Source organism: Streptomyces sp. ME19-01-6 (assembly GCF_033793745.1).
Lineage (GTDB): Bacteria > Actinomycetota > Actinomycetes > Streptomycetales > Streptomycetaceae > Streptomyces.
The window spans coordinates 1-53,051 of sequence record NZ_JARAXF010000041.1 but is presented as its reverse complement, the minus strand read 5'-3'; the positions used below and the strand labels follow the sequence as shown (position 1 = coordinate 53,051).

The 53,051-nt window shown below is 69.1% G+C and carries 70 protein-coding genes (1 of these 70 running past the window's edge); 22 read left to right on the top strand and 48 right to left on the bottom strand.

What is annotated here, in order from left to right:
- The 3 genes from PV419_RS46660 to PV419_RS46650 form a co-directional block, all read right to left on the bottom strand.
- Window positions 1–236, bottom strand: partial view of a hypothetical protein gene (locus PV419_RS46660; protein ID WP_319699604.1) — the beginning only. The gene continues 247 nt to the left of window position 1, outside the view; the window shows 236 of its 483 coding nt (coding positions 1–236); the start codon lies at window positions 234–236; its stop codon lies beyond the left edge, outside the window.
- Window positions 236–1,120 carry a hypothetical protein gene (locus PV419_RS46655; protein ID WP_319699602.1) on the bottom strand — a complete coding sequence of 295 codons (885 nt, stop codon included), beginning with the start codon at window positions 1,118–1,120 and terminating at the stop codon, window positions 236–238. Before PV419_RS46655 ends, PV419_RS46660 begins: the two co-directional genes overlap by 1 nt.
- 86 nt (window positions 1,121–1,206) lie before the next feature.
- Window positions 1,207–1,728, bottom strand: coding sequence for a hypothetical protein (locus PV419_RS46650; RefSeq protein WP_319699601.1), 522 nt, complete (start codon window positions 1,726–1,728; stop codon window positions 1,207–1,209).
- Window positions 1,729–1,952: 224 nt separating this feature from the next.
- Here PV419_RS46650 and PV419_RS46645 point away from each other — a divergent pair, with 224 nt between their 5' ends.
- From PV419_RS46645 to PV419_RS46605, 9 genes are all read left to right on the top strand, one after another.
- On the top strand, window positions 1,953–2,243 hold the full coding sequence (locus PV419_RS46645; protein ID WP_319699600.1) for a WYL domain-containing protein: 291 nt from the start codon (window positions 1,953–1,955) through the stop codon (window positions 2,241–2,243).
- A gap of 58 nt (window positions 2,244–2,301) precedes the next feature.
- Complete coding sequence (locus PV419_RS46640) at window positions 2,302–2,601, top strand: hypothetical protein (protein WP_319699599.1); 300 nt, start codon at window positions 2,302–2,304, stop codon at window positions 2,599–2,601.
- Window positions 2,602–2,633: 32 nt separating this feature from the next.
- Complete coding sequence (locus tag PV419_RS46635; RefSeq protein ID WP_319699597.1) at window positions 2,634–3,023, top strand: hypothetical protein; 390 nt, start codon at window positions 2,634–2,636, stop codon at window positions 3,021–3,023.
- Window positions 3,020–3,445: a hypothetical protein gene (locus PV419_RS46630; protein ID WP_319699596.1), complete on the top strand. Its 426-nt coding sequence runs from the start codon at window positions 3,020–3,022 to the stop codon at window positions 3,443–3,445. Before PV419_RS46635 ends, PV419_RS46630 begins: the two co-directional genes overlap by 4 nt.
- The gene (locus tag PV419_RS46625; protein WP_319699594.1) at window positions 3,355–3,645 is read left to right on the top strand and encodes a DUF6011 domain-containing protein; all 291 of its coding nucleotides are present in this window, start codon (window positions 3,355–3,357) and stop codon (window positions 3,643–3,645) included. The genes PV419_RS46630 and PV419_RS46625 overlap by 91 nt, the downstream gene beginning before the upstream one ends.
- Before the next feature lie 9 nt (window positions 3,646–3,654).
- Complete coding sequence (locus PV419_RS46620) at window positions 3,655–3,948, top strand: hypothetical protein (RefSeq protein WP_319699592.1); 294 nt, start codon at window positions 3,655–3,657, stop codon at window positions 3,946–3,948.
- A gap of 198 nt (window positions 3,949–4,146) precedes the next feature.
- Window positions 4,147–4,521 (top strand): hypothetical protein, encoded by a 375-nt coding sequence (locus PV419_RS46615; RefSeq protein WP_319699591.1) that lies wholly within the window; start codon window positions 4,147–4,149, stop codon window positions 4,519–4,521.
- Window position 4,522: 1 nt separating this feature from the next.
- The gene (locus tag PV419_RS46610) at window positions 4,523–4,858 is read left to right on the top strand and encodes a hypothetical protein (protein WP_319699589.1); all 336 of its coding nucleotides are present in this window, start codon (window positions 4,523–4,525) and stop codon (window positions 4,856–4,858) included.
- Between the two features lies 1 nt (window position 4,859).
- The gene (locus PV419_RS46605; RefSeq protein WP_319699587.1) at window positions 4,860–5,075 is read left to right on the top strand and encodes a hypothetical protein; all 216 of its coding nucleotides are present in this window, start codon (window positions 4,860–4,862) and stop codon (window positions 5,073–5,075) included.
- Window positions 5,076–5,139: 64 nt separating this feature from the next.
- Here PV419_RS46605 and PV419_RS46600 read toward each other — a convergent pair whose 3' ends face one another.
- The 3 genes from PV419_RS46600 to PV419_RS46590 are packed head-to-tail and all read right to left on the bottom strand — an operon-like array spanning window position 5,140 to window position 7,707.
- Complete coding sequence (locus PV419_RS46600; RefSeq protein WP_319699585.1) at window positions 5,140–6,219, bottom strand: LacI family DNA-binding transcriptional regulator; 1,080 nt, start codon at window positions 6,217–6,219, stop codon at window positions 5,140–5,142.
- On the bottom strand, window positions 6,216–7,367 hold the full coding sequence (locus PV419_RS46595; protein ID WP_319699583.1) for an integrase: 1,152 nt from the start codon (window positions 7,365–7,367) through the stop codon (window positions 6,216–6,218). Before PV419_RS46595 ends, PV419_RS46600 begins: the two co-directional genes overlap by 4 nt.
- A gap of 4 nt (window positions 7,368–7,371) precedes the next feature.
- Entirely contained in the window at window positions 7,372–7,707 is a 336-nt protein-coding gene (locus tag PV419_RS46590) for a hypothetical protein (RefSeq protein ID WP_319699582.1), read from the bottom strand.
- Between the two features lie 169 nt (window positions 7,708–7,876).
- Between PV419_RS46590 and PV419_RS46585 the strand changes: the two genes are divergently transcribed.
- Together PV419_RS46585 and PV419_RS46580 are read left to right on the top strand one after the other, a co-directional pair.
- Entirely contained in the window at window positions 7,877–8,101 is a 225-nt protein-coding gene (locus tag PV419_RS46585; protein ID WP_319699580.1) for a hypothetical protein, read from the top strand.
- Window positions 8,102–8,364: 263 nt separating this feature from the next.
- Window positions 8,365–8,547, top strand: coding sequence for a hypothetical protein (locus PV419_RS46580; protein ID WP_319699578.1), 183 nt, complete (start codon window positions 8,365–8,367; stop codon window positions 8,545–8,547).
- A 47-nt stretch (window positions 8,548–8,594) separates the two neighbouring features.
- Here PV419_RS46580 and PV419_RS46575 read toward each other — a convergent pair whose 3' ends face one another.
- The 29 genes from PV419_RS46575 to PV419_RS46435 all read right to left on the bottom strand — a co-directional run bounded on the left by PV419_RS46575 (window position 8,595) and on the right by PV419_RS46435 (window position 34,969).
- Window positions 8,595–8,867 (bottom strand): hypothetical protein, encoded by a 273-nt coding sequence (locus PV419_RS46575; RefSeq protein ID WP_319699577.1) that lies wholly within the window; start codon window positions 8,865–8,867, stop codon window positions 8,595–8,597.
- An 893-nt stretch (window positions 8,868–9,760) separates the two neighbouring features.
- Window positions 9,761–10,075, bottom strand: a complete 315-nt coding sequence (locus tag PV419_RS46570) for a hypothetical protein (protein ID WP_319699575.1) — start codon at window positions 10,073–10,075, stop codon at window positions 9,761–9,763.
- 27 nt (window positions 10,076–10,102) lie between these two features.
- Window positions 10,103–10,465 (bottom strand): hypothetical protein, encoded by a 363-nt coding sequence (locus tag PV419_RS46565; protein WP_319699574.1) that lies wholly within the window; start codon window positions 10,463–10,465, stop codon window positions 10,103–10,105.
- Window positions 10,466–10,495: 30 nt separating this feature from the next.
- Window positions 10,496–11,341 carry a peptidoglycan-binding protein gene (locus tag PV419_RS46560; RefSeq protein WP_319699572.1) on the bottom strand — a complete coding sequence of 282 codons (846 nt, stop codon included), beginning with the start codon at window positions 11,339–11,341 and terminating at the stop codon, window positions 10,496–10,498.
- 221 nt (window positions 11,342–11,562) lie between these two features.
- Window positions 11,563–11,877: a hypothetical protein gene (locus PV419_RS46555; protein WP_319699570.1), complete on the bottom strand. Its 315-nt coding sequence runs from the start codon at window positions 11,875–11,877 to the stop codon at window positions 11,563–11,565.
- A complete protein-coding gene (locus PV419_RS46550) occupies window positions 11,874–13,577 on the bottom strand; it encodes a hypothetical protein (RefSeq protein ID WP_319699568.1) in 1,704 nt (567 codons plus the stop codon). Before PV419_RS46550 ends, PV419_RS46555 begins: the two co-directional genes overlap by 4 nt.
- 1 nt (window position 13,578) lies before the next feature.
- On the bottom strand, window positions 13,579–14,688 hold the full coding sequence (locus PV419_RS46545) for a hypothetical protein (protein ID WP_319699567.1): 1,110 nt from the start codon (window positions 14,686–14,688) through the stop codon (window positions 13,579–13,581).
- The gene (locus PV419_RS46540; RefSeq protein WP_319699565.1) at window positions 14,688–15,641 is read right to left on the bottom strand and encodes a hypothetical protein; all 954 of its coding nucleotides are present in this window, start codon (window positions 15,639–15,641) and stop codon (window positions 14,688–14,690) included. The genes PV419_RS46545 and PV419_RS46540 overlap by 1 nt, the downstream gene beginning before the upstream one ends.
- 7 nt (window positions 15,642–15,648) lie before the next feature.
- On the bottom strand, window positions 15,649–16,545 hold the full coding sequence (locus PV419_RS46535) for a phage distal tail protein (protein ID WP_319699564.1): 897 nt from the start codon (window positions 16,543–16,545) through the stop codon (window positions 15,649–15,651).
- On the bottom strand, window positions 16,542–21,743 hold the full coding sequence (locus PV419_RS46530; RefSeq protein ID WP_319699562.1) for a phage tail tape measure protein: 5,202 nt from the start codon (window positions 21,741–21,743) through the stop codon (window positions 16,542–16,544). The genes PV419_RS46535 and PV419_RS46530 overlap by 4 nt, the downstream gene beginning before the upstream one ends.
- Window positions 21,744–21,776: 33 nt before the next feature.
- Window positions 21,777–22,205, bottom strand: coding sequence for a hypothetical protein (locus tag PV419_RS46525; protein WP_319699560.1), 429 nt, complete (start codon window positions 22,203–22,205; stop codon window positions 21,777–21,779).
- Entirely contained in the window at window positions 22,160–22,702 is a 543-nt protein-coding gene (locus PV419_RS46520) for a hypothetical protein (protein WP_319699558.1), read from the bottom strand. Before PV419_RS46520 ends, PV419_RS46525 begins: the two co-directional genes overlap by 46 nt.
- A 108-nt stretch (window positions 22,703–22,810) precedes the next feature.
- Window positions 22,811–23,608: a hypothetical protein gene (locus PV419_RS46515; RefSeq protein ID WP_319699557.1), complete on the bottom strand. Its 798-nt coding sequence runs from the start codon at window positions 23,606–23,608 to the stop codon at window positions 22,811–22,813.
- 135 nt (window positions 23,609–23,743) lie between these two features.
- Complete coding sequence (locus PV419_RS46510; protein ID WP_319699555.1) at window positions 23,744–24,190, bottom strand: hypothetical protein; 447 nt, start codon at window positions 24,188–24,190, stop codon at window positions 23,744–23,746.
- Window positions 24,187–24,573: a hypothetical protein gene (locus PV419_RS46505; RefSeq protein WP_319699554.1), complete on the bottom strand. Its 387-nt coding sequence runs from the start codon at window positions 24,571–24,573 to the stop codon at window positions 24,187–24,189. Before PV419_RS46505 ends, PV419_RS46510 begins: the two co-directional genes overlap by 4 nt.
- Window positions 24,570–25,019 carry a DUF6093 family protein gene (locus tag PV419_RS46500; protein ID WP_319699553.1) on the bottom strand — a complete coding sequence of 150 codons (450 nt, stop codon included), beginning with the start codon at window positions 25,017–25,019 and terminating at the stop codon, window positions 24,570–24,572. The genes PV419_RS46505 and PV419_RS46500 overlap by 4 nt, the downstream gene beginning before the upstream one ends.
- Window positions 25,019–25,402 carry a hypothetical protein gene (locus PV419_RS46495; protein WP_319699551.1) on the bottom strand — a complete coding sequence of 128 codons (384 nt, stop codon included), beginning with the start codon at window positions 25,400–25,402 and terminating at the stop codon, window positions 25,019–25,021. The genes PV419_RS46500 and PV419_RS46495 overlap by 1 nt, the downstream gene beginning before the upstream one ends.
- Window positions 25,403–25,448: 46 nt before the next feature.
- Window positions 25,449–25,781: a hypothetical protein gene (locus PV419_RS46490; protein WP_319699550.1), complete on the bottom strand. Its 333-nt coding sequence runs from the start codon at window positions 25,779–25,781 to the stop codon at window positions 25,449–25,451.
- On the bottom strand, window positions 25,778–26,206 hold the full coding sequence (locus PV419_RS46485; protein WP_319699549.1) for a hypothetical protein: 429 nt from the start codon (window positions 26,204–26,206) through the stop codon (window positions 25,778–25,780). The genes PV419_RS46490 and PV419_RS46485 overlap by 4 nt, the downstream gene beginning before the upstream one ends.
- Complete coding sequence (locus tag PV419_RS46480) at window positions 26,203–27,045, bottom strand: hypothetical protein (RefSeq protein WP_319699548.1); 843 nt, start codon at window positions 27,043–27,045, stop codon at window positions 26,203–26,205. The genes PV419_RS46485 and PV419_RS46480 overlap by 4 nt, the downstream gene beginning before the upstream one ends.
- Window positions 27,042–27,374 carry a hypothetical protein gene (locus PV419_RS46475; protein ID WP_319699547.1) on the bottom strand — a complete coding sequence of 111 codons (333 nt, stop codon included), beginning with the start codon at window positions 27,372–27,374 and terminating at the stop codon, window positions 27,042–27,044. Before PV419_RS46475 ends, PV419_RS46480 begins: the two co-directional genes overlap by 4 nt.
- Window positions 27,375–27,470: 96 nt before the next feature.
- Window positions 27,471–27,761: a hypothetical protein gene (locus PV419_RS46470; protein ID WP_319699545.1), complete on the bottom strand. Its 291-nt coding sequence runs from the start codon at window positions 27,759–27,761 to the stop codon at window positions 27,471–27,473.
- A gap of 5 nt (window positions 27,762–27,766) precedes the next feature.
- Window positions 27,767–28,819 (bottom strand): major capsid protein, encoded by a 1,053-nt coding sequence (locus PV419_RS46465; RefSeq protein ID WP_319699543.1) that lies wholly within the window; start codon window positions 28,817–28,819, stop codon window positions 27,767–27,769.
- Between the two features lie 15 nt (window positions 28,820–28,834).
- Window positions 28,835–29,581: a hypothetical protein gene (locus tag PV419_RS46460; RefSeq protein ID WP_319699541.1), complete on the bottom strand. Its 747-nt coding sequence runs from the start codon at window positions 29,579–29,581 to the stop codon at window positions 28,835–28,837.
- Window positions 29,582–29,681: 100 nt separating this feature from the next.
- Window positions 29,682–30,413 carry a DUF4355 domain-containing protein gene (locus tag PV419_RS46455; RefSeq protein WP_319699540.1) on the bottom strand — a complete coding sequence of 244 codons (732 nt, stop codon included), beginning with the start codon at window positions 30,411–30,413 and terminating at the stop codon, window positions 29,682–29,684.
- 65 nt (window positions 30,414–30,478) lie between these two features.
- Window positions 30,479–32,314, bottom strand: a complete 1,836-nt coding sequence (locus PV419_RS46450) for a hypothetical protein (RefSeq protein WP_319699538.1) — start codon at window positions 32,312–32,314, stop codon at window positions 30,479–30,481.
- A gap of 155 nt (window positions 32,315–32,469) precedes the next feature.
- Complete coding sequence (locus PV419_RS46445; RefSeq protein ID WP_319699537.1) at window positions 32,470–32,919, bottom strand: hypothetical protein; 450 nt, start codon at window positions 32,917–32,919, stop codon at window positions 32,470–32,472.
- A gap of 30 nt (window positions 32,920–32,949) precedes the next feature.
- Complete coding sequence (locus tag PV419_RS46440) at window positions 32,950–34,497, bottom strand: terminase large subunit domain-containing protein (protein ID WP_319699536.1); 1,548 nt, start codon at window positions 34,495–34,497, stop codon at window positions 32,950–32,952.
- Window positions 34,478–34,969 carry a hypothetical protein gene (locus PV419_RS46435; RefSeq protein WP_319699534.1) on the bottom strand — a complete coding sequence of 164 codons (492 nt, stop codon included), beginning with the start codon at window positions 34,967–34,969 and terminating at the stop codon, window positions 34,478–34,480. Before PV419_RS46435 ends, PV419_RS46440 begins: the two co-directional genes overlap by 20 nt.
- A gap of 267 nt (window positions 34,970–35,236) precedes the next feature.
- On the opposite strand from PV419_RS46435, the gene PV419_RS46430 reads away from it, so the two are divergent.
- Entirely contained in the window at window positions 35,237–35,521 is a 285-nt protein-coding gene (locus tag PV419_RS46430) for a hypothetical protein (RefSeq protein ID WP_319699532.1), read from the top strand.
- A 175-nt stretch (window positions 35,522–35,696) separates the two neighbouring features.
- Here PV419_RS46430 and PV419_RS46425 read toward each other — a convergent pair whose 3' ends face one another.
- The 12 genes from PV419_RS46425 to PV419_RS46370 all read right to left on the bottom strand — a co-directional run bounded on the left by PV419_RS46425 (window position 35,697) and on the right by PV419_RS46370 (window position 45,224).
- Entirely contained in the window at window positions 35,697–36,344 is a 648-nt protein-coding gene (locus PV419_RS46425; RefSeq protein ID WP_319699530.1) for a restriction endonuclease, read from the bottom strand.
- Between the two features lie 54 nt (window positions 36,345–36,398).
- Window positions 36,399–36,944 (bottom strand): hypothetical protein, encoded by a 546-nt coding sequence (locus PV419_RS46420; protein ID WP_319699528.1) that lies wholly within the window; start codon window positions 36,942–36,944, stop codon window positions 36,399–36,401.
- Window positions 36,945–37,140: 196 nt separating this feature from the next.
- On the bottom strand, window positions 37,141–39,321 hold the full coding sequence (locus PV419_RS46415; RefSeq protein WP_319699526.1) for a hypothetical protein: 2,181 nt from the start codon (window positions 39,319–39,321) through the stop codon (window positions 37,141–37,143).
- A gap of 21 nt (window positions 39,322–39,342) precedes the next feature.
- Complete coding sequence (locus tag PV419_RS46410; RefSeq protein ID WP_319699524.1) at window positions 39,343–41,325, bottom strand: hypothetical protein; 1,983 nt, start codon at window positions 41,323–41,325, stop codon at window positions 39,343–39,345.
- Between the two features lie 400 nt (window positions 41,326–41,725).
- Complete coding sequence (locus PV419_RS46405) at window positions 41,726–42,916, bottom strand: hypothetical protein (protein ID WP_319699522.1); 1,191 nt, start codon at window positions 42,914–42,916, stop codon at window positions 41,726–41,728.
- Window positions 42,917–42,956: 40 nt separating this feature from the next.
- Window positions 42,957–43,124, bottom strand: coding sequence for a hypothetical protein (locus tag PV419_RS46400; protein WP_319699520.1), 168 nt, complete (start codon window positions 43,122–43,124; stop codon window positions 42,957–42,959).
- A 91-nt stretch (window positions 43,125–43,215) separates the two neighbouring features.
- On the bottom strand, window positions 43,216–43,509 hold the full coding sequence (locus PV419_RS46395; protein WP_319699519.1) for a hypothetical protein: 294 nt from the start codon (window positions 43,507–43,509) through the stop codon (window positions 43,216–43,218).
- 97 nt (window positions 43,510–43,606) lie between these two features.
- Window positions 43,607–43,912, bottom strand: coding sequence for a hypothetical protein (locus PV419_RS46390; protein WP_319699517.1), 306 nt, complete (start codon window positions 43,910–43,912; stop codon window positions 43,607–43,609).
- Between the two features lie 82 nt (window positions 43,913–43,994).
- Window positions 43,995–44,192, bottom strand: a complete 198-nt coding sequence (locus tag PV419_RS46385) for a hypothetical protein (protein WP_319699515.1) — start codon at window positions 44,190–44,192, stop codon at window positions 43,995–43,997.
- Window positions 44,193–44,209: 17 nt separating this feature from the next.
- On the bottom strand, window positions 44,210–44,608 hold the full coding sequence (locus tag PV419_RS46380) for a hypothetical protein (protein WP_319699513.1): 399 nt from the start codon (window positions 44,606–44,608) through the stop codon (window positions 44,210–44,212).
- On the bottom strand, window positions 44,605–44,736 hold the full coding sequence (locus PV419_RS46375; protein ID WP_319699511.1) for a hypothetical protein: 132 nt from the start codon (window positions 44,734–44,736) through the stop codon (window positions 44,605–44,607). The genes PV419_RS46380 and PV419_RS46375 overlap by 4 nt, the downstream gene beginning before the upstream one ends.
- The gene (locus PV419_RS46370; RefSeq protein WP_319699509.1) at window positions 44,736–45,224 is read right to left on the bottom strand and encodes a hypothetical protein; all 489 of its coding nucleotides are present in this window, start codon (window positions 45,222–45,224) and stop codon (window positions 44,736–44,738) included. The genes PV419_RS46375 and PV419_RS46370 overlap by 1 nt, the downstream gene beginning before the upstream one ends.
- Before the next feature lie 194 nt (window positions 45,225–45,418).
- Between PV419_RS46370 and PV419_RS46365 the strand changes: the two genes are divergently transcribed.
- From PV419_RS46365 to PV419_RS46335, 7 genes are all read left to right on the top strand, one after another.
- On the top strand, window positions 45,419–46,231 hold the full coding sequence (locus PV419_RS46365) for a GntR family transcriptional regulator (protein ID WP_319699507.1): 813 nt from the start codon (window positions 45,419–45,421) through the stop codon (window positions 46,229–46,231).
- A 202-nt stretch (window positions 46,232–46,433) separates the two neighbouring features.
- Window positions 46,434–46,712, top strand: a complete 279-nt coding sequence (locus PV419_RS46360) for a hypothetical protein (protein WP_319699506.1) — start codon at window positions 46,434–46,436, stop codon at window positions 46,710–46,712.
- A gap of 262 nt (window positions 46,713–46,974) precedes the next feature.
- Window positions 46,975–48,039, top strand: a complete 1,065-nt coding sequence (locus tag PV419_RS46355; RefSeq protein WP_319699505.1) for a hypothetical protein — start codon at window positions 46,975–46,977, stop codon at window positions 48,037–48,039.
- Window positions 48,036–49,382, top strand: coding sequence for a replicative DNA helicase (gene dnaB / locus PV419_RS46350; RefSeq protein WP_319699503.1), 1,347 nt, complete (start codon window positions 48,036–48,038; stop codon window positions 49,380–49,382). The genes PV419_RS46355 and dnaB overlap by 4 nt, the downstream gene beginning before the upstream one ends.
- A gap of 29 nt (window positions 49,383–49,411) precedes the next feature.
- Entirely contained in the window at window positions 49,412–49,651 is a 240-nt protein-coding gene (locus PV419_RS46345) for a hypothetical protein (protein ID WP_319699502.1), read from the top strand.
- A gap of 697 nt (window positions 49,652–50,348) precedes the next feature.
- The gene (locus tag PV419_RS46340; RefSeq protein WP_319699501.1) at window positions 50,349–50,897 is read left to right on the top strand and encodes a hypothetical protein; all 549 of its coding nucleotides are present in this window, start codon (window positions 50,349–50,351) and stop codon (window positions 50,895–50,897) included.
- 5 nt (window positions 50,898–50,902) lie between these two features.
- Complete coding sequence (locus tag PV419_RS46335) at window positions 50,903–51,442, top strand: bifunctional DNA primase/polymerase (protein ID WP_319699499.1); 540 nt, start codon at window positions 50,903–50,905, stop codon at window positions 51,440–51,442.
- A gap of 119 nt (window positions 51,443–51,561) precedes the next feature.
- Here PV419_RS46335 and PV419_RS46330 read toward each other — a convergent pair whose 3' ends face one another.
- Window positions 51,562–51,702: an HGGxSTG domain-containing protein gene (locus tag PV419_RS46330; protein ID WP_319699497.1), complete on the bottom strand. Its 141-nt coding sequence runs from the start codon at window positions 51,700–51,702 to the stop codon at window positions 51,562–51,564.
- Window positions 51,703–51,952: 250 nt separating this feature from the next.
- On the opposite strand from PV419_RS46330, the gene PV419_RS46325 reads away from it, so the two are divergent.
- From PV419_RS46325 to PV419_RS46315, 3 genes are all read left to right on the top strand, one after another.
- Window positions 51,953–52,243, top strand: coding sequence for a hypothetical protein (locus PV419_RS46325; RefSeq protein ID WP_319699495.1), 291 nt, complete (start codon window positions 51,953–51,955; stop codon window positions 52,241–52,243).
- Window positions 52,244–52,376: 133 nt separating this feature from the next.
- Complete coding sequence (locus tag PV419_RS46320) at window positions 52,377–52,643, top strand: hypothetical protein (protein WP_319699494.1); 267 nt, start codon at window positions 52,377–52,379, stop codon at window positions 52,641–52,643.
- Window positions 52,644–52,684: 41 nt separating this feature from the next.
- Window positions 52,685–52,951, top strand: coding sequence for a hypothetical protein (locus PV419_RS46315; RefSeq protein WP_319699492.1), 267 nt, complete (start codon window positions 52,685–52,687; stop codon window positions 52,949–52,951).
- Window positions 52,952–53,051: the final 100 nt, after the last annotated feature.

Genomic DNA, 53,051 nt, shown 5'->3' with positions numbered 1-53,051 from the left:
TTGGCGCTGCTCCCAGTCCACAGCAGATGCCCGCCATCGGCGGGCTCGGTCCGGGACCGGAAAGCAGCCTCAAGACTCTCGGCCGCCTTGGGGCCGAGGCGAGGCACCTTCGGCAGACCGAGCAGCGCGCGGGCTGGCGCAACGGTCCTGGTCGCATCGACGTGGAGCCGCTGGGCAATGGCCCGGTTGGACAGGCCCTGGCGGATGAGCGCGGCAACATCGTCACGGACCTTCATCAGGCGGCGCCCCTCTCGCCGCTCGGCGTGGCCTCCAGCTCGGCGATCCGGTTCCTCATCAAGGCGCCGAACTCCACCGACCCATCCTTCGACGGCACCATCACGCCAAGCAGCTTGAACTTCTCGCCCTCCAGCAGGTTCTGCCGCATCGAGCGCACGTTGTTCCAGCCGTTACGGACCTTGCCCATCAGGGCCTCCAGCGGCTCTTCGGAGGTTCCCTTCTCCGCTGTGGGCTCCGTGGCCTGCTGACGCGTGCTGGCGGTCTGCCGCTCGGTCGGCCGCGCGTGCTGCGGCTCCGGCTGCATAGGGCGGCCGGCCGCGCTGTCCTCCTCGGCGGTCTTCGGGTGCTCGGCCTGCGCCTCCCGCAGATCCGACTTCGCCCACAGATCCAGCGCCGCACCGAACCGCATCGCCGCGTTCCGCAACGCGTCGCCGATCGCTTCCTTCACCGCGTTCGGCCCAGACTTGCCCTGCGAGTCGCCATAGCCGAGACGGCTGTGGCCGCACACCGTGAGGCGGATCCACAGACCACCGAACCCGTCGAACTTCGGCAGCCCGGCGTCGTCCAAGGCCAGCGGCTCCCAGTCCCACAGCGGGTCCGCGTCCAGCAGCCGGTTGGTCAGCTCAGCGTGTCCGACGTAGTCCAGGTGCATGTGTGCGCTGGTGATCCAGTTATCGCACTCGCGGCACTTCCCTTTGCGGTGGTTGTCGCACTCCTTCATGGGGGACTTGGAGCACTTGCCGCAGGTGATTTTCGGGAGGGGGTTGATCTGAGCCCTGGGGAACGGCTCGCGGAGCTTCCGGAGTCCGTTGGCCTGGTTTTGGGTGTGCGAGGTGGGGCCCTCCGCCGTGATGCTGGCGGGGGCCTCGGTGGCGTTCGCCATGTGAGGTCTCCAGGTATGGGGTTGTGATGTGGTGCAGCGGTACGGGGCCCGGTTGTCGGCGTCCAGACCCCGCCCGCGAGGGCCGGCTACTTCACGGCCGTGGCCTTCTTCACCGGGAACGCCTTCGCCAGCGCGGCGATCGCAACCTGCCGGGCGTTCAACGCGTAGCCGCGCTCCGTGGCCTGCTCCGGGTCCTTCGCCATCGCGTCAACCTGGTCGAACAGGTCCTTCGGGATCCGCACGTTCAGGCTGACCTTGTCGGGCGCGGACCCGTGGGGGGCACGGACCGGCGCCGGCGGCGTCCACTTGCCGTCCCGGAACGCCTCCAGGCCCTTCACGACCACCGACGCCAAGTCCTTGCCCTTCTCCTCGGCCGCGGCCCGGACGTGGGTCCGGAACTGCTTGTCGACGTGAAGGCTGTAGTTGGGGTCAAGCCCGGCGTCGATGCTGGCTTGCAGGGCGACGGACTTCTCGGCGCGCGTGGCCCACTCGATGGTGGTCTCGACCGCCTCGGCCATGCCGGGCTCGCCCTGCTCGCGCAGGAAGGCGGCGGCCTGGCGGGCGACGGGCAGGGCAGCGGCGATCCGTGTCCGCTGGGTGGGGGGCATGGCGTGTCCTCTCGGCGGCCGGCGTCCTTCCCGGCGGCCGGGCGGGCGCCTGTCGTTGATGATGGGCACGCCCAGTGTCCTCCTTTTCTTCGTTGCGTACGTATCCAGGGGCCTGGTTTCGGCCCGGTGGTGTGTTGGCGGTTCCAACTCTACACACAAAGTCGCTACGTACGCAACGAGAAACGTGCTACGGTGGTGTCAACGCCACAACAAGGGGGCCACCGATGAGGCACACCGCACACCGCGCCATCCACGCCGCACTCGCCACCAGCAGCGGACTCGCCCACGCCGCCCTCGGCCACCTCCCCCTACTCCGCCACACCCTGGCCACCGCCCACCGCGTACAGATCGCCTACGTCAAGGACGGCGGCGAGGCCAGCGTCCGCATCATCGAGCCCGAAGAGGTCCGCCGCTCCAAGACAGGCGACTGGTACGTCCGCGCCCACGACCTCCTCCGCGACGCGACCCGCTCCTTCCGCCTCGACCGCATCACCGCCTACACGGAGACCGCCTGACCGGGGCAACGCCCCCGCCGAACCGCGCCACGATGGACCGCAACCCGAGGAGCCCCGCATGACCGAACTCGTCGACGTCCCCTACGAGCTGGCCTGCACCATCGGCGCCGACCAGGGCTACAACGCGTGGCCCTGGTACGCGGACAGGCACGCCGCCCACTGGGCCGCCACCCCGTACCACCACGGCGGCGAGCAGGTGCTGATGCTCCTCGACGGCGACATGCGCCACGCCACCCGATCCAGCGTCGAGGCCACATACGGCCCGCTGACCGAGGTCCCGCACTGCGCCGGATGCGGCAGCTACCTCTTCTACCGGGAGGGCGTCGCCTGTCGGTCTCTGGCCTGCACCCAGGCATGACCACCCACCCCGACCCGACAAGGAACAAACTGGTGACCGACCTCTTTCAGCTCGCTGACGAGCCGCCCCCGAACCAGCCCGGCCCCGACGCGAATGAATGCCACTGCCAGCCCGGTGACACTCAGTACTTGCTCGCCATCGAAGAGGGACAGGCCGTCCTCCTCCACGCCGCGTGCGGGAAGAAGCCATCCGCCTTGGGCGAATGGCGCGACCTCGTCGATATGAACCCGATCCCCGTCACCGTCGAATGGGAGTCGGAATGCGACGGCTCGGAATGGCACGGCGACCACCGATGTGACTGCAACTCCTGGGCGCAGGTCACCGCCACCAGCGTTCCCAAGGATGTACGCGTCGCTGCTCTGAACGCCTACCGCCAGGCCGCCGCTGCATCCCAGCAGCAGAACCTCGGGCCCCGAGCATGACGAAGGCCACCGCCCCCGGTGGGGTGGTGGCCCGAGCATGGTCACACGCCGCTTACAACGCGGACAGCGTACCCGAATACCTCGCCACCTACCAGACCCGAACCAAGGAGACCCGCATGGCCAACGCCCACACCGTCGAGTTCGGATACCTCGGCGACAGCCGCCCCGTCCCGGACCTGACCATCACCACCGACGACCCCAACGAATTCCACCGCGCAGTCGTACGGCACGCCGTCCCGTACCTGCGGCCCGTACTGGAGAAGATGGGCCGCCCCGAGCTGGCCGACTGCATCTTCCAGATCGACAAGGACCGGACCATGGGCCAGTTCCTGTGGCTGGACTTCCAGTCCGGCAACGGTGCCCGATTCTGCGCCGCCCGCATCACCACCGCGCAGGACGAAGCGGAGCGTCCCACCTCGTGACCTCCCGGCCCGCCCGGCAGGCGCCTCTCCTCGGCCTCCCCGAGCAGGGGCGCCCACCCGTGTACTGCCGCCGGTGCCGTCGCGAATTGGTCGACGCCGAGTCACGTAGGCGCCGGTACGGGGCCGAATGCGATCCCGACAACCGCACCCCACCCGCCCGCGAGCACGACGTCGAACAAGACCCGCTCCCCGGCACCTAGGAGACCCACATGAACGCGTCCCGCCGACCCACCCCCGCGCAGCGTGTCCTTCTGAACCACATCGCCTGCGGAGAGGTGGCCCGCGTTCACCACGCCCGCGCAGGCTGGTCGGTCCGGCTGACTACGGTGCGCAGCAGGGGTGCTGGCGGCGGTCTTGGCCGCAAGGTGGACATGGCCGTCCGCGTCCTCGCGGAGTTCGGGTGGGCCTACGAAGGCGCTCACGACCGTCGCACCGGTTACATCTGGCACCTCACCGAGGCAGGGCGCGCCCAGCTTGAGAGTGATCCGCTCCCCGGAACCTGATCCGGGTTGTCAGCGGGCACCACTACACTTCCCACCAGCACCACAGCGGCAAGACGCGAACGCCGCCAGCCCAACGGCCCCGCTCCCACGCAGCGACCAGGCCAGGCGAAGGTCTCCCGGGGCCCGCGCAGCTTCACCGACACGGAACCCCTCTGTTCGGCGGAAGGCGTGGGCACCGCCAGAACCAGGAGCGTCACCGTGCCGAAGAAGCAGCCCACCGCCTCCAAGAAGGCCCGCGCCGCCCAGCGCGCGTCCGGCGGCAAGCACACCACCCTCCTCCTCGACGCCCAGACCTGCGGCAAGCAACTGGACCCCTGGGACGGCTTCCCCGAGACGTGCACCCGCCCCGCCCACGACGACACCGAACCATGCAGCCTCAACCCCAACTTCGACGTCGACGCGTGGAAGACCAAGGAAGCCGCCGAGCACACCGCCGCCCAGGCGCGCTGGTCGGCCCTCACGCCCGAACAGCGCGCCGAAGAAGAGCGCCGCATCTTCGAGGACGAGCACGACGACGGGCGCACCGCCACCGACGACTACGAGGACGCCCGCTCCTGGAAGTGGGAGGACTGACATGCTCGCCGAAGCAGAGAAGAGCATGTGCGAGGCCATCGAATGGTCCCTGTGGCAGGACCTCGCCGACTTCATGCACCGTCACAACATCCGGCCGTCGAACGCCCCGATCGCCCTCGACGACAACACCGAACCGATCAGCCGCCTCCTGGACTGGGGAGTAGACCCCCTGCACGACCTGCGGCAAGCCTCACCAGGCGGCCCCTGGTATGTCATCGACCCGGGCCGCACCATCCACGGCGGAGGAGTGCGCGACGACTGGTTTCTCCTGCGCTGGGAAACAGCCCGCTGGGTGGTCCACTCCAACCACAACGATGTCTCCGGTCGGAAGGACTGACGTGCCAAAACGCGACGTCGAGGCCGTCATCAAGGCCAGTAATTGGGTCCGGCACGGCACCAACCACTGGGGCGGAAGCTTCACCACCTGCACGTGCCCCAAGTCGCCGTGCGGCGGTGTGGCCGACGACGACGAACTCGACGACTGCCCCGAGCACTCCCAGAACCCCAACCAGCTGTGGCACTGGGCCGCCGAGTGCCCAGGAACAGCGAAGTAGCGGACTCGACACGACGGTCCCCGCGCCAACCGGGCATGGGGACCGTCGTCGTATCCTCCTCTGGCTACGCCTCGATCGGCTCGACCAGCACCGACCTGCGCAGCTGCTCCAGCTTCTCCGGCATCGGCGACCACCCCCACTCGCCCGCCATCAACACGTTCAACGCCACCATCCCCCGCCCGTACGCCAACCGGACCCCCTCCGCCCCCAACGGCACCCCCTCAGGCCAAGACCGCTCCACCCCGCCCCGACTCATCCCCCGGGCCCGCAGCGACACCCACAACGCGGTCTTCTCCCCCTCCAGATCCGCGACCAGGCCGTCCCGTACGGCCAGCCAGCGGCGCACCGCCACCCGCGTGCCCTCCCGTAGCCGGTAGGTCTCCACGCCTGGCGCCGGGCCCAGCGCGTCGGCCGCATCGAGCACCGCCCGCTGGGTCGCTGCCGGAATCCGGCGCGGCCGGCCCGCCAGCACCTCCGACACGGTCACCGGCGACACGCCCACCAGCGCGGCGATCTCGTCCCTGCGCTGCCCGCGGCCCTTCTGTGGCCGCCGCCGCACCGCGATTGTCTCCATCCCCTTCCCGAGGTCGTCCAGGCGCATCGCCGCCAACTCCCCCGACCGGGCCCCGCAGTCCAGGACGATCGCCACCATTGCCAGCAGCCTGGTGCGGTCCTCGAACGACAACCCGGTGCCGTCCCGCGCCAGCGGCCCGCTCGCGGCCATGTCGGCGAGCTTCCGGTACAACACCGCCTGCTCGGCCGGAGTCACTGTCGGCCGCGGCGGCACGTTGTCCAGCGCCGGCAGCCACACCTCCCGGCCCGGCACCGCCGCCTCGGCGAGGATCCCCAGGCAGTCCCGCACGATCCGCTGCGTCGCCAACGGCAACGGCTTCCCCACATCCTCCGCCCGGTGCCGCAGCTCGCCCGCCGCCGCCAGACCCCAGAACGCCTTCAGCGCGGGCGTGGTGAACAACTGGCCCACCGACCGGCCGGCACGCACCGGCATACCCTCCCGGCCCACCGCCCGCCCCCACATCCCCGCGACCATCCGCAGCTGCTTCGCCCGGTTCGCCGACACCCCCGCCGCGAGCTGGTCGACGAGCGCATCCAACTGCCGTACCGACTGCGGCTTCCGCTCGCTCACTCCTGCTCCTTCTGACGTCGCCGCTCGGCGACCTTCAGCCAGGGATTCTCGTGCCTCGCCTGCGCCCGGTCCAGATACTCCCGCTTCACCACCGCCGAGCCCTCCTTCCAACGGCCCTGCTTGGTCGGGTCGCCGCCGGCGTCCGCGATCTCCTGCGCGCCGCCCCGGCGCAGCCCATGCGCGGTGACGTCCTGCCAGTTCTTGAGCCCGGCCTTGTGGGCGCGGCCGCGGACGATGTCGTTGATGGCGTCGCCGGAGAGATGGTCACCGCGGCCGGTCGCGGTGGACCGGTTCTGGAGCGTCCCGGCGACGGTCAGGGCCCGGATGAAGGCACCGTCGCGGACGCCGAGCCGGTGGAGCATGTTGAACCAGGCCCGGGTCGCATCGACTGGGCAGAGGAGGAGGTCGTCGGGCCGGGCGGGGATGAACGTCTCCTCGCCCTTGGCTGCCTGGTCAGTCTTGGAGGTCGCGATCCAGGAGGCGACACCGTCCTCCTCTACTTCGAGATCCTGAATGATCAGGTCGGCGAGTTCGATGCGCCGGTTGAGATTCCCGCGGCACAGGATGAGCAGGCACCGGTCCCGGATACCGATGGGGTGTCGCAGGTCGCAGGTGTCGACCATGGCGCGGAACATGGGGTCGGTGATGGCTGGGGCCTTCTTCACCCGGTTCCGCTTTGCCCACGACTTGCGGTACTCGTTGAGCATGCCGCGCGCGACTTTCGTGCCGGGTTTGGCGTCCTCGGGCTGCCACGAGCGGATCGCGGCCATGTGGGTGTTGATGGTGTTCGGCCGGTACTCCCGCGCGATCAGGCTGGCCACGTACTCGATGTACGTGGCCGTCGTGCACGGCCGGGCGACACGGCCCATCTCGTCGCACCAGTCCTGGAACTTGCCGCGCTGGGAGCGGTAGTTCCGGTCGGTGTTGTCCGGGGCCGATTCCTCGTCGATCCGGCGGGCGGTCTCCTTCGAGACGTAGAAGTCCGCCGCGGTGTACTGGGGCCGCTCGGCGGTGGGTAGCTCCCCGGGCCGCAGGACCAGGTGCCGGTCGATGGCGGCACGGGCAGGTGCAGCGGCCGGCCGGGCCGGGGCAGGGAGGCGGTCGTCGTCCACCAGCTCGGCGTCGACCACCTCCAGGTCGTCGTCCATGGCGTTAGCCCCCGAGCTGCTGACGGATCTGCGCGAGCTGGGCGTTCTCCCACCGGGCGAGGTAGTCGGGGTGGTCCCTCCACTGCTCGCCCGCGCCAGTCAGGCAGTGCCAGGCGCGCGCGACCTGCTCGTCGTCGCCTCGGCTCAGGAGGCCCACGAGCAGTTCGGCCGTGGCCGTGATCGCGTACTTGTTGGAGTTCGAGACGCGTGAGAAGCGCTCCATGGCGGCGCCGTCCATGGTGGGGTCGTCCATGGCCGCCGCGTGCTCCTCATCGGCGCGCTCGTAGATGAAGGCGTGCAGTGCCTGGACGTCGTCGGCGGTGGGCACGGTGATGGCCATCGAGCGATTCCCTTCCCTGGGCTGCTCACGCAAGCAGCCTCGTATAAGGGAATTTATACGAGGGTGATCACTGGCGTTGCCCCGGCGCGCACATCGGGGACCCTAGACACACGTTAAGAGCTTCTGTGAGAGCGATCCTCCGGCCCGGGGCGTATCCGATACTGGGGCGATGAGCGACGCTGAGCAGCGCGAGCCGAACGTCACCTACACCGCCCCGGTCGGCTCCATCGATCTCCCAGCCTTCGACGAGGAAGGCGTGGCATACGAGATCGTTGCCTGCGACGAATGCCTGCCCTGGTACGCCGAGGTGGTCGTGACCGATGGCGGCATCCTGGTGCGGGAGTGGCACGCCGTCGACTGCCCAGCGTTCGAGAGCCTGCTGACTGGCGACTGATCACCAGGTGCGAGGTGGCGCACATCACATGTGCACGAAGCGAAAGGTGAGGCGGGCGCAGGGTGATTGGAGGGAAAGGGACGCGGGTGTGGCCACGGCCGTGGCACAACACCACAGGTCTCTTCTCCTAGACTCCTTACAACGCAAAGGAGCCCTGTAACTCCAACCCCCGTTGGCCTGAGAAACCGAAGGGTCGGAAGGGCTCCCTGCACGGTGCTCCACCAGCCCATCTCAGCGCGAGATCAGGGGAGGCAACACCAGCAATGCCATACAAGCACCCGTACCTGCGGGCACGCAAGCACGCTGCCCACTGGCTGTACCAGCACGCGGAACGCATCCGTCGGTACCAGCGCCTCGGACTCACCGAGCTCTACCGAGGCGCCGCGTACACCACCGGCGCCGGGGCGGTGACGCTCCTCGGCGTCTGGATCCAGAACCACATGTGACACCCCGTGGGGCCCGGTAGCTCGCCGGGCCCCACGCTCGGTGCACATCAATCCCCGGACGAGCGGGGCAGGTACTTCACAGCTGGACAAGCAGCTAGGTCTGAGCCATCCCCGGACGAGCGGGGCAACTTCATCTTGCCCTGGGGAAAGTCGTCCGACCCCACCAGAACAGCCAGTACGCCCGCCTCGGGGCGCGCCGCGTCGACCAGGATCTGCATCGACGGGCCGGGCAGCCACGCCTGCACCAGGCTGCTCCCGCACTTGGGGCAGAACGGCACCGACAGGTCCAGGCCACGCCGCCGGCGCACCTGATCCCCCACACTCGCCTGCCTCGACCGCCCGCGCCGCTTCGACCTCTTGCGCGCCCGCGCCTTCGCCATCGGTCACCTCCGGCGCCACAGCGTAGAGGCTCAGGCACCGCCTCATCACGTGGCCGCTGACCTGGGGTTTTGCGAAGCACACATGTTTGCAATCATGGGTTATTTGTTGTGCGTTTCTGTAGGACACGGAGCGCTGACCAGGCCGTTGCCATGGTGCTCCCGTCAGTAGCGGCGGCGATCGGCGGGCAAGCCGAGCAGCCCCGTGCCGCCTGTGTCGCTGGGTTTCGGGTCGGGCGCGCCGTCGCGGCGGCACACCAGCGCGTCAGGGTCCCAGCTCGGCGCCTGGAGGCTGTAGCCGTCCGGGCAGTTCGGTCCGGCAGACCCGGCCGGGCCGCGGTCACCGGTATCGCCCTTCGGCCCCTGCTCCCCCTGTTCCCCCTGGGGCCCTTGCGGTCCAGCCGGACCGACAGGGCCGGCCTGGCCATCCGTACCGTCCGCTCCGTCAGCACCGCTCTTCCCTACTGTGCCAGGCTCTCCAGGCGAGCCGGACGGGCCAGGGCTCCCCGGCGAGCCGGACTTGCCATCGCTGCCGTCGGCCCCAGGAGGGCCGGTCGGCCCTGGCGGACCAGACGGGCCCACATCCCCTGGGGCGCCCCGCGATCCTGGAGGGCCAGCCACCGGAGACGCGCCCAGTCCTTGCACCTGCGCGGCCAACTGGTCCCGCGCGCGGTTCGCGTCCGCCAACTGCTTCGACAAATTGAGGAAGGCCCACAACCCCGCCGCCATCAGCCCGGCCGCCAGCAGCGCCGCTAGGGCGGCCGGAAGATAGTCACCCACCAGAACGCGAACGGACGCGCGCCTCCCGCCGGACAGCTTTCGTTTGTGGGCTCCGGTCATGCCCCCGCTCCTCTCATGACCATGATCAGCGGCAGCACGATCCCGATCAGCGGGATGATGACGGACGCAACCATCCACCGGCGGGTCTGGGTGACCCGCTCGGCGTCCTGCGCCCGCAGCGCCTGCAATCCCTCCACCGCTTTCGTGAGTTTCGCAATGTCTTTCGCTACGCCGGCCTTCTCGACGGCGTACACGTCCAGGCTGACCATGCGGTCGAGCCGGGCGTTGAGCCCTGCCATGTCGTCGCGGATATCGCCGCGCATGAGCTCGATGAGCCGCCCCAGCTCGCCCAGAGACGGCTCACCGGCCATGTCGTGCTCCGAGGGTGCGTAAGTTCGTCAGGACACCGAGCGGACCGGCCGCGCGACGGCGGACGCCGGAACCGGTGCTGTGACCTGCGTGCGGTCGAACATCGCGACGACCGCGCTGGCGAACGACATGACGACCGCCTGCTGGTCGACCGACCAGTCCAGGCCGAGGCCGACCGCAAGAGCGAGGCTGGACTGCACCAGGCCGAGGACGGCTGCGCTGATTCCGTCGTTGGCCATCACGGCCAGAACGACGCCGACGCACGCCGCGGCCACGGCGTTGATCCATGCCTGCTGTTCGGTGGACACGTCCATTCCGAAGGCGGCCGCGAGCTTCACGATGATCGCGAACAGGCCCAGGATGAGTGCGGGCTCACGCCCGAGGATCTTCACGGGTACTCCTTGGAGAGGGTGGAAGAGGGGTCAGAGTTTGGGGACGCGCAGCTTGGCCCAGCTGGTCTTTCCGGGAATGCCGTCGGCTGCTGCCCCGCTGTAGCCGAGCTTTCGCTGCCACGCGGCGTAGGAGCGACGGTCGGCTTCGGTCCAGTTCGGGCCGGGCCCGCTGCTGTAGGCGCTGCAGCCCTCGGCCACGAGTCGGCGTCCCATCGCGGTGATGATGGGGCTGTGCCGGCCGCCGTGGAAGAATCCGGCGCCCGGGTACGGCTCGTAGGACGGCGACGGCTTCGGGGCGGGCTTCGACGGGCTCGGCGATGGCTTGCCGTCCGAGGCGTCCTTCGCGTAGGCCAGGACCTTGTCGAACGGCAGGGAGCCCGGATCGCCGTGGTCGTTCTCGGGGACGTGCTGATGTCCCAGCCATCCGTAGTAGCCGTTCCACTGGGATTGCGTCAGGCGCACCCCATTGGATCCGTAGGAGGCCGGGTACGCCTTCCATGTCACGGTGGACGACAGGCGTATCCCGTGCTTGTCGTGCGCCCACTTCACGAACTCGGCCAGCTCGCGCAGGGCCCAGTCCGGGGCCTCGGGCCAGAAGATGTGACTGGTGTTCTTCCCGCCCCACTTCTTCGACGTGCCCGGATCGCAGGTGCCGACCAGTTCGACCTGGACGGCGTTGGCGGTGTTCGTCTCGACGCCGCCCGTCTTGTTGACCAGGGCGCGCGCCGACTCGTCGAAGTCGAAGTGCTGGTGCCAGTCCAGGCGCTTGTTCTTGAAGTCGGGCACTGCGGTGAAGTTGGGCGCGGAAGCCCCGCCGCCGTAGGTGGGCAGCGTCTTCCCTTCGGTGGTGTGGATGACGCCGACGTTGGATTCCATAGCGGACCCGGGGTACTTGCTGCTGTACCAGTGGGACGTCGACGCTCCGGGGTATTTCTGTGGTCCGCTCCGCGCCATCGCGTGCTCGCTGTTCTCCCCGCGCCTTGGTGATTCAGGCGTTCAGCGCACCACGTGGGTGCGGTCCCTCGGGAGTCGAGCAGGGGCGGAGGGTCGCCCGGTGATCTCAGACTACGGCCGGGCTGGGCCGGTGTTGCCCTGGGTCACTCCTCGGGCGGCTGCGGGTCGAGGAGCGCAGCGGACAGGATGGTGGCCCGCTTGCTGCACAGGCCGCAGTAGATCACGACGTTGCTGCCGTTGTTGGAGTACATCATCGGCACCTCCTGCACCACGTTGTAGTTGGGGCAGGTGTTGGTGGCGCAGCAGCACGTGGCCGAGTACCACAGGTACGGCTGGAAGAAGACCGGCTCGGTGGGCTGGAGCGGCGGCTCGGTACTGGGCTGCGGATCGGGCTCGACCGGCGGATCAACCGGCGGCACGTCGTCGGTGGCTTGCTGAGTGTCGTTGATGTCGCTCATGATCCAATGACCATCCAGTTCACTGTGGTGTTGGTGGTGTTTTCGCGGTTGACCCACACGGTCAGGCCCGTGCTGGTCACGCTGGAGACGCTGACGCCGGTCACGCCAGCACCTGGCGGAGTCGCGGATGCGCGGTATCCGGGGACCGTGGTGCTGGCCGTGGCGTAGCCACGGAAGGTCGTCCCGGCGACGTTGAGGCCGGTCACGAGGATGCTGGTCGGCGTGTAGGCGGCCGCTGGGGTGATCGTGACGGTGCCGGTGGCGATATTCGGTGCGGACAGCACGCCGCCGATCGTCAAGTTTCCGGCGAGGTCGAGGAGCAGGCGGTAGGCGGAGGCGTCCCGGTTGTAGATGCCCAGCATGGAGCCGGTGTGGCCGGCGGAGGTCTCGATGTATGCGGCGACGGTGGAGCTGGCTGGGGTGGTCTGGAAGTACCGGGCGCGGAGCACCGCGACTCCCGGGCTGAAAATCATGTCGCCGCGCTGTGTGGCCGCGGTGGTGTCCTCGTATCCGATCGTGGCGCTTGTGCCGTCCAGGAAGAGCCGGCCGCCGATGTTCACGGTGTCGTTGCTGGCACGGATGCGCTCGGATGCCCAGAAGTCGCGACCGAAGAACGTGCGCCACCGCATGTCGCTGAAGCCGCTGCCGGTGAATGTGCCGCTGTTCAGGCCGAGGTCCGCGTCCCCGGTGACGGCTTCGACGAGGTTGATGAACGCCTGATTGGATCCGCTGGCATTGGTGAAGCGCAGATTCGGGTACGTGCTGTCGGGGTCGAGCTGCATGATGGCGCCGCTGCTCCCCTCGAGGAGCAGGCCGTCGCCGGAGAGTTCTCCGACGGCGCGCCCGGTGGCGTCGTAGACCAGGACCTTGTTGGCCCCGGATTCGTTGACGGTGATCCGCTCGCCGCTCGTCGCGGTTTGGATCGTCCCTCCGGTGATGGTTGATCCGGTGATGGTTCCGGTGAAGGTGGCGTCCCCCGTGGCCGCGTCCAGATCGACCTTCAGGACGTCGGAAGAGTCGTAGACCTTCAGGCCGTCGGAGTTCAGCTCGACCCGGGCACCTGCGGGGTCTCCGGCAAGGATCCGGGTGGCGACGACAAGGATCGCGGCGAGCTTGTCCGCCTCAACTGCTCCTGCCGCGATGGTCTCGGCCGTGACGCTGCCCGCGGTCAGGTCCGGGCCGTCCACCTGCACGGGGGTGCCGGCTGTCTCTGCCGACGGAGCGCCGTCGATGCCCGAGGTGTTGACTCCGATGAGGCGGACGTAGTGGGCCGCGTATGGGAGGGGCGTGACTGGGAGCATGCCGCCGTCTCCGGCCCGGGTGATGGTGCCGACGAACGTCGCGGCGGACGGGGTGAACCCGGAGCTGGTGGAGACGTGTACGGCGACGTGGTCGAAGTCCAGGGGAAGGACCGTGCCGTCGGCGAGCGCGCCGTCCCACACGATGCGGAGCCCGGCGATGGACGGGGTGACGATCGGGGCGGACAGGGCTCCGGGCGGGGGCCCGTTCTGGGCTACGACCCCAGCAGTTCCGTCAGGCTGAACCCCCAGGGTCACCCGGAGCGTGCCCGTGCCGTCCTTCACCTCGAGGGCGGCGTTCTCGATGCTCGCGCCGTGCGCGACCCGCTGCCCCTTCTTGATCTGGTCGACCTCTCGGCGTAGCCGGGCCACCTCGGCGGCGAGGGAGTTGTTCGTCGGCATGTCAGGCCACCTCCGGGGCGCCGTAGTGGAAGGAGTCGGCGCGCTGGAGGGTGAGAGTGACGGCGTCCTCTCCCCCATCGCCGGCGCCGGGCCGGATCGACTCGGCCGTGATGCGGGACCAGCCGGACCAGCTGACCCACTGGTTGTTGACCTGGACCTGGACGTCGTCGCCGATTTGCCAGGATCCGATGGGGGCCGCGGGGTGGTGCCGGACCTGGATGGATTCGACGTCGCCGATGATCTGGTGGCGCTTCCGCTCGGCGACCGCGCGGCGGCCGAGGGCGTCGTTGCCGTTGACCGTGGGCAGCGCGAGGACGCTCTCGAGGCGCAGCCCGCCGTCTCGGACAGCGTTGACGGCGAAGCGGGTGGCTGTGCCCTCGCCGGAGCCGGTGGCGATGATGGTGTTGGCGTAGTCGTCGCCGGAGTAGGCCACGGGCGGGGCAGAGACGATGTTCACCCCGGAGCGGAAGGAAATGTCGGTGCGGCGGGCGCCGAGCCGCGGGTAGCCGAGGAGGATGCGGCGCTTCACGCTGTCGTTGGACTGGTATTCGGTGTGGTTGGTGTACTGCGGGGACCCGTCTTCGCTGACCAGGTCGTCGACCAGGTCGCCGAGTACGGGCGTCTCGTACCAGTGGCTCTCCCACCGTTCCTCCGGCGTGCCGGCCTTCGCGCTGGAGGTCGTCGGGTCGACCACGACGCCGAGGTTCCCGTCTGGCTGTTCCTGGGCGTAGGCCCAGATGTCGCGGATGATCTGGCAGGGGTCGCCATAGGTGTAGGGGCCGCGGCCGTTCAGGTTGCCGTGGCTGTCGTGCCGCTTGGTGAGGTAGCTGGACCACCCCGCTGCCTCAACCCGGTATTGGTCGTTCTCGGCCTCCACGGACCACACCAGGCCGCCCCAGCGCAGGTATCCGTCAGCCTCCACGTACAGCAGCGCGATTCGTGGGATGAGCGTGTCGACGTTCGCCTTCACGAAACGCGGCGCCAGTGTGCCGGTGAACGAGCCGGGCCCGTTCAGCTCGCGTCCGAACTCCACCTCGGAGCACGGCAGGGCCGGGTGCAGTATCTCCCCGGTGAGAGCGTGCTGCGTCCAGTACCGCCAGCGGGCCGCCATCAGATCGGGCCCTCGGTGAACTCGACGTCGATAGAGAAGCTGGTGGTGGCGTCCACGCCGATCGTGCCGGCGTTGCTGGAGCGGGTGCGCATGCGGGAGTAGAAGGGCTGGTTTGTGCCGCGCATCGCTGCGCCTGTGGTGGTGGTCAGGTCGATCGTTTCGACCATCTGCACGGTGTTTCGGCGTGCGGCGGTGCCCTGGTTGTCGTCGATGCCGACGTACTGGGCTGCCTCGATCGTGCCGAGCATGAAGCGGAAGTTGCCCCACACGTTCCCGTCGGCGAGCCGGACCCCGCACACCGTGTAGGCGAACTTCGCGGTGGTCGCCCACGACGGAACCGCGATCGTGGCCATGGTCAGGTTCGGGTGGGTCTTCCACGTCTCGGAGGTGCCGCTGATCGTCACCAGCGGGTCCAGGGCGTAGTACGGGTAGAGGATCCGGTCACGGCGGGGGTTCGCGACCTTCCGCAGGTCCTTGATCATGCTGTTGGTGATGGTCGCGGTCGACGCAGGTATGTCGATGCGGGCGAGCGGGATCGCTGAGTAGCCGGACGGCACGGTCGTCGCCGAAGAGCTGACGTTGGAGACGACCTCGAAGAACACGATCGGATCCACGGCCGGGTCCCGGGTGCCCTCGTACTCGGGGTCCTCCACGCGCAGGACGATCATGTCGGACCGGGTGCTGCCGCCTGTCGGGGCGATGGTGACCGAGGTGTCCACGCCGATGTTGTAGGCGCTGTAGGAGCCCTGCACCGAGCTGACCCGGCCGATGATGACCGCCGACCCGTCCGCGATCTGCACCCCGCCGCCGGGCGTGGCCAGGGCGGTCACCTTCAGGTGGTCGCCTTCGGTGATGCCCTCGTTCGCGCGTGACAGGTCGCGGATCATCATGCGGAACTGCTGGGCGGTGTGCATCGCCCCGGTGGTGGCGATCGGCGTCGGGTTCAGTGCCATGGGGTCCTCACAGGGCCTTGTAGGCCGGCCACCAGGTGACGGCCAGAGTGCTGGTCAGGGTCGGGTCGGTGGCGGTCCACTGGAGTTCGTTCAGGCCCGGGTCGAGGACGAACTCGTCGATGCGGGACTTCGGCGCGAGCGGCGCACTGCCGCCGTTCTCCCGCAGCACCGTCCGCCAGCCGGGCCGCGTATCGACTTCCACCCACTCGCCGTCGGCGAGCGTCGTCTGCACCGTCAGCGTCCGGCCGGAGGCGACATGCGTGATGGTGGGGTTGGCGCACGGCCCGGTAACGCGCAGCACCGGCCAGGCCGGGGCCGTGCCCTCCACCTCGAGCCAGCCGGGCCGGCCAACCGCGAGCGGGTCACCAGCGATCGTGAACGGGAACGCGAGGGGGAACGTCAGCCCGCCGGACGTCAGAAGCCCGAGAGGGATAGACGTGGTGCCGGCCTCATCGGCGTAGTACAGGTGGTCCTGGGCCTGGAATTCGATGTCGACGGGCGCGTATCCGTGGATCATCTGGGTGAGGTCCGGCTCGAGCTTCCGGAGTCGGCCGCGCACGGTGCGGGCAGGGCGGCCGGGGAACTTCAGCCGGAGGTCCATGGTCGTGCCGCCCCCGCCGCGCACGGCGGGGGTGTCGGCGCTGTCCTGGAGCGCGGCCAACTGGTCGAGGACCCCGCCTGGGTTGCCGATCGCGCGCACTGCGGCGTCGATGCGGATGGTGCGGCCGCCGTAGTAGTCCCGCCCGATCCACAGCCCATCCTCCGACGGGGGCTCCACGTCGGAGGTGCGGACCGGCGGCTGCCCCAGGCCCTCGATCGCCCGCACCTGCACGTCGGTGCCCGGGCCGATGAGGACCCCACCGAGTTCGTGCTGCCAGTCGGCCAGCTCTACCGGTGTACTCACCGTGCCCCCACTCCGCCGCGCGCAAGGCGCCGCAGCTGGTACGAGTTGTCGGCGTCGATCCGGCGCGCGGTATCGGCCGCGCTGCCGCCGGAGGTGACGTGCCAGGTCTGCTGTCCGACGAGCGGGCCCTGTTCACGGATGACGACGACCCGCCCACCGTCGCCCGCGGGGGTGATACCGAGGCCAAACCGGTGCGCCACGTCGCTGAGGACGTTGGTGGCGGCGCCGCGCTTGTTGAGGCCGAGGGGGATGTACGCCTCGCCGCCTGTCTCCGGCTCGGCGAACCTGACCAGGCCGTTGCGGGTGGCGTACAGGCCGGCCCGGATGCCGCCGTTCGCGTACGCCATGCCCTTCTGGGCGCGGGCCAGGTCGGACAGGAACTGGGTGCCGCGCGATCCGAGAGCCTTGGAGATCTGTGTCTTGGCCTTGGTGGCGACGGCGATGATCTCGTCTTCGCCGAGGCCGGTCTTGTCCGCCACCTGGTGAATGCCGACCTTGCTGGAGGTGACGGCGGCGATGATCTGCACCAGTTGCGCGAGCTGATCGGCCGACAGCGCGTTGTTGGCGCTCTTCGCGGCAGAGTTCGCGGAGGCCGCCTTCTTCTTGTCCTTCGCGGCCTGGTGGGCGATGGCGGCGGCGTCGGCGTCGCCCTGCGCGGCCAGCCGCCCGGCCAGGTCACCGAAGCCCATCGCGGCCAGCTTCGCCAGGTCGTCCTGGAATGCCGTCTGGTCCTTCACCGCGCCCTTCAGCTGCGAGGTGTACTCCCCCAGGGACGCCTTCGCGGAGGCTGCGAGGTTCCGCAGCTGGGCGGCCATGTCCTTGACGTACTTCGTCGAGCCGTAGGCCATCCGCCGGGTGAGGTCGATGCCGTCGTCGCCCATCTCCGCGAGGGCGTCGGCCACATCCTGCCCGGCCCGGGAGGCGACCCGCGCGAGGTTGGCCCGCCAGGAGTCGAGGGCGTTGTTCGCGCCACGCAACTTCCCGATGAACTTGCCCAGGTCGAAATTGCCCTTGGAGTTCTGGCTGGCGGAGATCAGACCGGAGAGGGTGTACCGATTGGCGCTGCCGCCAGTGCCGGAGTAGGAGAAGTCCATGCCACCGTCAGCAAACCGCTTGGGGCCGATCACCCCGCCGTTGGCCTGCCACGTGATCGCCGACGGGTCGCCGCCCAGGCGTCGCACAATCTCCTCTGTGATGGCTCGGGAGCGACCTCGCTTCGACCTGGCGAAGGGGACATAGCCCTCCCCGTCGGTCTCCGGCTCAGCCCACACGCGCCATGAGCCGGCCGGGGCGATCTGTGCGACGTGGTTCTCTGCGCCGCCCGCGAAGCGTCGGACGCCGCCGCGCTGGATGCCGCCGTTGGCGTAGTAGTCGACGATCCCGCCGTTCGCCTTGCCGAAGCCGCCGAACCCGCCGAGGGCGGATATGGCGGCGCGTGCCGCCCCGATCCCGGTGGCGACCACGCTGATGGCGACTTGCTTGCCGCGCAGGCTGTTGATGGCGGACTGGATCGCGGCGGCCTGTGACCTCGGCGTGCCGGTAGGGATCGTGATGGTGACGTTCTTGCTGCCGGGCACGCTGCGGATTTTGAACCCGAGGGCCTCCAGCTGCTTGCGGGCCTCAGCGGTCGGCGCCCGCATGGTGATGGTCTTGCCCTTGGTGTCCCGGACCTTGGCCTGGACGTTCTGCAGATCCTTGATGGCCGCCTTGGTCTCGGCGGTGAGCTTGACCTTCTTGTCCTTGACCGCCCCCTCCTGACGGAGGAAGTCAGCCAGGGCCTGCTTGGCAGCATCGGTCTTCGCGGTCAGCTTGTACTCGCGGGTTCCCGGAATCAGCTTCGCCGTGATCCCGATCTCCTCGAGCTTCTTCTTCGCGCCCTCGGACAGCGCGTCGACCTTGATGGTCTTCTTGTCCGGGACCCGCTCGAACTCCGCCTGCACCGCCAGCAGCTCCGCCAAGGTGGAGTCGAGGCCCTTGGCCTGGAGCAGGATGCTGACCTGGTCAGGGATCAACCCGAGCGAGTCAGCGACGCCTTCGGCCTGGGTCCGGGTGAGTCCGTAGTTCTGGGCGAGCTTGACCGCCGCGTCGCGGGACTTCTGCATCTCCGCCCGGGCCGCTTCGAGACTGGTGGGCAGGTCCTTGCCCTGGGACTGGGCGAAGTCGTAGGCGGCGATCGCCGCGGTCCCACTGGCGTCGGTCAGGCCGTTGAGCGTGTTGAAAAGGTCCTGGCCGTTCTTCGTCGCCGTGTCCAGAACGCCGTTCGCACCGAGCAGGGCCTTGCCCCAGCCCTTGCTGCGGTCGACGCCCTCGGCCATAGCGTCATTGGCCTGGGTGATCGCCTCGTTCACACGGGCCTCGGCCGCCTGGAGACTGACACTGCCGCCAGACAGCAAGTCCAGAGACTGGCGTAGTGCCCGGGTGCGGGAGTCAGCGTCCGCGGTCTTGTCGGCCAGCGCTCCAACCGCGTCTTTGAGCTGGTCGTAGGCGCTGACGCCCTTGTTCTTGTCGATGGCGTCGGTGAGATCCTTGGCGTTCTTCTTCGCCGTGCCCGCATCCTCGCCCAACTGCTTGAGCGCGATGGAGGCCCACAGGTACTTGCCGCCTTTGTGCTTCGCGAGCTTGCCGATCTTTACGCTGAGATCGTCGATGGACGCCCCCTGACCCAGGTAGGCGTCGGTGACCTCGTCGAGGCTGTACCCCTCCTTGTTCAGGAGCTTGATCAGGGATTCCTTGTTGCCGCCCAGGGTCGTGTTGAACTTCGCCTGCTGGATCGTCTGGGCAGCGGTCTGCCGCACCGACTCGTCGATCTGCCCGTTGGACTGCTGAAGCGCCCCAGTGAGCGCGTCAACCTGGGCCTTGTGCTCGGCCGCCGCCTGAGCAGCCTTCTGCTGCTGGTTGGCGTACATGCCGAGGCCCACGGAGGCGGCGGCGATGGCCACGCCCCACGGGCCGCCGAGGGCGTTGACGAGCCCGGAGCCGAGGCTGCGGGCCCCGGCGCCGGCCGCTGCGGCGACACCACGGAGGGTGGACGTGAAGCCGGTACCGGCGGCAGAGGCGCTGCGGAACGCGGCCCCCATGGCGCCGATCGTGGTGGACCGGGCCTGGAGGACGGCCATCGCCGCGCCGTACCGGGTCAGAGACACGCCGGAGGCGGCCGCGAGAGAGCGCTGGACGGTCATCTGCTGGTTGAGGGACTGGAACGCTCGGGTGACCGGGCCTCTGACGTTGGCGGCCATGTTGGTGAGCGCGGGCTGGACGCGGCGGAACAGCAACAACGCGAACACTGCACTCTGAATTGGCCCGGGGAGGGCGCCGAACGCGGAGACGAGACCGCCGACCAGGTGCCCGATCGGGCCGAGGACCGTGGACAGGGTGCCGATGGTGGTGGCGGCGGCGTCCAGGATCATCACCAGCATGTCCATGGCCGTCGCGGCGCCGGAGGAGCCGGAGGTGACGTCGGAGAGCGCGGAGACGACCGGCTCGACGCCGTCCGCCAGGTTGGACAGCACCTGGGCGGCGAGCTTGGCGGCGGTGATGATGAGGTGCAGCGCGGTGGCAACCGCATCGGCGCCGAAGTCCTTGAAGCCAGAGCCCATGTCCCGTACGGCGTCGGCGATGCCGCCGAACTCGCGCTTCGCGGCGGCCGCCAGATCTGGCCCGAAGAGGACCGCAGAGGCATTGAGGTAGTCGAAGAACTTCGTGATCTTCGGGGTGGCCTTCGACATCGCCGAGGTGATGCCGCGGGTCAAGAACTCGAGGCCCGGGGCCATCCCGTCGTAGATCGCGAGCCCGGTCTGCTTCGACTGCGTCTTCAGCTGGGTCATGGCGCCGGCCAGGCCCTTGCCCTTCGCGGCGGCAATGTCGGCTGCCGCGCCTACATCCGTGACCGATCCGATCAGAGCGTCGTAGGACTCCAGTCCTTGATGCGCCAGGGCCGTCATGCCCTGGACGGCGGGCTTGCCGAACGCCTTCGTTACCGCCGCGGTGAAGTCCTTCTGCGACAGCTTGTGAGAAGCAACCTGAAGCTTCTCCACCATGTACCGCAGGCCCTTGAACCTGCCCTGGGCATCCCATGCCTCGATCCCCATGGCGTGCAGGCCCTCGACCATCATGGGTGTCGGCTTGGCCAGGTTGGTGAACATCGCACGCAGGCTGGTACCGGCGGTCTGGCCGAGGATGCCGGCCTTGCCGAGCATGCCGACCGCAGACGCCGCCTCGCTCATGGTGACGCCGAGGTGGTGGGCCATCGGCCCGGCGTACTTCATGGCGTAGTAGATGTCGATGATGTCGCCGGAGGCGGCGTTGGCGGTGGCCGCGAGAGTGTCGGCGGCGGTCCCGGCCTGGTCGGCGCCCATACCGAACTGGTCCATCATGTCGCCGAGGTACTTCGCGGAGTCGGCGGCGGAGACCTGGGCGGCGGAGGCGAGCTGAAGCGACGCGCGGGTCGCGGAGATCGCCTGGTCGGTACGGAAACCCGCCTTCGCGAGTTCGACCATGGATTGCGCTGCTTCGGTCGCCGAGGCGTTCGGCAAGCTGAGGTCGCTGCCGAGCTGCGCGGCAGTCAGCGCCGCGCGCTGCATCTGGATCTGCGTGGCCCCGGTGACCGCACCGAAGCTGTTCATCGCCTGCTGGTACTCGTTGCCGTTCTTGACCAGCCCGGCGAAGCCCATCGTCAGGCCGCCGCCGGACAGCAGCGCGGCCATGCGGTGCAGTTCCCCGCGTGCCGAGCGGGTATCCCGGGCGATGCCGCGCAGTGCCCGCGTGTTCCCGACCCGGTTCATGTGGGTGGAGGCGGTGCGCGCGGCCGCCGCGAGCCGTGTGAGGTCGCGGATGGCGGCGGTGATCTGCGCGTTCATGCCGCGCAGCTGCGCGCCGGCCTGGCGGCTGTTCGACCCGAGGCTGTTCAGATGTCGGTTCGCGGTACGGGCGGCGTCCCCGTAGCGGCCGAGCTGCCGGGCGCTGGTGCGGGCGTTGTTGCCGAGGCTGTTGAGGTGCCGGGCGGCCTGCCGTGCCTCGCGGCCGAGGGTGCGGATCCCCGCGGTGGCGGTGCGAGAGGCGGCGCCGAGCTCGCGCACCTCTCGCTTCGCGGACCTGGCGGCACGTTCCAGGGAGCGGGCGTGCTGGGCCGACTCGCGCAGCGCCCGGGCGAGGCTGCTGCCCCGCGCCGTGAGGTCCACGCTCAAATTCCAGTTGGCCACCGCACGCCCTCCCTTCTCTGTCGACTGGTCCTGCTACGCGCCGCGTGCTGCTTGCCGGGCCTGCTCCTTCTGGAAGAGCAGCGCCGCCTGAATCGCCGGGGGGATCAGCAGAACTTTCATCCCGGCCCCCGCTTTGCCTTCGGGGATCTCTGCCTGCTTGCGGGTGATCTCCGCGCAGCCGAAGCACTTGTGGGTGCTTGCGACGTAGGCCTCGACGAAGTCGCCGTCGTCGTCGATCCAGTCCGATTCGCGGGTTCCGCACTGGGCGCACACGGTCCGCTGGTAGTCGCGGTAGGCGAGGGCCTTGGCCCGGTCCCGTGCGGTCCAGGTGCCGTCACCGATGCCCCGGAACTGGGAGTGCGGGATGCGGAAGCGTTCGCACAGCTCGAGTTCGGCGCGTAGTCGGGCATCGGTGTTCAGCCTTTTCCCAGGTCCATGCGGGATTCGTGCTGGACGTCCCACGCGGCCTGGAACAGGGCGCCGGCTTCGGCGTCCGACCAGGTCTCCAGGAAGACGGTGGCGTCCTCCACGGTGAGCCCGTCGGTGGACGATGCCGCGATCAGCGCGGGGCCGAGGGTCTGGAGGTTGAAGTCGAAGCCGTCCTCGGCCTGCTCCTCCGTCGGCGGATGCGCCTTCTTCAGGTCGTCCAGCGCGGTGCGCTCCAGGGCCTGAAAGGTGAGGACGATGGACGCGTCGTCGACCGCCTGCTGAGCCTTCTTCACCTCGGCGGCCGCGGTGCGGACGGCTTTCTTGGCCTCCGCGCTGGCCGGGTCCTGTTCGGCCTGTTCCTTGATGCGCCGCTCGGCGTACTGGGCTGTGGCGAGTGCCGCTTTGGCCGCGTGGTCGTCGCAAATGGTCAGCTTCAGGGTGGGCCGGGCGCGGTTCCGCAGGCGCTCCAGCTTGTCGGCCCAGTGGGCGTCGTTGGCGACCGCGTTCGCGGGCGGAGCGATGGTGCTCATGGTGGTGGTCCTCCGTCAGGGGAAGGGGACCCGGCCGGGCGCCGCACGGGCGCCCCTTCCCGAACACGTCGCGTCGGGCCCGGCCGGGAGCTGGGAGAGGGAGCGGGGTCAGCCGCCGGGTGTCGTGGTGGTGACCGTGACGGCCGGCGTGGTGCCGCCGGTCAGGCCTGCGGCGGACGCAGTCATCTGCGGGACGTCCGCGCCGTCGTACTGGCCGCCGAAGGTGACGGTGACCGCCGTGCCGGGATGCGGGCCGCCCGCGCAGACGACATCGCCCGGGTCGATGTTCGACAGCGCTTCCAGCGCGGCCTGCACGTCCGCCGCGGCGGCGTTGTAGGCAATCCCGGACGTGGTCTGGCCGGAGAAAGTGAGGGTGTAGGTTCCGCCGGTCGGCGTGCCCGTGATCGTGACGGTCTGCACCTCGTCGGTCCCCGCGGCCGGCACCATGGCGCCCTGAAGCGGACGCGAGCTGATGACGAACGTGACCTGGAACTTCGCGGCTTCGTTGTCGGCGGTGTACTGCGGCGACTGGCTGGCCACACGTACCGGGAACACGTCCATCGACTGGCTGGCCGGTACGTCGCCCTTGCGGAGGATCACCATGTAGCCGGTGGTGCCCTTGGCCAGCGCGGTCTCGATGGTGTTGGTCTCCTCGTCCTCGTAGAAGGTGATCGAGGAGTCATCCGCCGCATCCGACCCGGGGATCTTCGAGTCGAACGTGTCGGCCATGTCGGGCGTTTCGATGGTGTTGTTCGTCTGGGACCAGCCGTCGACCTCGGCAATGGCTGGGGTGAGGTTCGTTCCGCCGATCAGCTCGCTGCGGGTGGGGATCATCGAGGATGCGGCGATGGTGGGAACGAACCGGAAGATCGTTGTTCCGCGCCGCATGTACTTCTTGACAGCCATGGGTTGGGCCCCTTGCTCCCGGGGCCTTGCCGCGCTGTGCGGGACTGGCCCCTACACGTGGTGTGTGGGTGGCGGCCACGTTGTGGTGGCGTCCGCGTGGGGTCCCGCCGCGGTGCGGTGATGCCTGACTCAGGGTCAGGCGGCGGTCAGGTCGAGCCTGAACCGAAGCACATAGCTGATGATCCCATCTGCCGGGTCGGACGTTGCCCCTGGTTCGGTCTCGAGCTCCCGGCACATGCAGAAGGCCCCGGTGACAGTGAGAAGGTGGAGCCACTGGCCGGTGACCGCGTTGCGGCCGAGGATCGCGGTGCGGGCTTTGTCGGCCATGCCTTCGGCCTGCTCGAGCGTCCCGGCGCTGCCGGGCTGGCTGGCGGAGGGGCCGGAGACGGCGGTGACCTGGTAGACGAGGCTCATGTCCTCGCTGGCGTCCGTATAGGGGGCGCCGGAGACGGACGTGTCGACTGGGGTGAGGACGTAGTACGGCGGCCCGCTGCCGGGCATCACCGAGCGGCCGACGGGCAGGGACGTGGCCGCGCCGAGCAGGGTCGCGAGGGCGTTGGTGACGAGCCTCTTCTCTATCACCGCAGGATCTCCTCAACGGCGGATCGCATGGCCATGCGCAGCGCTGCGGTGATGGTCGGCAGGGACGGCTGGACGTGCGGGAACGGCGGCTGGGCGTAGGTTCGACCGATGCTGTCGGTTCCGTAGAAGCCGAACTCGAGGCGCCGGCCCTGCGGCCGGTCGGTGCCGATCGTGCACTGCGCCCCATAGGGCAGCCGCCGGTTCACCACCTGCCAGGAGTTCCGGTAGTCCCCCGTGATGACGTTCGGCCCGGGTCGGCCTGAGGCGTGCCCGCGGATCTGGGCGCGGCCGAGCTCGCCGACGTGGCTCATGTGGCGGTGGGTCGCCGGGCCGACACGGCGCGCGGCGTCCTCGAGACGGTCCGCGAGTTCGTCGGGGGTCACGGCGTCTCCCGGGGGGCCTGGTTCTGGTCGAGGGGGGTGATGCGGACGACCTCCACTGTGGCCGCGCGGGAGGGGTCCTGCGCGGTCCACGTCCGGCCCAGGAGCGCGGCGTTGGCCGGGTTGTGGACGGCGACGACGGAAATGATCGCGTCCTTCGGGGCGAGCGGTGCGCCGAGCGGCGTGAGCAGCCGATACCGGCTCTTGGTCTCCCCCACCCACATCTGGAGGGCGTCCGGGGTGGAGCTGATCTCGGACTGCGCGGTGCCGCCCTGTACGGCGCCGGGCCCCTCGTACAGCACGGTGGCGGCCGGGTATTCGTTCTGCCCGGTTTCGGGGTTGTAGACCGGGTCTCCGGTCGCGGGCGCGGTGATGCGGACGGTGTCGACCAGAAGGTTGCTGCTGATCCAAGTGACCACTCCGGCGAGCGCTGCGTCGAGGCCAGGCATCACGGCCTCCCCAGGGCCCAGTCGGCCAGCTGCGCCAGCATCGCCCGGGTCAGGTCGTACCGCTCGTTCTGGAGGTCATCGCGGTTGAGAGCGGCCATCTCGAGGGCGCGCGGTTCGATGCTGGACAGGAACTGGGCGATCGCCTCGCCAGGCTCCTGCGGGGCGGCGACAGCGACGCGGGCAAGCCCGTCGAAGATGGTCCCGGCCGGGTGCCGCACGTGCATGACCAGCAGCGGCAGGGCGTTGGCGACGTCGTGCTCGAGGGTGTAGCCGACGACGTAGTTGCCGACCTCGGCGTCGTCGACGGAGATGTTGGCGTGGCCAGGCTGAGCATCGATGACGACGTTGTGCACGGACTGCTGCCGCTCCCCCGGTACGGTCACGACTTCTTCCTCCTCCGGCCACATCCTGGCCACTGCTGATCGCCTCCTAGTCGGCGACATCCTCCACCTGGGTGAAGTGTTGGACGATGGCGTACTGCATGCGATGCCCGCGGACACGCTCGGTGTCCTCATGGACGCTCGGCACCTGAATGCCCGCCTGACGTTCGGCGAGCGTCATGAACGCATAGAAGTCCTCGAACGATCCCCTGGCCTTTGCCACAATCGATCGCTTCGACCGGCGGCTCCCCTCGGTGGCGTCGCCCCAGGACGCCATAGGCGATCCGTAAATGAGTTGGCCATGCTCCCGTTCGGCCTCGTGCAGCATGCGGGCTGCTGCCTCTTCGCGGGCGGTCAGAACTGGGTTCGGGGCCTGGTTCATGCCTGATCTCCTGATGCAATGTCGGTGTCCTTGCTCTGACGTTCACGCCAGGCTTCACGGCGCGCCTCTTCGGCGGCTAGCAGGTCGGGCAGCCTCGGGTCTGGCTCCAGCTCGACGGCCTGCTGCACACAGCGCCGGAACTGAACGAACTCGTTGGCGTGAATAGCGTGTTCCTTGGAGCCTTCTGCGTTCACGTAGTACTGGGTGAACCAGATACGTCCCGGACTCCGGCCGAACGGTCCCTCGCTGTACTCGATGGTGATCGCTTTCCTGCTGACCGTCTTGGGGTCTACGTCGTTGGCCCGGAGCCATGCGCAGATGCGTTCCCGCTGCTCATCGCTGATGGCCTGGTCGTCTTCGACCACCGTCACGATGCGGGTCTCCCGTGGGCGAGGCACTGTGGGGGGCGGGGCAGCTTCGGTCATGCCGGGTCTCCTGACTCGATGTCGGTCCGGCCGGTCAGGTCGGGGCGCGGGACCCACTGCCTTATGCAGCCGTGGTGCGCCAGGGGGAACATCGCGGCGTCGTCCACGGATCGGATGGTGCCGTCGGCGTGGTCGGTGTCCGGGTGGCTGGTGAATCCGCAGGCGTCGCCATCGATGCACTCCATCCACTGGGTGTCCAGCTCGAGGCGGGTGGTGTTGATGGCGCCGTGGTTGGCGGTGACGACGCCCTGCCAGGAGAGCGCGGCGTTGGCCCAGGAGTGGACGGGGTGTCGGGCCTGGTTGGCGTAGATGACGGTGTCGAGCGGGTGCGCCTCGAGGAGCGCGGACGCATTGATGCCGAGGGCGGCCCGTGCGGCGTCCTGGGCGGCGCGGGCGAATGCCTGGGCGCGGCGGACGGCTTCGGTGATGCGGCGGATCAGGTCGGCCCAGAACGGGGCCGTGAGCGCGGTGATGGCGGCCTGATGGTCGGCCGTCCAGGCGAAGAGCGTGGTGTCCCGCTCGGCCGCGCGGAGCGCCCGCAGAGCGCCGTCCCGGTAGGCGACAGGGAGATCCTGGGCGGCCCAGCGTTCGGCGAGGGCTCGGGCCCCGCGGTCGTACTCGGCGACCGCGGCGTTGAAATCCGCCAGGGCCTCGCGGATCCGGCGGGTCTGGCCGACGGCCCGGCCCGGGACGATGCGCTCCAGCCGCGTCAGGAGGGTGGTCTGGCTGGTGTGGAGGATCGCCCACGTGCGGGTGAGCTGCGCGGCCGCGGCAGTGACGAGCGCGGTGAGTTCCTGCCGGTCGTCCTGGGTGCGCGGGTCGCGGACGGGCGTGGTCATCGGCGAGGCCGCTCGATGAGCTGGATGACATCGAACCCGGTGCTGCTGACGCCGTCGGTCGGATCGTCCGGCGCGGGCGGCTGGCCAGCCTCGAGGGCGGCGATCTGCCGCTCGATGGCCTTGATGTTCTCGGCGTAGGAGATGGAGACGACGCTGGAGACGCCGATGGACGCGGGCTGCTCCATCACGAGAGCGGCCTTGCGTTCACGCAGGACCTCAAGAGCAACGGCGCGCGCCGAGCCGAGACGGGCGTACCGCTGCTCGAGGTCGGCCAGGTCGGTGGTGGTGCCGAGTTGGCTGAGGAGCCACGCGGTGATGGCGGCGTCCACCTGTCACCTCCAGTCTCAGGGTCGGGAAGGGTGGGGGTTGCGGGTGCGGGCCCCGGGGTGGCGCCCCAGCCGTGGCCGGGGCCCGCACCGCGCGTGTCAGCTGCCGCCCTCGTCAGCTGACTTCCGGCCCCGGGCCGGTGTACGGGCCGCCGTCTTCTTGGCGGCCGGCTTGGCGTCCGAGCCCTCACTCTGACCGGGCTGGTCCTCGGACTCAGAGCGCTCCTGCGCGGCCTTCTTCGCTGCGGTGGGGAGCTTGCCGTCCTCCCAGGCGTCGGGGTTGGTGACCAGAGCGGCCAGGCGCGGCTCCGGCTCCTGCCCGGCCGCCAGCATGACGTCACGGTGCCGCTCGGGGTCTCGGACGAAGACCGTCTTCGCGAGGATGGCCATGGCGATCAGTCCTCGCCGAGCACGGTGGCGGAGATGTGGATGTCCGGGACGTACATCACCGGCATGGCCACAGCCGATGCGGTGGTGGAGAACTGCACCGGGTTGGACTTCTTTTCCGTGGAGACGTAGATGCCCGGCTCCTGCTGCGCGACCAGGCCCGGGTTGTCTCCGCCCTCGAGCTCGAGCTGCTCACTGGTGATGCCGTACTGAGTCTCGGCCCACTGGGAGGGGTTCGGCGGAAGCATGATCCACCGGTTCTCGGGGATGGTGCGGACGTACTGGTCCTCGCTCCACACCTGCACGTCGTAGACCTCGACCGGGGGCAGGTTCCAGCGGGCCCGGACGGCGTTGACCTCGTTGGGGGCGAGGGTCGCCGAGGGGGTGGTCTCCGGGCTGGAGGCGTTGAAGAACGCCCCGCGGTACTCGACGTTGGAGGCCAGGACAGACACGGCCCGCTCCGAGGTGAGGACCTTGATCGGGCGGGGTGCGCCGGTGCTCTTGAGGTAGCGGATCCACGCCATCTCGTCGGTGAGCGGGGTCGCGGTGGGCTGGTCCCACAGCACGGCGGCGGTGGGCCGGTTCGCGGAGGGGACGTTCCAGTTGACGTCCAGGCCGAGGCCGGGGAGGTTGACGATACCGTCGGTCAGGAGCTCACCCGCGGCGATCTCCATGGCGGTCTTGATGGACTCGAAGTGCCGGTCGAGGTCGTCGTACAGCTTGTCGATGAACTCCTGGTCATCGGCGCCGCGGGCTGCCGTCATCAGGATGATCTGAAGTTCGGTCATCGGCAGGGTCTGGCCGACCGGGGGCAGCATGCCCTCGTTGACGACCCGCTCGGCCTGCCGCTTGGCGATGACGTTCGGCGCGTCCCAGGCACGGAACTTCGCCGCGTTGACTCGGCGCTTGCTGCTCTCGGTCTTGAACTTGATGCCGTTGATCTTCTTCTCCGGCACGATCTGCCGGGTGAGGAGGTAGTCCTCGGGGGTGGTGAGGCCGCGGACGTAGGCGTTGATGTCGTCCGGCGTGACGTTCCGCAGGAGACGGTCCAGGGTGCTCATGATCGGTCTCCTTGGTTACCGGTAGTGGATGTTGACGCCGGGCGCGACGGACGCGACGTCGGTGGGGTCGAACGGGATCGGGCACTTGTCGGCGTAGACCTCGCCGAACCACAGCAGCGCCCCGGATGTCTTCGTGGAGCCCGGGGTGAACAGGGACTCGGTGCACAGGAAGCCGTGGAGCACTTCGGTGCCGTCGGAGGCTGTGGCTGCGCCGCCGGCGGTGGTGGTGGTCACGGTGACGGCCGGGCTGGTGCCGCCCGTCAGGCCTGCGGCCGAGGCGGTCATCTGGCTGACGTCGTCGCCGAGGTACTGGCCGACGAACGTGACGACCACAGCGGTCCCGGGGTGCGGGCCGCCGGTGACGGTGACGTCGCCGACGTCCACGTTGGACAGCGCCTCGAGGGCGGTCTTCACCTGCGCCGCGGTGGCGTTGTACGGGATGCCCGCGGTGGTCTGCCCGGAGAACGTCAACGTGTAGGTGCCGCCGGTCGGCGTACCGGTGACGGTGACGGTCTGCACCTCGGAGGTGGGGCCGGCATACGGGGCGTACAGCCCGGACGCTGTGACCTTTCCGAGGGGGATGCCGGACTTGATGACGTTCCGCGGCTGGAGCAGGGTTCCGGCCTCGTAGTGGACACCGGCGACGAACTTCGTCGTGTCCAGCAGGATGGTGTTCGTGTCGTTGGTGCCGACGAGGGAGGCGAGCCAGGGCCGGTCGGCGGTGGCTTCCTCGCTCACGGTCATGGGCTGGAAGTCGTTCACTTCCCTCTCCTCATGCTGTGGCTGGTGTTCTGCTGCGCCTGGTGGGGCGCGTCCACGGGGAGGAGAGGGCGTGGTCCCTGATGGTGCGGGGTGGTGCGGTCTATGCGGCGGGAATCTTGCCGCGGCGGCGCAGCATCTCCAGGCCGCGTTCGCCTGGCTTGGCGGGGTTCTGCCGCGGCGGGAGGCCGCCTGCGGGTGCCCCGCCAGGGGCGGGGGGCGGAGAGGTAGGCGGCGCAGCGGAGGTGACGCCGAACAGCTCGGGTCGGCGCTCCTTCAACTTGGCGGCGGCCTCCTGCACGGTGGCATCGTCGGCGTCGTCCGCCACGCGCAGCAGGGCGGCCGCGTCCTCGAGGTCGTCACCGGTGGCCCCGAGCCCGACCAGGACGGCGCGCCGGTTGGCGTTCCGTTCCCGGGCGATGGCCGCGGCCTCGCGGGCCGCGAGCTCCTGTTCCCGCTTGGCCAGACCCTGCTCGCGCTTCTCCTGCTCGGACATCTGCGCTTCGCGGGCCTTGCGGGCTTCCTCGATGAACGCCTTCGCGTCGTCCACGTTCGTGAAGCCGTGCTCGGCGGCGAACTCCTCGAGCGCACGGCGGGCGCCGGCCCGTTCGCCCTGGGCCTTCTCCTTGGCGGCCATGGAGGCCACTTCGTCCTGGGTGAAGGTGCGCCCGGGCGGCGGGCCGGGCTTCGGCGGGTCTGCGGCCGGGGGTGTCGCGGGGTTCGGGTCGCCGCCGTCGGCGTAGCAGATGGGGCTGAACGGGCTCGGGGCGTAGGGGTGCGACCAGCCGGGCGTGGCCGGGCTGGTGTGCGGGTGGTACAGCGCGGGGCGGCGCATTGGGTCGAGTCCTCCCATAGGAGTGTCCGTCGGCCCCGCGCCTGAGATCCACTGTGGCACGAATGTCACCCGGTGTTGCCCCCGCTCTCCCCCTGCGGGTCGTTTCCGCTGGTCGGGGCGTTACCACCCTGGCCCGTCGGGTTCTGCTGTCCGGGCGTCGGGGGGAGCGTCGGCGTAGGCGGCTTGCGATCGGGGTTCAAGTCGAGGCCGAGGAAGTCACCGACCACCGTGGTGTCGCCAGTGGCGTCGGCGAGAGCCCGCGCCTTCTCGAACTGCCGGGCCTGGATGCGTTCGATCTCCTCGGCCGCATCGTCGATCGGGAACCCGGCCTCAACCAGCATGCGCACCGCGGTCTCCAGGCTGAAGACCTTGTCCACGCCGGAGGTGACCTGCTCGAGCACGGCGGCCTTGTCGGTCGGCGTGTACGGGCCGCGGACGAGCTTGGCGGGGAGGACGAGGAGCCCGGCCCAGTCGGGGTGCTGTCCGGCGAGGTAGAGGCGCTGGACCATCTTGAGGAGGAGCGCGTCCTTGTGGTCGCGGGCCAGCCGCATGCCGCTGATGAGGGAGTCCAGCGGGCCCAGGCTGAGCTGGAGGGCGTACCCGGACGGCACCTTGGATGGGTCCATCGTGCCGAGAGCGACGGCGGGAAGGCGCGCGGTGTTCGCGGCCCTGTCTTTGAGGTCGTGGACGTGGTTCCGGAGCTCGGCGAGCGCGCTGGAAGTGTCGACGTGGGTCAGCCGGCCGTTCTCGCCGAGCATGAACAGCGCGCCCGGGGCGACCTGGTACTCACGGCGGGGATCGGTGACGCCGGAGATAGCGACGATCGGCGAACCGGTGGTGGCCGAGGCGCGCGCGGAGTCGGTGTCGGACCCGGCCAACTCGTCGAAGACCTGCAAGACCTTGGCGAGGCTGGACTGCCCCCAGTGCTCTTCGGCAGGGGGCACGGTGTTGGGCTGGTGGACGACCGGGATGAAGTCGATGAGCAGGTCCAAGCGGTCGAGGACTTCGCCGTCGGAACGGGTCGCGAACGTCGCCAGGTCAAGCGGCAGGGAGTCGACGTCGACCGGGCCCTTCAGATCGCCGAGCTCCCATGTGGCGTCGGTGAGGTAGCAGGTGACGAAGCTGGGCTGGTCGTTCCAGGCGTACATGCGGCTGATCGAGCCGGTGTCGGGGTTGAGGGTGTCGCCGGGGGTGAGTGGCGGCGGGGGCAACTCGACGCCGTCCGGAGAGTCGATCGGCTCGGGGGCCGGGAGGGCCGCCCGGACCGCGCGGCCGCGCTCGTCGACGCCGGGCGCGGTGGCGGGCCGGATCCAGTCCAGCTCGTAGGTGATGCGCCGCAGCCGCGCCTTCAGCCCTCGCTTCGGGTCCTCGGGGAGCTCCCACGCGAAGTGCACGCGGGTGGGGTACTCGCCGCCGTCGTCGTCCTCGCCGATGACGGGGAAGTAGAAGCCGGGGTCGGTCACGCGGAGGGTGGGTCGCTGCTTGGCCGGGTCCCACGCCAGCCGGTACACCCCGTCGCCGAGGGAGACGGCCTTGCGTTCGCACTGCTGCTGGCGCATGGCCAGCTGCTCGTCCTCCGCCCACTCCCGCAGCAGCTCCTGCACGCGGGCCGCGGTGGCTGCCTCGGAGTCGGGCTGACCGTCGGTGGTGTCGTCCTCGGCGCCGGGCACGACGATGTGCTGCTCACGGCCGAGGACGTGGCTCACAAGGGTGTCGACGAACATGGACGGGTCGCCGAACTCGCGGCGGTCGCGGGCGTGGATGTCGCCGCCGACCTCGGCCAGCTCGGCGGCCTGGTTCTGGTCGTAGGCGGTGAGGAGCTTGTACGCGGCGAGGCGCTTCTCGTCCTCGGCCGGCACCCACATGGCGACCGACTCAGGGAAGGCGCGCCGGTTGGGCATGCCGAGAGCGTCGCTGTAGATCGGCTTGTAATTCAGCCAGCTCCAAGCGTGGATAACGACCGAGCGCAGGCCCACCGGTGTCCCTCTCCGAGTCAGGCCCCGCGCCTGATCACAGGGTAAGGGCCAGACGGAAAGACGCTCCCCCTACTGCCGGATCACTCGCGAGCGTCGAAGCCAGCCATCAGGTAGTGGCCTTCCGCTCCGTACAGGGCAGCCAGGACCACGGCCGCCGCTGACCGGCCGGTAAGAGCCGGAACCGTGCTCCGATCCGCTGCCTCGGGAAGCAGAAGCCAGTCTCGGACCTGCTTCGTGGCTGCGCCCCAGGGCGACGAGGCCGGATCGTTGAATGCGACGGTCCGGAGAGCGGTCAGGATCTGCTGGTGGTTGAGGACGTGGGACTGGGGGATCAGAGGTCCGAACACGTCGATCTCCCAGTCGTCTGGGGACGTGACCTTGCGGCGTTCTTCCTGAGGCTTTTGGGCCTCAGCTTTCGCCTGTTCTTCCAGGTAGTCGAAGGTCAGCTGCAAGTCTCCCGCGTCCAACCATGGACACTGCTGGATCCCGAAGGTCACCGTTTCGCTGGTCTGTTTCGGATCAACCCACATTGCGTTCCCCTCCCCTGGTGGGGCCCTAGATTACCGGCGTCCGGACAGCCGGTGGTCGGCGTACGACGTGCTGCCGGTGGCCGCGGCGGCCGGGTTGGCCAGCTCGGTGAGCGCGTGCACCGCGGCGTCCATGCGGTCCGGGGAGTCGAGCCCCGGAACCCAGGTGACCATCTGCGTCTCGAGCTGGTTGAACTCGGCACAGTGGTGGACGAAGCCGGTCTCGTACAGCTGGGCGATCGGCTCGGCACGCAGCCGCTTGCCCTTCTTCGCTGTCACGTCCAGCACTCGCGGCATTGGTCGGCCCTTCGTCAGGCCCTGGCGCTCGAGCTCGGCCCACGCCTGGACGACGTTCTGCCGGGCCATGTCGCCGCCGTAGTTGGTCTCCACCACGATCGCGTCGGCGTCCAGCTCGAGCGCGAGGAGGCAGGTCTCCCGGCCGCGGTTCTCGGCGGAGTGCTTGCCGGTGCGGTCGGCGAGGACGTAGTAGTGGCCGTCTGTGCTGCGCCCGGCGGCGACGATGCCCGACTCGTCATGCCCTGGGGTGTCGCCTCCGGCGGGGTCGAGGGCGACGACGACGCGCGCGAGGTCGACGGCCCGGAACGCGACCGGGCTGATTCGGTTCTTGCTGATCCAGTCCCATTGCCAGACGCCGCCTTCGAGGGGGCGGGGCTGCTGTTGGTAGAGGGACCACCAGACGCGTTCGCCGACGCCCTTACGGATGCGCTCCAGGTCGGGCGCGCCGTACCTCTCGGGCCATAGGGCTTCGCCAGGCTGACGGCCGAGGGCATCGGTGTCGGACAGGGCGATGGCCGGCAGGTCGATGGCGATCCATTCGTCGCCTTCGGTTTCGAGGAGGCGTCCTGCCAGGTCTTCAGGGTGCCAGCGGGTCTGGATGACAAGGAGGCTGCCGGTGGGTTCGAGTCGGGTGAGGAGGACGGATTGCCACCATTCCCAGACGCGTTCCCGCTGCGTGGGCGATTCGGCATCTTCTGCACCTTTTACCGGGTCATCCACTATTGCGAGGTTTGCGCCTTTGCCGGTGAGTCCGCCGCCAACGCCAGCGGTCACCATGCCGCCCTCATGGCCTTCGATGTCGAAGCGGTTCGCGGCCCGGGACGCCGGGTTGAGGGCGATACCGAGTGCGTCGCTGTAGCCGGTGATGGTGTCTCGGATCCACCTGCCGTGGTCGTCGGCGAGGGTTGCCGCGTAGGAGGCAAGCATCACCCTGTGGTCGGGGTGCTTGCGCAGGTACCAGACGGGGCCCCAGCGGGATGCCCGCCGGCTCTTCCCATGACGCGGAGGTACGGTGAGGAGCACCTTCAGGCGTTCGCCTGCGGCGATGCGCTGGAACGCCTGGTCCACCAGGTCCAGGTGTCGCGCCTGCATCTCCCGGCCGGAAGTGAGGACGTTGGCGAGCGCGCCCGGTGAGCGGTCGAGGGCCATGGTGCGCTCGACATGGGCGAGGCGCAGGCGTAGCTCGGGCGATGCCCGTCGGGCGATGCGGCGCCGTTCGACGACAGGGAGGGTGCGGTAGTGGTCGAGGGTCGCCTCCTCGATGTCAGCCGTCGCTGTCGTCATCCTCAGCCTCGGCGGGCGTGGCGAAGTCGGAGGCGGGGCCGAGCTGGCCGGCGGTGGCGATGAGGGAGTTCAGCTCGTCGAGGGTTCCCGCGAGCGGGATTGCGCCGCCGTCGGGGCCGGAGACCTCGGTCTTCACGGGCATGTCGAGGCCGTTGAGCTTGGCTCGGCGGTCGATGAACTTCAAGACCAGTTCGGCGGCCTTCTGGTCTCCTGCGATGGCGTCGGGCCAGTGGGCTTCGAAGAGTGCGTCGAGGCGTTCGTTCTCCTGCTGTCGGTAGACGGATACCTCGGCGGCTTCCTCGTCGCGGTTCTGCTGGAGGGCTCGGACGAGGTCTTTTCGGGCGTCACCGGGGCCGCTGTAGCCGAGGGCGAGGATGCGGGGGTCGTCGAAGGGGATGCAGGCGCGCCGGAGCTTGATGAGCTTGGCGCGCCGCGCGGCGACTTCGGCGAGTTGGGCTTTGGAATGGGCCATGGCGGTGGGGCTCCCGCATGTCTGGTTGTTGGTCAGGCCCCGCGCCTACGCCCATGATCGGGCATTTTGGTCGGTCTGTTCCCCTGGCCGGGTTGTGGTGGGATCCTGCGCGGCATGAGGAGCATGCGCAGGGTGGGGATGTGGGCGGCCGCGGTGGTGGTCGTCGTGGGCGCGGCGGGGTGTGGTGGGGGTGATGACGGGGGCGGTTCCGGGAAGGACTCGAAGCCGTCGGCGTCATCGTCGGCGCCGGCCGCGCCGAAGGTGACGGTGGAGGAGGCGCTGGCGGCGTACCAGAAGGCTGCGGCGGCGGGCTGTACGGACGCGCCGTCCTGTCAGGAGCAGATGACGGCGAAGCTGAAGGCCGTGAAGGATTTGCGGGTCGCGCTGGCCGCGGAGGATCGGGCGGCGTATGCGGAGCCGATCCGGCTGATTCGGCGGGCCGAGTCGCTGGCGGATCACTACGGGCGGGACAACCTGGGGGCGAAGGGCAACTCGCTGGCGGTGAATCAGCCGTTGCAGCAGGCGATTTCGTGGCTGGCGGTGAACCGGTAGGCGTGCCGCGGCCCCGCGTCCAGGGGGCTGGTTCGCGGGGCCGTGGGCCCGGTGCGGAGGGGGTGCGCCGGGCGTCTGGGGGTGCGCGGCCGCCGGCTCGGCGCGGGGACACTAAGCCGGTGACCGCACATTCTGATGGTGGGGCATGTGCGGGGATTCATTGCCCCGGGTCCGCTCAGGCAGCGATTCCGGCCCAGGGCGGGGGCCCGCCGGCGGTCCATGCGGCGAGGGCGGGGCCGTCGACCAGGAGCAGCGGGCGGGCGAGCATGGTGTTGGTCTGGACGGCGGCGGGCGTGTAGCTGGTGGTGGTGACGATGACGGCGTGGTCGCAGCGGTGGATGTCGCGGTAGGTGCCGTTCGTCTTCTGCACGTCGCCGGAGGTGACGTTCTTCGGGGGCGCGTACCGCTTGCACTGGATGAGGATGCGGCGGCCGTCGCGGAGGCGGACGAGGACATCGAGGCCGCGGTCGTTGGCCCCGCCCTGGCGGACGGCACGGTGCACTGCGGGGTCGCGGCGGGCGAGGTTGGCGATGGCGTGCTCGAAGCCGGTCGGGTCGAGGGCACGGTACGCGGCCAGGTCGCGGTTCGTGGCACGGCGGAGTGGGGGCACGGTGATGCGGACGCGTCGTCGGCCGCGGAGGCGCCGTGTGCGGCGGGCGGGGTGCAGCGCGGCGACGGTTCCGGTCAGGCCGATCAGGGCGGCGGTGATGGCAGCCTGGACGGGCCAGGTACGGACGGCGACGTAGAGGGCGAAGAGCGTGAGAGCCCATCCGGTGAGGCCGAGGTGTAACCGTGCGGCGCGCCGCCGGGTGGTCGATGACATGAGTTCCCCCCTGTGGTGGTGGGTTGGGTTGGTGGGCTGTTACTGGAGGGCGGTTCAGCGGGGCAGTTCGTTGCGGGTCTTGGCCCAGACGCCGCGGGTCTGGGTGTTGACGGTGCGGTGATCCTGCATCACGGGCCCGTTGTAGTGGTGGTGGTGTACGGGCGGCGCGGCTTCGACGGTCTGCTTGGCGCGCTTGACGAGGCGGGACAGGGCGAAGATGGGGACAGCCAGGCCGACAGGGGTAGCGCAGATGAGGCCGACAACGGTGGGGTCGGCGTGGCCGGAGGCCCAGAGGAGGGCGGTGGCGGCTCCACCGAGCGCGAGGATTGGGACACTGCTGGCGATCATTACGCCGCTGATGTTGGTGGCGGCCTCGCTCATGGGGGGCCTTCCGGGCTGAGCGACAGGCGGGGTGGGGCCGATAGCGGGGATTGGGGACGAGTCGCGGTACGAGGTGGGGACGTTCTTCCACTGCTCGGTCTGGCCTTGAGTGAAGGCGCTTTCGAGGTCGTTGAGGAAGTTGGTCGCGGCGGTGTTGACGTCGGACTGCCCGGCCTGGGGGGAGGTGGGCTGCTGAGGGTTGGACAGGTTGACGTTCATGGAGGGCTCTTCCTGGGTGCGGCGGGCGGTGGGGTGGATACAGAAAGCCCCCGGGTACGACCCGGGGGCTTTCTTGGTCGCTTGGTGAGATCAGTCGGTGTCCGGCTCGCTACCGGAGCTTTCGGCGAAGTAGATCGCCGCGAAGCGCACGGCAGAGTTCTCGCTGAGCCCGGCCTTCATCAGGCCGGAGATCAGCTCACTCATGTGCAACATCGCCTCTTCCATCGGGGTCATCTTCATCTCCGGGAACTCGTCCGGCCGCATTGGTAACCTCACCGCACTCGACTGCCGCGTAGGTACCATCATCGCCCCTGGCCAGCTTGTCCTGAAGAGCGAGTTTCGCGCACAGGTCGCGGAAGGTGCGGCCCGACTTGTCGTACCCGGCCTTCACCATCAGCGGGAACACCTCGCTCGGCTTGACCGGGCGGCCGAGCGACGCGAACAGCTCGATGGCGAGGTCATCGTTCGACTTCGGCGCGAAGTTCGTCTTCGCCAGTTCGATCGCCGCGTCCTGCGCTGCGGCCCGCTCGAGTTCGTCCTCGTCGAGCATGGTCTCGGACAGACGGGGGATCGACATTGAGGCGCCGTGCGGCGTGATCGTGTTGCCCTCGTCGTCCGTCGCGCGGCCGAGCAGCACGTCGTATGACGCGGGTGTGGGCCACGACTGGTACAGCTCCCACACCGACTCGTGCATGCGGCTGGCGTCGACGTTGCCGTATGCGTCGCCGCGCAGGTTGGGGATGCAGCGGGCCCAGCGCTGCCCGTACGCGAGGCCGGCGGCGCGCGCCGATACCTCGTCGAGTTCGGGTCGGATGCTTGAGAGCTGCCGTGCCGCGTCCATGAACAGCGTCTGCATCCGCTCGTACTCGGCGCTCCTCTCGGCGAACGCCTCGGCCATCGTGGCGTACGCCTTCGCCGGCGCGGGCTGGAACGGGCCCTTCGTCGCCGACATGTAGACGACCGTGCCCGGGTCGGTGAAGATCGCCATGTCGGGGGCCCCGAACCCGGGGAACAGCATGTCCAGTTCCGAGGCGTTGTTCGTGCGCAGCCCGATACGGCCCGGGGTGAGTTCGTCCATCGCCGCCGTGATGTAGTCCCGGGTTGCGCGCAGCCCGGTATTCGACACGCGGACGTTGACCGACCGGCCTTCTTCGATGATGAAGTCGATGCCCTCGAGGACGTCGTCCGGCATCGACTTCGTCTCGTCGACGCGGATGTGAATCGCCGGGATCTCGGGGCGCGCCGGCAGGTTGTCGATGTCCTCGTCCTCGAGGAGGTCGGCGTACTCGGTCTTCCGCGCGGCGATCACGGCGCGGGCCGCCTGGACCATCAGTCGGCACTCGTCCTCGTTCGTGGCGGGCCAGTCGATGAGTGGGACGCCGATCCCGTACCGCAGGTACGGGTTGATGAAGACCGCGGACATCTTCGCCGAGGTGTCCATGTCCCATACGAGCGCGTCGATGCAGCGCACGAGGCCGAGGCCGAGCGTCTTCATCAGGGCCGTCTTACCCGAGCCCTGCGCGCCGATGGCGATGAAGCCCTCGTCTTTCAGGTTCAGGCCAGCCTCGGAACCGCTGCCTACGACGCCGAACCCTACGGGCTTGTTGATCGTGGTGGGTGTCAGCTTCGGGTAGGCGATCGCTCCCGACATCATGTTCTTCCGGGTGATGGCGATGAACACGACGTTGCGGGGCACCTCGGGGCCTCCGGCGGAGAAGGCGACGCCGCCGCCCTTCGGTAGGTGCAGCGCGCCGGCGAGCTCAGCCTCGTACCCGCGTAGTGCGTCGATGTTCATGTGAGCCGGAAGGGTGACCTTCACGGTCTCCCCGGCCCCGGAAGGCCACTTGTCGACGATCGGGTCGGCGACGGCGCCCTCGATCCCGCAGATGTCGTACAAGAGATTCGCCCAGCCGTCTTGGGCCGCCTTGATCTGCTCGCCCTGCTCGAGGCGGCGGTCGAGTTCCTTCTCGGCCTCGCGGGTCTTCTCTCCCCACTTGTCCATACCGATGTTCACCGCTGCGCCAGCGCCCCACGTCGAGACGCCGATCGCCATGGTCAGCAGGGTCGGCTGGGTGGCGAGAGCGTACGAAAGCCATCCGGTCGTTGCGAGCCACGACGACGCGCGCGCCACCATCACGCGTCGCCATGACCCCTTGGCCTTCTCGTACAAGACGGCCGCGCCCGTGCATACGACGCCAGCGGCGGCGCCGGCCTCCCACGGGATGTCGGCGAGCGGCGCGACGAGCGCGCTTGCGCAGGCGAGCTCGGCGCCCCACGCCGTGAGGCGCCCAGGGGTGACGGCGTCGCGGCTGAAGTCCCAACGCTTCGGCTTGTCGCTCGGTGTCTCGAGCCCTACAGGAATGTCTGTTGCGGTCATGGTCTTCATCTCCCTTCGGTCCTAGCCCCGACGGCCTCGGACGACGTCCCACTTGGACTCCGACTTCGCGCCCTTCCTGGGCTTCGCGTTCAGCTTCAGCTCGCGCGCGTGCGCACGCTGTGCCGCCTTGACGGCTTTCCGTAGCTCGGCCGCGACGGTCTTCACCTTCGAGGCGGTCGCGCGAACGGTGTCGTCGACAACGTCCTCGGTCGGCCACGACTTCGCCATCCGCCGGTACAGGCGCGTCACCGAGTCGGCGACGACCTCGACGCCGCCGGCCGATCCGGCGACCTCGGACAGGCACACGACCATGTGGCCGCGGTCGAAGCCCTTCATCAGGTTGATCAGCTTCTTTGTGCTGCCGTGCGAGGCCGGCACGAGCTTGCCCGAGCCCCTGTTCGTCGCGCCGGTCGGCGAGCTTCCGGCGGGGAGGGCGAGGCGCTGCTGTCCGGCGGACAGGATCGCGGCCCGCAGTTTCGCGCCGTCGAGGGTGCCTTCGGCGTTGCGGATGTTCCACCGTTCCTCGCCAACGCGGGGCTGGAGGACGCGATAGATGTCCTCACGGTGCGCCTGCACGAACACGACGATGATCGTGTCCGCCATCCGTGCGGCGGTCAGGGCTGCCACGGCGGCGTTGTTCAGGTGCTTGATGACCGAGGGGTGAAGCGGCGCCGTCTTCTGAAGGGCGGCGGCAGCCTCACGGACGGCGGTCGACAGGTTCCGGCACATGGCGGGGATGCCGACGAGCTCGACGACGTGATCCGCCATGTCGGCGTCATCGTCGTTGTGCAGGCCGTTCGCGAGCTGTTCCGCCATGGCGACGAGCAGCCGGTACGCGGACGAGCCGCGCACGTCGATCTGCCGGGCGACCGCGACGCCGGCCGTGCGGGTGCCCGTCGGCTGTGTCGTGGCTACGGGGTAGGTCACTGGGGCGCTCCTTCGCTGTTCGGTCCCCGCCACGAGGGCGAGCAGTTGAGCTTCGCGGTGCAGCTCGCGGTCGATCCACTGGTTCTCGGCGCGGATGCGCTCGTGCTTCACCGTGTGCGGGTCGCCGAGGGTGCCGTCCCGGGCGGCGTCGGCCGCAGCCCTCTTCCCGACCCTGATCGCCGCGCGGCGGGCAGCCTTCTCGCGCTTCTCTCGGACGAGGGCGATTCGGTCCTCGTCGATGACCTCAGCGTCGATGACCTCGCTGGGGTCGTGGTCGGGCTTCGGGGGCAGACCCTGGTCGACGATCTCCGCGTCGACGATCTGGTCCTCGGCCCCGCCGTCGCCCTTCGGGTTCTTCGGGTCGAGGCCGTCACGGGCGGTGCTCGACGAGGTGTCGTCGCTGCTTTTGTTCTTCTGGTCCTTCTTCGGCTTGTCGCCGCGGGCGCGCCACGGTCGTTCGCTGCTCGGCTGCTTGCCCCGGTCCTTCAGCTTCAGCCTGTCCTTTAGGCCCTTCGCGGCGTTGCTGTCCTTCGGGGTCTTGTCGCCGTTCGCGTCGCCGACGCTCTTCGGGGCCTTGCCGTCCTTCGATCCCTTGTCGGTCGATCCCTTCGGCCCCTTGCCGGCCTTGTCGCCGCCGGTCTTCGAGTCTTTCGGCGTCTTGTTCTTCGGGCCCTTCGAGCCGCCGCCCTTCGACTTCAGGTCGTTAAGGCCCTTCGAGAGCTTGTCGAGGATCGGGTCTTTCGTCTTCGGCTTGCGGTTGGTCCCGCCGCCGGAGCCGTTCCCGGTGCCGTTCTTCGGGGCCTTGTGCCGTCCGCCGCCCGTACCTCCGGCGCCATTGTTCCGGCCCCGGTTTCCGGCCCCATTGGTCCTGCCGGACCCTCGTCCCGAGCCCGATCCGGAACGGTCCGATGCGCCGTTTCCGGGGGCGTTCCCGTTGCTGTTCTCGTCGTGCTCGGCTTGTCGGCTGCGCCACATCATCGCGGCGAGAGCGACCGGTGCGACGGCCCCGCCGATGATCGCGCCGACGGGTCCTGCGGCGAGGAATCCGAGGCCGATCGCAGCCGTCTCGCCGCTCACGCTGTGTGAGATCGCGGCGTATCCGTTTCGCAACGAATTGTCACTGTTGCCCTGAGAACGGCCCGGGGCGGGGCGGGGCGGGGAAGGCGATCGGGGCGGCTGAACGACCACGAGGGGGCCCTGTGAGCCGTTCACGGCCCCGCCCCGCCCCGCCCCGCCGCCGTCGTTGTCACTCAGCGTAGCGTCTGAGGGCGTCGGTGAAAGATCGAACCCGACCGGGGTAATCGTCTCTGCGCTCACCTCCTGCACTTCCTTTCCATGGGCTCGCTGTTTGTCAGTTGTCGGGGTGTGGTCGGCGGCGTGTGCCGCAAGTTCTGAATGTGAGCCAGGGCTCCGTAGGTCTCAGCCACCCAAGCGGTGAACTTCGGCGGAGCCTCGGCTTTCTTTCCCTGACCGTTCATCAGTCGGTATTTCCCTTCCGGGCGTTCTCGAAGGCCGCGTGCATTTCGTTGTAGAGCTCTCGGAGGGTCTGGTCGGATTCGCCGTATCCGCGCTCGCGCCACAGTTTGATGAAAGCGCGCTGGGAGGGCTGTCCGAGGTCTGCGTAGACGCGGAAGGCGCGGGCCTTGCGCTCGGCGTCGGTTGCTGCGGGGTTCGAACGCGGCTGCGGCTTGTCGCTGTGCGGCTCGTCCGTGTCTTCGGCTCGGCTGGAGGGCGCGGCTTCGGGAGCCGCGCTGGTCAGCAGGCTGATGCCATCCGGAACAGCCGCGTCCAGATAGGTGGGTCCGGTGTTCGACCGCACCCCTCGCATCAGGGCCGCCTCGAAGTGCTTGCCCCCCATCTGCATGCCCTTCTCGTAGGCGATCCGGTCGACAAGATTCGCTTCCGCCATCTGCCGCTCCAGCCCTTCGAGGCCGTGCAGCGCGGCGCGGCCTGCCTTTACCAGAGCGCGCTTGTACATGTGCTCAGTCATGCGCTTGGGCTTTCCGACCGAATTGAGGTTCACGAACTTGTCGGCGGCGTTGCTGCGGGAAATCGCTTCGGCGTCCGCGCCGCGGGAACCGATTCCGAGGCGGCTTTCGAGCCGGTTCTTCTGGTCGCGCCAGGCGCGGGCGAGCATCCCGTCGGACTTGATCTCGATCTTTCCGAGTTTCGCTTCGAGTCCGAGGAGCTTGTGTAGGCCGTAGGCGAGCATCACGGGGCCGACGATGCGGACCAGCGCGGTGCCGGCGTCTTCGTGTTCTTGGCGGACGACTTCGATGGCGCCGACGGCCTGGGCGAAGACCAGGAGATAGGCGGTGCGGGCGGCGCCTTTGTCGTTGAAGGCCCAGGAGTACACGGACAGGCCGAGGACGATGGCTTCGAGGACGAGGCCGACGGTGACGTGGAGCGGCGACTCCATGTGGAGGCGCTTCTCGGCGAAGCGGGAGGAGGTGTTGGTGGAGAGGGCGAAGCCAGCGACGACGACGAGGCTCATGCCGAGGAAGCCGATGACGCGGCGGCGTGAGGTCTTGCCACGGGGCTTTCGGCGGTCGGGGCGACTGCGGGTGGAGGCGATCCAGTAGCCGAAGACGAGGGTGGCCAGGGCGAGCAGGGCGGCCCATGCTTCCACGGGCGTCTGCTCGACCGCGTGCTGCACCTGGGGGAGCATGGGCGGTTTTCCTTCCTGGGTCGGTGGTGCGGTGAGGGGGTCAGGCGGCGAGCTGGTGGCCGTCGGGCGGGTTGCTGGGCGGGATGGGTGTGCCGGGGGTGGCGGCGTCCTGCTGGCCGGTGGCGGCGAACACCTGCTGGGTTTCGAGGTCGGCGCTGTCCCAGGTGGTGAGGTCGGTGGGGGTGGCTCCGGTGTGCTGCGGGGTCATGGTGGGTTCCTCGGGTGCGGTGCGGGCGGTTGGGTGGGGTGCTGACGGTTCTCCTCACCGCCGGTACGGGACCGGCGGATCGGACAGCGCGTCAGACCATCAGGGCGTACTCGTCGAGCAGGTCCTCGGCGGTGCGGAGGTGCTGGTTGGCCTGGTTCAGGAACACCTGCTGCTCGCTGCCGCTGCTGGTGCGCGCCGCGTCGAGGTGGGTGGCGGCGGCGTCCACGTCGTCGGTGTCCATGTGGACGAGGTCGAGTGCCGCACTGGCGGCGTGCAGCTGGTCGATGAACTCGCCGATCTCGGTGGCGGGCGACTCGTCTTTGTCGGCGACGACGGCGAGGGGCTTGGCGTAGTCCTCGATGATCTGCTCGAAGGTGGTGGTCATCTGGTTTCTCCTTGGTCGGGGCGGTGGGGTGGTCTGGCCTTGCTCGGCGCCCACCAGCGGGGGTCTGGTGGGTCCCGGGCGGGGCCGGGCCGGTTGGTCAGGTGGTGGAGCCGTGCTTGCTGTGGTCGGTCGCCAGGACGCGGAGCCGGTTCAGTTCGTCTTCGGTGGTGCCGGCGGCGCGGATGGAGACGGTGCAGCCCTTGGCCGGGCAGGTGTAGAGGGTGGTGCGCACGCTCTTGGCGATGTCGGATGCGAAGGCGAGGCCGCCGGTGAGGGTGAAGGCGATGGTGGCGACGATGGCGGCGGTGGGGACGTTGTGGTCGGCGAGCTGGTAGCCGAGGTGGGCGGCGATGGCGCCGCTGGCGATGACGATGCCGCTCTCGACGATGGTGGACTTCCGCATGGGGTTCCTTTCTCGTGGCGTGGTTGGCCGGGGGTGGCGGGGCCGGCGCCGTGGCTCGACGCGGACCCCGCCCGAGGGGTGGTCAGGTGCGGGAGGCGAGGCCGATGTCGGTGGTGGTGATGCCGAAGTCCGCGGCCTGCGCAACAGCCTCGGTGGCCTTGCCGGCCGCCTCGTCGGTCTCGGGGCTGCCGGAGCCGGTGTCGAGGACGCTGCTGTGGAGCCGGTTGACGGCCTCGACGGCGTCAGCGAGGGCGATGCTGCGGGCGGCGATCAAATTCATCGGACAGTCCTTCCAGGTCAGACGCCGTCGATGACGGCTGCGGTCTCGGCTACAAGCCGGCGGGGGAACTGGTCGTCGTGGGCGCTGGCCCACTGCAACGCGAGCTGCTGAACCTGCTGCTGAACTTCGGCGGTCAGGCCCCGCAATCCGGGGTTCGTCGCCGGGTCGAGGAGGCGGAGCATGACGGCCCTGATGGCGCCGAGGACGTCAACCTGCTCGTAGTGGTCACCCGCGACCGCTGACGCCACCGTCTGCGTCTGGTCGGACGTCAGCTCGCCCGTGAGAAGCAGCCGCATTCCGGAAACCATCAGGTCAATGCCCGGGTGGAAGCCCAGCAGGCTGTCGAGCAGAGCGTCGGTCTCGTCGTCGAGCGGCGGGACCGCGGGGGTCTGGGCGCCGGGCCGGGCGGTGATCACGACTGCCCCTGGCTCTGCTGCCGAATCTCCTCGGCCTGCTGGCGGGCTTCCTCGGCGAGCTTCTCCGCCTCCATGGCGGACTGCATGTTCGCCAGCATCTGCTCGTTGTAGAACTCCTCGTCCGTCATCACGCAGCACCCCCCGGAAGGGCGCGCAGGGCCGGCCGGGCCGGGACACTGTCAGCGGTACGGGAGTGCTCGGCCGGCTCGGCGTCCTCCTGCGCCCGGCGCAGCGCTTCCAGGGCCAGGTACAGCGTGTCGGCCAGCTCCTCGGGGAGCTGCACGCCTCCGATGAAGTCGCCGGTCTCGGGGTCGTGCAGAGAGATGGCGGCCACGGGGGCGAGAAGGCCGGGGTCGACGTGCTGAAGCCCGGCGGCGGCGAAAGCGGTGAGCTTGTCGCAGAGGGCGATCGTCTGCTCGCGCGGCGACATGCGGGCCGGGGCGCCGGCCGGGGCGTCGGCCCGCTTCGCAGCGTCCGCCAGGCGAGCCCGGCGCAGAAACTCATCCGGCTGGATCGGGTCGGCATCCGGTGTCGGCCGGAGAAGTGGATGAGCGATGGCGGCGAGTCGGGGCCTGTCTCCGGTGGTCACAGACCGTGTCCGTGTGCGATCCTTCATGCGGATCGCTCCTTCCTGTTAGCCCAGGTCGGTGATTGGTCCATGAAGCGGCCTCCGGTGTGGCGACATCGGGGGCCGTTCGTCGTGCTCGGACCAACGTGATTGACTAGACTCAATCATGGTTTGGGGCAGACCTACTTGTCAAGCAGCTAGCCCAAAAGTAATAATGGAGCCACACAGACAGGAGGACACGGATGCCGAACGGCACCGCACCGAACTCCCGCGAGCTAGCCCAGCTCGTCCGGGAGCGCATCGAAGGGGGTGAGTTCCCCCCGGAGCTGGACGGGACCCCTGGGATCCTGCCGCCCATCACCCAGCTGATGGAGCAGTACGGCGTAGCCAGGCAGACGGTCCGCAGCGCGATCGCACACCTGGCAGCTGAGGGGCTGGTCAGAACGGCAGGCCGGAAGGGGACCTTCGTCTTGACCCGCACGGAGCGCAGGCGCATCAAGCGAAGCCAGATCGTCACCCGCAGCACCGCGGGCATGTACGTCTTCCCGGCAGCCAGCTACGCAGACGAGCCCTGGCAGACACACGGGACACCACGTGCTTCGTTCGAGGCCGCCCCTGCGGTCGTCGCCGAGCGCTTCGGGGTGGACCAGGGGGCGGAGGTCCTTCGACGCCGACGCGTGATGTCGCCCGAGGGTGAACCGCCGTTCCAGATCGTCGACACGTGGCTGTCGCCGCGGGCTGTCGCTGATGCGCCTCGCGTGGCGGAGAAGTCGACGGGCCAGGGCGGCTACCTCGACCGGCTGGAGGAGGCGGGCCACGGGCCGATCTCTTGGCAGGAAGTCACCAGGGTTCGCATGCCGTCGCCAGAAGAGGCGAAGCTGCTGGAGATTCCGACGTCCATGCCGGTCATGGAGCTGATCCTGGTGGGCCGCTCGGGGCGAGACAATCAGCCCATCGAGGTGACGATCAGGGTCATCCCGGGTGACCGTGTCGAGTTGGTCGCCGACCTGATTCGTGATGAGTCGGCCAAGTGGCCGAGGAAGGAGAGGGGGTAAGACCTGATCGTTCTCGCGTCCTGGCATCCAGTCTGGACGTGCGAACGGCCGGAGGGGCTACCGACCCCGCCGGCCGCTCTGTACCGGCGCTTCGCAGCAGCGCCAGCACCGACGCACCAACCCTCATCAGGAAGGCCGTCTCCATGAGCCTACTTCTTCTACTTGGCGGTATGCCAAGTGGTCCGTCCGCGTGGGCGGTCAAATGAGCAGCAACCCGGACCACACCAAGGAGACCCGTCTGCCCCCGGCGGTGACCTTCACCTCCGGCGCCGAGCTGCTCATCCAGCTCGGCATCGTCGACAGCATCACCCGCGAAGGCATCCGGTACATCGCCGACCACAACGAAGCCTGGCCGTTCGGCCCCGACAAGCCATTCCCATACGGCAAGGCCGGGAAGGCCGTCCTGATGGCCACCGAGCCATTCCTTGACTTCTTCCGCACCGTCTACCAGCAGCCCAACAAGGCAGGAGGCGCGCCGTGAGGCGGTTATCGCGCCTCAGGGACGGCCCCCGTGGTAGTCCCGTGAAACACGAAAGGCCGGCGGGTGGTCAGACCCAATCCGGCCGATCGCGAAGTCCAGCGAGGCCGACCCTCGCTGCCCAGAAGGCCCACCTCGAGGAAGGCGCTTCAGACGTGAGCGTACCGGCACAAGGGCGTGCCCGACACTGCACCCCCGCACGACCCGCTGTGATCACCACCACGGCGGACGGCATCAGGACTACCGCAGCGCGCGGGAGGGCCTGGTGAGGAAGCGCGTCTCAAGGCCGCCCCGGTTTGCTGCGGTCGACAACAACGCAATCGACAGTCTGCCGTCGATCCTGTCCGTTGGCCTGCTGACCACGCTGATCCGCGCCAAGGACGGCGAAGACGTGACGGTCGAGAGCCTGACGGAGGAGTACGACGAGGGTGAGAAGGCGCTCAGCAAGGCCATGCGCACGCTCGTCGAACGAGCCAACGTCGTCAAGTTCAAGATCCAGCGAGCCGCCTCCGAGATGGTGATCGACGGGGACGGCAAGAAAGTCGTAAAGCGCGGCGGGTCCTGGTACACGACCTTCACCGTCGACTCCATCCCGTTCACCCGCGAGGACGTCGCGGACATGCTCGCCGACATCACGGACGCCGGGAACGTCAAGGCCGTCCGCGTCGAGCCGACCCACCTTGACCCGAGGAAGCAGACCACAGCCCCGCCGAAGCCCGCGCGACCGACCCATCCAAAAGGGGGTGTCGGTCCGACCTGCGAAAACGCCGCTTCAGGCGAGGGGTTCGAGGGGCAGAACCCCGAAAATTCGGGGCCTCGACCGACCCCCCCTTCAGTGGCCCCCGGTCGACCGACCCCCGGTCAGGGGGGTGCTCTTTATAGGAGTAAGACTTCTTCTCTCTCAGACTCCGCAGCGGAGCCGGACGGAGAGAGAGAAGAAGCATCCAAGGACGAACCCCCCGAAGTGGACGTCCGCGCCGTCCTCGACGCCTACGCCGACGCCATCGGCCGGCCGGTCATAAACGGCACCCGCCGCCAGCTGACCGAACAGGCCATCGAACTGGTCGCCGCTGGCATGCCCGTCTGGTGGCTAGCTGACCGGGCTCGGGAGATCGCCGCTCGCGGCTGGACTGACCTCGCCAAGCACTGTGAGCGTTCCACCGTCCCCACTCAGCGCAAGGACCCTTCCGGCGCCGTGCCCTGGTGCAAGGAGTGCGACGGGCCGAACACCCGCATGCGCTACACCGCCGACTACCAGCTTGAGCAGTGCCCCGCCTGTAACCCCGTTGCCCTCGCTGCCGCCCGACGTGCCGCTGGAGACCGCCCGTGACTATCCCCGAGCAGAACACCACCGTCCCGGCCAACGCTCCGCACGACACCGCGGCGGAGAAAGCCGTCCTGGCGGCCATGCTGCACTCTCGGGGCGCCATCGCAGAGGTCATCGAAACGCCGCTGCGCGGCCATCACTTCTACGTCCCGGCTCACGAGCTGGTGTGGAACGCCATCCTGTATCTGAACGGCAAGGGCGAGCCCGCCGACCCCATCACCGTCACCGCACATCTGACGGTCCAGGGCAACCTTGCTCGGGCCGGTGGCGCGGGTGCAGTCCACGATCTGGCCGAGGGGCTGCACAGCGTCGGCAGCGCCGACTACCACGCATACATCGTTCACGAGCACCACGAGCGGCGTGCGCTGATCAGGTCGACGCTTGAGGCCGCGAATCGCGCCATGAGCGGGCAGGGGACAGTCCATGAGATCGCCAGCGAAGTGCAGCTTGCCCTATCCGCTACCGCGGAGAGCGGCACCGAACGGCGACCCTCGTTCGATGAGGCCCTGGCCGTGTTCCATGACGAGTACGACGAGCGGGCCAAGAACGAGGGCAGGCTCACCGGCCTGGCCACTGGGTTCAGCGATCTCGACAGCCTCACCCAGGGCTTCCAACCCGGGCAAATGATCGTGGTAGCTGGCCGGCCCGCCATGGGCAAGTCCACCCTTGGCATCGACTTCGTCCGGGCCTGCGCTCTTAAGCACAGGCTTCCCGCCGTGTTCTTCAGTCTCGAGATGGGCCAGCAGGAGTTGGTCCGGCGCATCCTGTCCGCCGAGGCGCGGGCGCCACTACACGGCATCAACTCCGCTTCGCTTCCCGAACCGGTGATGGAGAAGGTCAACAGGGTTACCGCCGAACTGATGGGCGCCCCCCTCACGCTGGACGACTCGCCTGACCTGGATCTGGTGACCATCCGCGCCAAGGCTCGCAAGCTGAAGGAGAAGCAGGACTTAAGCCTGATCGTGGTGGACTACCTCCAGCTCATGCACCAGGGAGGTCGCAGGGCCCCTTCTCGCCAGGAGGAGGTGTCGGAGATCTCCCGGAGCCTCAAGAGGTTGGCCAAGGAACTGGAAGTGCCTGTGGTCGCCCTGTCACAGCTCAACCGTGGGCCGGAGCAGCGCACCGACAAGAAGCCGATGGTCTCCGACCTGCGCGAGAGCGGCTCCATCGAGCAGGACGCCGACATGGTCATCCTGCTGCACCGCGAAGACGCGTACGAGAAAGAATCCCCGCGGGCGGGAGAAGCCGACCTGATCGTGGCCAAGCACCGCAACGGTCCGACCGCCACGATCACGGTTGCCTTCCAGGGCCACTACTCCCGCTTCGTCGACATGGCGCAGACTTGATCAGTTCGCTGACCACGAAGGAGACCCCCATGACCGCTACCGTGCGCCGGATCGGCGCCTGCACCGAGCCCGCGACCACGCTGATCGAGGGCCGCAGCCAGATCGACGGCGGCCTCGCCTACGGCGCCCTGAAGGTCCAGGTGTACGCCTGCGACCAGCACGCCCGCGCCGCGCGTACAGAGTGGGTCCGGCCGCCTCTGACGCCGTTCACGGCCATCGCCGAGCCGGTGGTCGGCCGCCAGTGCGGGGATGCGGCCGACCTGGTCTGAGGAGCGGGTGAGCACGGGGTAGGCCGCTGCATCTGAGGTTGCGGGCGTGAGGGTGACTCAAGCCGCACCATTCATTCGTTGCGTACGTAGCGAATAATGCGGTAGCCTCAAGGGCGCCTGGACGACGCTGTGAACGTCGTCCAGGGCCCTACGCCAACCAGCGCTCCTAGGCGCGCAGGCGGACAGCGCTCAGCATCCCCGCTGGCGCGTCACCTTCGCCCGAGAGGAGCACCATCATGGCTGATCTCAGCCCTTGCAATGGCGGATTTGAGGACATCGAGTACATCGACTTGGCCCTCGGAACCGCGGCCGTCATAGCGGCCATGGTCACTAACAGCGGACCTGAGTACGCAGTTGCGTTCCTCACCTTCGGCCAACGGTTACTGCCGCCCGATGGTGGCCGCAGCTCCCGCCGCGGTCCAGATCGACCGACCACCTGACCCCGCGCCCCCGCTATGCCAGCTGGGGCGCAGCCGTGTCGCCCCGAGGCTGGCGGGTCGGGTGCGCTACAGTCGGAGCTGCGGCCGTTATGGCCGTGGGCCCGGCTCGAGGCCCGGTTCGTCTGGCCCAGACCAGGCGAGCAACACCGAAGGTGCTCCGCGCCGAGCCGCCCTCCACATCGCATCACCCTCGCTGGTCTCGCTCTTGGCGGCCGGTGAGTCTGGGATCACCACAGCCGCAGAAACGAGAGCTTGAGATGCCGAAGAACCACGCGCGGAAAAAGGCCCTCGCCTCCTTCAAGAACCATCTGGGCGTCAAGCACGCCGACGCCGTCGCGCTTCTCGACCACCCGAACCCGGATGAGCGGGAGATGCTGGTTGAGTATCTGGAGACGTACGTCGATATCAACACGTACCGCGAGGCCGTCGACTACCTGACCCAGCAGAAGAACGACCCGCGCAACCAGATCCTTTGCGAGAAGTGCGACTGGCTGGTCGGAATGGTCTGCCCCGAGTGCCCCGGGTGCGGCTGCTACAACGATCAGTGCTCTGGCTGGCGGCACGACGAGTACCAGGCGGAGATGGATGCAGCGACCGGCGTGTACGGCGACTACGACGACGGTGTGTACTGCCCGGAGTGCGGCGCTGGCGGGAGTGGGAACCCGTACGAAGAGTGCACCTGCTACGAGGACTTCGACGAGGACCAGGAGCATGAGCCGGCACCGGTCCCCGGTCCCGAACTGGTCGAACTGCCCTCCCACGGCGGGTGGGGGTCCAACTCCGCCCCCTTCCCCACCTCGGGCTGAAGCTCGTGACGACCGCCGCAGCCGCCGACCTCGCCACCCGCGGCCTGGCCTTGTTCCCCCTCCCGCCCGGCGGCCGACGGCCCGCCGGGCCATGGCGTGCGCAGTGCCTGACCAACCCTGAGCGCGTCCGGGAACTCTGGCGCGACGGCGACAACATCGGCGTCTCCTGCCGGGCCTCCCGCGTCGTCGGCCTGGACCTGGACGTCGATGGGGCGGACGGCCCGGCTGTGCTCGCCGAGCTGGCCGCCCGACTCGGTGAGCCGTGGCCCGAGACGTTCACCGTGGCGACTCCGAGCGGGGGCCGGCACCTGTACTTCGCGGCGCCGGTCGGCTGCACAATCGGCAGCTTCTCCGGCGGGCGAACCGCCCTCGGGCCCGGGATCGACGTCCGCGGTCCCGGCCGGCGTAGCGGTGGCTACCTGATCGGGCCCGGCTCCGTCGTCGGCGGCGTCTCGTACGTCATTGATCACGACGCGCCCGTACAGCCCTTGCCGGACTGGATCGCCTCCCGGCTCTCGGTCTCCTGGAGTCGCTCGTCTCGGTGAACCCGGGCCGCGTAGCCCCCGGCCCGGCCGGAGGCCGGGTAGCGTCCCGGCTTGGAGACTGGTCTCCACTCCCTCACCGCGCCCCCGCCATCAACCTCCCCGGCGGGGGCGCACGTGCGTCAGCGCTTCTTCGTCTGCTTCTTCTGAGGCTTGCTCCAGTCCCCGCGATGCAGTTGGCAGCGGGAGTAGCCGACCATGGCCGGCTTCGTGCAGTGGGTGCCCTTCTTCGTCAGGGCGCCGCACTTGACCTGCTTGCCCATCGTGTCTCCCCTCCGGTGGTTGGCCCGGCCGGGGTGTGGTCGGGCCGCTGGCTTCATCGTCACCGGGCGGCGTGGCGGGGTGGGGCGGGTTGGTGGGGGTGCGGCTGGTTCTGGGCGTTGGACGACCGGTTACGCCTGCCTGCGTCCGGGAGGCCGGGCGGGCGCCCGCATGCCCCCCTCCATTTAGTCGTTGCGTACGTAGCGAATAATGCGGTATGGTGGAGCCCTACCGCCGACCAAGGAGGGCCCCGTGGCCGACATCCAGATCGCCGCCCAGCACGGCACGCAGCAGCCCATCGGCCCCGTCGTGTGGATCCTCATGAGCGGCGAGATGCACGAAGGCGGCGAAATCCTCGGCGTCTTCCTCGACCGCGAGCTCGCCCGCGGCGCGTTCGTCACCGCGGCCCAGCGAATCCACCGGTCCTTCGGTATCGACGACATCCGCGAAGACGAAGACGGCGCCGTTCGTCTGGAGGGCGGCTGCGACTGGCTCAGCCTCGAGCCGCACACGGTCACCACGGCCCTCGAGCTCGACGCCTGACCGCAACGGCCGCTGGGCCGGGGCAATGACCCCGTCGGACTCCACGACGCTGGTAACTCGACGCCCCGGCCTGGCCCTGCCCCTGAATTCTGGCCCGGCGCCCCGCACCACCAACCCACAGAGGAGCCCCGTCATGCAGGCACCGCTGACGCAGACCCGCCCCGGCTCCCTCACCCGCGACACCGTCACCCTCTACGACATCGAGCAACAGCGGGCCTGGAGCGTCATGAGCCACCAGGACGCCGAGCGGGACCTCGCCGTATGCCGACAGCTCGGCGACACCCTCCAGGACTACGACACCACCGACCGCGCCGGCCGCCCCGTCCGAGTCGTCTTGCAGATCTGCGCCTCCGACGAGGACCGCCGCGACATGGGCGGCGTTTACGAGTTCACCCGCTGACCCACACCCATCCGCCGCACCGATCCGCAGAGGAGAACGCCGTGAAGCCCCAAATCGTCCGTCAGACCAAGGTCAAGGGGGACCGCAGGGACCCCGACGCCAGGAACCTGACCGTGTCAACCGTCAAGCTCGGCTTCCGCTACTACGACACGGTGATCTTCGATGACCGCGAGGACAAGCGCCACTCCGGCAAGCACCTTGACGACTGGGTCATCGACAAGCAGAACGTGCGCGACAACACCCGCGAAGAGGCCATGGACACCCACCGTGAGGCGCTCTACGCCGCCCGCACCGGCATCATCCGCTGAACCACCCAGCCCCGTCAGGCGGACGCAGCCGGTTCGAATCCGGCGCGGGGCACTCGATCAGACCCGCTTTCGCAAGGAGAACTCGCCGTGACCGAGGAAG

Excerpts from the sequence above, each read along its gene's own strand:
- PV419_RS46655 (WP_319699602.1), bottom strand. The coding sequence starts at position 1,120 with ATGGCGAACGCCACCGAGGCCCCCGCCAGCATCACGGCGGAGGGCCCC.
- PV419_RS46650 (WP_319699601.1), bottom strand. The coding sequence starts at position 1,728 with ATGCCCCCCACCCAGCGGACACGGATCGCCGCTGCCCTGCCCGTCGCC.
- PV419_RS46645 (WP_319699600.1), top strand. The coding sequence starts at position 1,953 with ATGAGGCACACCGCACACCGCGCCATCCACGCCGCACTCGCCACCAGC.
- PV419_RS46640 (WP_319699599.1), top strand. The coding sequence starts at position 2,302 with ATGACCGAACTCGTCGACGTCCCCTACGAGCTGGCCTGCACCATCGGC.
- PV419_RS46630 (WP_319699596.1), top strand. The coding sequence starts at position 3,020 with ATGACGAAGGCCACCGCCCCCGGTGGGGTGGTGGCCCGAGCATGGTCA.
- PV419_RS46620 (WP_319699592.1), top strand. The coding sequence starts at position 3,655 with ATGAACGCGTCCCGCCGACCCACCCCCGCGCAGCGTGTCCTTCTGAAC.
- PV419_RS46610 (WP_319699589.1), top strand. The coding sequence starts at position 4,523 with ATGCTCGCCGAAGCAGAGAAGAGCATGTGCGAGGCCATCGAATGGTCC.
- PV419_RS46595 (WP_319699583.1), bottom strand. The coding sequence starts at position 7,367 with ATGGACGACGACCTGGAGGTGGTCGACGCCGAGCTGGTGGACGACGAC.
- PV419_RS46590 (WP_319699582.1), bottom strand. The coding sequence starts at position 7,707 with ATGGCCATCACCGTGCCCACCGCCGACGACGTCCAGGCACTGCACGCC.
- PV419_RS46585 (WP_319699580.1), top strand. The coding sequence starts at position 7,877 with ATGAGCGACGCTGAGCAGCGCGAGCCGAACGTCACCTACACCGCCCCG.
- PV419_RS46580 (WP_319699578.1), top strand. The coding sequence starts at position 8,365 with ATGCCATACAAGCACCCGTACCTGCGGGCACGCAAGCACGCTGCCCAC.
- PV419_RS46570 (WP_319699575.1), bottom strand. The coding sequence starts at position 10,075 with ATGGCCGGTGAGCCGTCTCTGGGCGAGCTGGGGCGGCTCATCGAGCTC.
- PV419_RS46560 (WP_319699572.1), bottom strand. The coding sequence starts at position 11,341 with ATGGAATCCAACGTCGGCGTCATCCACACCACCGAAGGGAAGACGCTG.
- PV419_RS46555 (WP_319699570.1), bottom strand. The coding sequence starts at position 11,877 with ATGAGCGACATCAACGACACTCAGCAAGCCACCGACGACGTGCCGCCG.
- PV419_RS46550 (WP_319699568.1), bottom strand. The coding sequence starts at position 13,577 with ATGCCGACGAACAACTCCCTCGCCGCCGAGGTGGCCCGGCTACGCCGA.
- PV419_RS46545 (WP_319699567.1), bottom strand. The coding sequence starts at position 14,688 with ATGGCGGCCCGCTGGCGGTACTGGACGCAGCACGCTCTCACCGGGGAG.
- PV419_RS46540 (WP_319699565.1), bottom strand. The coding sequence starts at position 15,641 with ATGGCACTGAACCCGACGCCGATCGCCACCACCGGGGCGATGCACACC.
- PV419_RS46520 (WP_319699558.1), bottom strand. The coding sequence starts at position 22,702 with ATGAGCACCATCGCTCCGCCCGCGAACGCGGTCGCCAACGACGCCCAC.
- PV419_RS46515 (WP_319699557.1), bottom strand. The coding sequence starts at position 23,608 with ATGGCTGTCAAGAAGTACATGCGGCGCGGAACAACGATCTTCCGGTTC.
- PV419_RS46500 (WP_319699553.1), bottom strand. The coding sequence starts at position 25,019 with ATGCCTGGCCTCGACGCAGCGCTCGCCGGAGTGGTCACTTGGATCAGC.
- PV419_RS46490 (WP_319699550.1), bottom strand. The coding sequence starts at position 25,781 with ATGAACCAGGCCCCGAACCCAGTTCTGACCGCCCGCGAAGAGGCAGCA.
- PV419_RS46485 (WP_319699549.1), bottom strand. The coding sequence starts at position 26,206 with ATGACCGAAGCTGCCCCGCCCCCCACAGTGCCTCGCCCACGGGAGACC.
- PV419_RS46480 (WP_319699548.1), bottom strand. The coding sequence starts at position 27,045 with ATGACCACGCCCGTCCGCGACCCGCGCACCCAGGACGACCGGCAGGAA.
- PV419_RS46470 (WP_319699545.1), bottom strand. The coding sequence starts at position 27,761 with ATGGCCATCCTCGCGAAGACGGTCTTCGTCCGAGACCCCGAGCGGCAC.
- PV419_RS46465 (WP_319699543.1), bottom strand. The coding sequence starts at position 28,819 with ATGAGCACCCTGGACCGTCTCCTGCGGAACGTCACGCCGGACGACATC.
- PV419_RS46455 (WP_319699540.1), bottom strand. The coding sequence starts at position 30,413 with ATGCGCCGCCCCGCGCTGTACCACCCGCACACCAGCCCGGCCACGCCC.
- PV419_RS46450 (WP_319699538.1), bottom strand. The coding sequence starts at position 32,314 with ATGCCCAACCGGCGCGCCTTCCCTGAGTCGGTCGCCATGTGGGTGCCG.
- PV419_RS46445 (WP_319699537.1), bottom strand. The coding sequence starts at position 32,919 with ATGTGGGTTGATCCGAAACAGACCAGCGAAACGGTGACCTTCGGGATC.
- PV419_RS46440 (WP_319699536.1), bottom strand. The coding sequence starts at position 34,497 with ATGACGACAGCGACGGCTGACATCGAGGAGGCGACCCTCGACCACTAC.
- PV419_RS46435 (WP_319699534.1), bottom strand. The coding sequence starts at position 34,969 with ATGGCCCATTCCAAAGCCCAACTCGCCGAAGTCGCCGCGCGGCGCGCC.
- PV419_RS46425 (WP_319699530.1), bottom strand. The coding sequence starts at position 36,344 with ATGTCATCGACCACCCGGCGGCGCGCCGCACGGTTACACCTCGGCCTC.
- PV419_RS46420 (WP_319699528.1), bottom strand. The coding sequence starts at position 36,944 with ATGAACGTCAACCTGTCCAACCCTCAGCAGCCCACCTCCCCCCAGGCC.
- PV419_RS46415 (WP_319699526.1), bottom strand. The coding sequence starts at position 39,321 with ATGACCGCAACAGACATTCCTGTAGGGCTCGAGACACCGAGCGACAAG.
- PV419_RS46405 (WP_319699522.1), bottom strand. The coding sequence starts at position 42,916 with ATGCTCCCCCAGGTGCAGCACGCGGTCGAGCAGACGCCCGTGGAAGCA.
- PV419_RS46400 (WP_319699520.1), bottom strand. The coding sequence starts at position 43,124 with ATGACCCCGCAGCACACCGGAGCCACCCCCACCGACCTCACCACCTGG.
- PV419_RS46395 (WP_319699519.1), bottom strand. The coding sequence starts at position 43,509 with ATGACCACCACCTTCGAGCAGATCATCGAGGACTACGCCAAGCCCCTC.
- PV419_RS46390 (WP_319699517.1), bottom strand. The coding sequence starts at position 43,912 with ATGCGGAAGTCCACCATCGTCGAGAGCGGCATCGTCATCGCCAGCGGC.
- PV419_RS46385 (WP_319699515.1), bottom strand. The coding sequence starts at position 44,192 with ATGAATTTGATCGCCGCCCGCAGCATCGCCCTCGCTGACGCCGTCGAG.
- PV419_RS46375 (WP_319699511.1), bottom strand. The coding sequence starts at position 44,736 with ATGACGGACGAGGAGTTCTACAACGAGCAGATGCTGGCGAACATGCAG.
- PV419_RS46370 (WP_319699509.1), bottom strand. The coding sequence starts at position 45,224 with ATGAAGGATCGCACACGGACACGGTCTGTGACCACCGGAGACAGGCCC.
- PV419_RS46365 (WP_319699507.1), top strand. The coding sequence starts at position 45,419 with ATGCCGAACGGCACCGCACCGAACTCCCGCGAGCTAGCCCAGCTCGTC.
- PV419_RS46360 (WP_319699506.1), top strand. The coding sequence starts at position 46,434 with ATGAGCAGCAACCCGGACCACACCAAGGAGACCCGTCTGCCCCCGGCG.
- PV419_RS46345 (WP_319699502.1), top strand. The coding sequence starts at position 49,412 with ATGACCGCTACCGTGCGCCGGATCGGCGCCTGCACCGAGCCCGCGACC.
- PV419_RS46340 (WP_319699501.1), top strand. The coding sequence starts at position 50,349 with ATGCCGAAGAACCACGCGCGGAAAAAGGCCCTCGCCTCCTTCAAGAAC.
- PV419_RS46330 (WP_319699497.1), bottom strand. The coding sequence starts at position 51,702 with ATGGGCAAGCAGGTCAAGTGCGGCGCCCTGACGAAGAAGGGCACCCAC.
- PV419_RS46320 (WP_319699494.1), top strand. The coding sequence starts at position 52,377 with ATGCAGGCACCGCTGACGCAGACCCGCCCCGGCTCCCTCACCCGCGAC.